We start from the raw sequence: 57,671 nt of genomic DNA on the forward strand, positions 1-57,671 counted from the left end.
TCGCTGTTCGTTGGCTTCCATAAGAATGCCACCGTGGCGCACAGACGCCTCGGCTTGGGCGAGTCCATCCAATTACAGATGAAGCGTCTGAATCAAGCCGGCATCGTCCACGGCTCAAGGCTGTAACCTTCGCCGCTGATCTGCGCCCGGGCTTGTTCGAGCAAGGCGGCCAGTTGTTTTGGATCGGAGTAGGTGCTGCTAGGGATCTGTGCGCGACCGATGCGAGTGCTGGTGCGGTCAACGACGGTCAGGCTTAGCTCGCCATTGCCGTCCTGGGGAGCCCAGGCCACGCATTGGAAGGGATGAAAAGCGTGACCGGCGATGAGCAAAGCTTCGTTAAAGCGCAAAGGGGCGTTCATGGCGTTTCCTCAGATGCCCGTATCAATACAATCACCGGCGGCGGGCGTCCCGTTCGGTTGGATACATGTACTGATGGCGGCAGACCGGCAACAAGTCACACCCTTCCACCAAATTATTTTCCAGCCTGCGCTGCACCCCTCTGGTTTTCCGGCTCTGGCGGCAGTGGGACAAAACGCCGCGGGGGTAATGCCGGGCTATCTCCAGGCAGCTCATGCCGGCTTGGATCTTTGCGCCAGTTCCCTAAGCACGTTTCGATCTTAGCCTTATAGATAATCGGTCCAAGTAAGTGTCAATAAACTTGCTAATGTGTTTGCCAGAGTCGCCAAGACACTGTTTCTAAAATGGTTTTAGAGTGAACTCTTCTTTGAATCTTGGCGCCAAGGAATCTATATGCATGAGCTGGCATCATCCCGTCGCCTGTTAATTGTCGAACCGTGCGAAGAGAGTCTTCGCCTGATCCCTGGTCTTCGCGCAGCGGGCTGGGACGTGGACAGTTGCACGCTGCAATCTGCAGCGTCCCGTCCATGCGACGTCGGTCTGATCCGATTGATGCCCCAGCATTTCGAACATCCCGAGGTTGTCAAAGACCTCATCACCCGCAGTCATACTGAATGGATTGCGGTGTTGACGCCGGACGATCTTCGTCGCGACAAAATCGGTGACTTCGTTTGCGAATGGTTTTTCGATTTTCACACGCTGCCCTTCGACGTCGCTCGGGTTCAGGTGACGCTGGGGCGCGCTTATGGCATGGCGCGGCTGCGTGCGCAGGGGGCGAATTACGGCAGTGGACCGGAGCATCAGATGCTTGGTGAAAGCCGGCCGATTCGCGAATTGCGGCGGTTACTGACCAAGCTGGCGCCCACTGAATCCCCGGTGTTGATTCGTGGCGAAACCGGCACCGGCAAAGAGCTGGTGGCCCGCACGCTGCACTTGCAGTCTCAGCGCCGCGACAAGCCCTTCGTTTCGATCAACTGCAGCGCGATCCCCGAACACCTGCTGCAGCCCGAACTGTTTGGCTACCACCAAGACCCTTTTTCTTCCGCCCAGCCGCGCAAGATCGGCCGCATTGAGGCAGCCAATGGAGGCACGCTATTTCTCGATGAGATCGGCGAACTGCCGCTGGATGTCCAGGCCAATCTGCTGAGGTTCTTGCACGACCGGCATCTTGATATCGATGGAGAGTCGGTGCCCATCGACGTCCGCGTATTGGCCGCAACCCACATCGATCTTGAAGCGGCGATTCGCAAGAAGCGCTTTCGCGAGGACTTGTATTACCGGCTCAACGTGTTGCAAGTCGGCACTGCGCCGTTGCGCGAGCGACATGGGGATCTGGCGTTGCTGGCGAACCATTTTGCGCACTTCTACAGCCAGGAAACCGGACGTCGCCCGCGCAATTTCAGCCAGGATGCGTTGGTCGCGATGGGAAAGCATGACTGGCCCGGCAACGTTCGCGAGCTGGAAAACCGCGTACGACGCGGCCTGGTGCTGGCTGAAGGAAGGCAAATCGAAGCGTTCGATCTCGGGCTGTTGGGCGAGGATGAAATCAGCTCGAGCATGGGCACTCTCGACGATTACAAATCCCGCGCCGAGCGTCAGGCGCTGTGCGATGTGCTGACGCGGCACAGTGACAATCTGAGTGTCGCGGCGAAGGTGCTCGGGGTGTCGCGCCCGACGTTTTATCGCTTGCTGCACAAGCATCAGATTCGATAAAAGTCTGGCAGGACGAAACAGAACCCGTGGGAGCGGACCTGTCCGCGAAGACAATGGCCATGGCGATGCATCTCTGACGAGCACGCTGGCCTCTTCGCGGACAGGTCCGCTCCCACGGGTTCGCGTCACACGGAGATGTCAGAGGTCTCCAATTCCATCGTAGGAGCGCGCTTGCCCGAAAAGATCGCTGCGGTTAAGGCATCGTCGGCGGACGGCACGCCGGCCTCGCGAACAAGTTCGCCCCTACAGTCAGTTTGTCATCAGCTCAGCCACCGCTTGCAACGCCTGCTTACGTCGCTCATCCCAACTGCCACCCACTAACTGATACGTCTGATGATGTTGTTTCAGCCAGCGGTCGCTCGCCTCGAAAAAAGCCTGGCGTTCACGCAGCTCGGGCTGGCAACGCTGCCCGTCGCCGATCCACTCGACGCCTTCGGGGGCCAGCAGCAGCGTCAGGTCGTAGTGACGGGCGAGCAGGGCTGGCGCTAGCCAGGCGGGACAGTCGCCGAACAGCGTCTGACTCCACAGCATGTTGCTCAGCAGGTGAGTGTCCAGAATAAGGAGCTCAGGAGCGCGGCTGCGAGCAGCGTCTTCCCAGGCGAGTTGCCCGTGGGCGATGGCGGGGATGTCGGCGTAGCAGGTGTCGCGCTGCATATGGTCGATGAAGTGGCGCACGTACTCGCCGATCAGTTCGCCGCCAAATTGCTGCTGCACCTCCTGCGCCAGCCAGCTTTTACCGCTCGATTCGGGACCGGCCAGTACCAGAACTTTCATCGCAGGCATCAGTGCGCCAAGGCCGGATCAGCGCGCCAATCGCGCCAGCCCTGCACCGCCAGCAGCGTGAACAGCGCATACAGCGCAGCGGTGAGGTACAGCCCCTTATAGAGAAACAGGCCGACGAAAATGACATCCAGCAAGATCCACAGTGGCCAGCATTGCACGCGCTTTTGCGCCATCCAGACCTGCGCTACCAGACTGAAACCGGTGAGTGCGGCGTCGAGCCACGGTTGTGCGGCGTCGGTGAAGTGCGCCATCGCGGCGCCCAACGCCAGGCTCACCAACGCCCCAGCAGCGAGGCTGACGAGCAGGGCGCCGTTGCCCAAAACACTCACGGTTCGGCCACTGGCAACCTGACCGCGTCGGGTCCATTGCCACCAGCCATAGAGCTGCAGCACTGCGTAAACAACCTGCAGCAGCATGTCTGAATAGAGCTTTACGTCGAAGAAGATCCAGGTATAGAGCAACACCATGACCAGCCCGATGGGCCAGCACCATGGGTTCTGTTTGACTGTAAGCCAGACGGCAATCACGCCCAGCGCGGCGGCAAACAGTTCAAGCCCTGACATGGCGACTCCGTTAATGGATGGGATTTTGCAGGCAGCGCCACGGCGCCGATTTTGGCCGGCGATTGTAAGCGGTTTATGCCCTTGCGTGGAGCATCGAGATAGCACTGACATCCCTTTTTCGTGCATAGCGATCCAGTGGCCAACCGGGATCTGCCGTCAAAACTCACGCGCCATTATTCATGCTAGAGCCATCACCTGAAAGGTCTGCTAGCATCCCCGCGGTTGCGTGTTAGAGCGGGCAATCCTGAAGCTTTCATAATCTGTTCACGTTCGATCCTCTATGGTTCGCACCGCTTGCAATTAAATTACAGGGCCGTGTCATGAGCACGGTCCACTGGGGGAATGATGGATCTTTGGACCGCCGCACAGGCGCTGATACTTGGGGTTGTGGAAGGTTTGACTGAGTTTTTGCCGATATCCAGCACTGGCCACCAGATCATTGTCGCGGACCTGATCAATTTCAACGGTGAACGGGCAATCGCCTTCAACATCATCATCCAGCTGGGCGCAATCCTGGCGGTAGTGTGGGAGTTTCGGCGCAAGATTTTCGACGTGGTCGGCGGCCTGACGACCGATCCGAAAGCGCGGCGTTTCACCGCCAACCTGATCATTGGCGTGTTGCCAGCAATGGTGCTCGGTGTCCTGTTTGCTGACTTGATTCATCGATACCTGTTCAACCCGATCACCGTGGCGGCTGCGCTGGTCATCGGTGGTTTCGTGATGCTGTGGGCTGAGCGTCGTCAGCATGAGGTTCACGCTGAAACGGTAGATGAGATGACTTGGGCTGACGCGCTGAAGGTCGGCTTCGCCCAGTGTCTGGCGATGATCCCCGGCACCTCCCGTTCAGGTTCGACGATCATCGGCGGCTTGCTGTTTGGGCTGTCGCGCAAAACCGCCACCGAGTTTTCGTTCTTCCTGGCGATGCCCACCATGGTCGCGGCCTCGGTGTACTCCGGTTACAAGTACCACAGCCTGTTCGTGCCGGGAGACTTCCCGGTATTTGCGGTGGGCTTCATTACTTCCTTCATCTTCGCCATGATTGCGGTCAAGGCGCTGCTGAAATTCATCGCCAATCACAGCTATGCGGTGTTCGCGTACTACCGCATCGCGTTCGGCCTGCTGATTCTGGCGACGTGGCAATTTGGCTGGATCGATTGGTCCAGCGCGCAAGGTTAAGGGATTATGGAACAGCGAAATCCAGAGGGCGGTCAGCGTCCCGTCGGTAATGGACCTAAATCTGCGGTGCGCTTTTTGCGGACCAAGCTGCTCGTGCTGGTATTGCTGTGTACTTTGCCGGGCTATGGTGTGGTGACGCTGTGGCTGGAAGGCGGAACGTGGGTGCCAGCGGCCGTCTATGTGCTGATGAGTGTCCTGACCTTTTTGCTGTATTGGCATGACAAACATCGCGCGCGTAACGACGGCCAGCGCACACCCGAAAAAATCCTCCACGGCGCCGAATTGCTGGGTGGATGGCCGGGAGCTTTTATTGGCCAGCAGGCGTTCCGACACAAGACGCGCAAGGTGTCTTATCAGGTGGTGTTCTGGGGAATCGTCGTGCTGCATGAGTTGTTCTGGATCGACCGATTGGTGCTGGGCGGAAATTTTATCGCCCGGCACCTTTACTGATCCGCTTAGAGCTTTAGCGCGACTTGCTGCTTTTTCGGCAGTTTGTTGACCACCAACTGATGTGAGCGGGTCAGCAAGTCGCGCAACTCGGCGTCACCCAGAGCGTAGGGCGCCGCCACGCTGATCCAGTGCGCCCGTGCGAGATACGGCGCCGGTCGTACACCCGCACGGTCGACGTAGCCCAGAAACAAATCGCTGGCGACTTTGAACGAAAGGCCTTTGCCAGCCAGATCCATCACCGCGAACATCTTGTTCCCGGCAATCGAGAACACCCGCGTGCCACCCCATTTGTAATCCTCACGGGCGCCCGGCAGGCTCAGGCAAAATCGGGCGACCTCTTCAATCTGCATGTTTTCTCCTCGATTGGGCAGTTGGGCACGTTTTCTGTAGGAGCGAACTTGTTCGCGAGCAAGGTTATGCGGTGAGTCAGACGATCCGCTTCGCCAACAAGTTGGCTCCTACAGAAGGCTGTGGTGCGCGTAGGTCTTTCAAACCCCCCGCGTGTCACGAAATTCTGCCGTGACGTGATCAATCCACGCGCGAACCGCTGGCAGCGCACCGCGTCGCTGGGTGTACGCCGCCTGCAGGTTGCCGCTGGGCATCGACCATTGCGGCAATAACCGGATCAGGCGGCCGTCGGCAAGTTCGGTGTGGCAGTTCATCATGGGCAGCATGGTCAAACCCAGTCCTGCCAAGGCTGCCCCTTTGCGGATGGGGAAATCATCGATCGCCAACCGTGGTTCGATGGCGATCTCGCAGCGCTCGCCGTTGTCATGCACCAGATTGAAATGCACTTTGCGGTCCGCTTCGATGGCGCCCAGCACCGGCAGGCTGGCGAGGTCTTGTGGCGTGAGAATCTGCCGACCCGCCATCATCTCCGGCGAAGCCACGAGCGCTGCCGACGCTGGCGCCAGGTGACGCACGATCAGATTCTGGTCTTCGTCGCCCACATCCCGCACGCGCAGGGCAACATCGATGCCCTCGTTGACCAGATCCACCCGACGATTGACCAGCAACAATTCCAGTTGCACCTGGGGAAACTGTTTCAGAAACCCTGCCACCACCGACGTGAGGTTCCAGTGGGTCATACCCACCGGACACGAAACCCGTAGTCGGCCGCGGGGTTCGGCCGACAGACTGGCGACGGCCTCATCGGCCATTTCCGCTTCCAGCAACATGGCTTGGCAATGCTGCAGGTAGCGCTCGCCAACGGCCGTAAGTGCAAGTTTGCGCGTGGTGCGTTGCAACAGGCTGGCGTTCAGGCGGGTTTCCAGCTCGGCAATGCGTCTTGAGAGGCGCGACTTGGGGATGCCCAGCGCCCGGCCAGCGGCGGCGAAACCGCCAGATTCGACCACTTTGGCAAAGTAATAAAGATCGTTAAGGTCTTGCATGATTGACTCGATCGTTCTACCAGTGGGACAAACTATCGCACTTTTGCTGACTAATCATGAATTACATTGTTCGGTAGGATGAATCTCAATCGATCGCCAAGCGGCGATTCTCACTTGGGAAGCACGTTATGAAACTGTTGCACATCGATTCCAGCATCCTCGGCGATCACTCCGCTTCGCGTCAGCTGAGCCGCAGCGTCGTCGAATCCTTCGTCGCCACCCATGCCGACACGCAAGTGGTTTATCGCGATCTGGCCAACGAAGCATTGGGCCATTTCTCAGGTTCGAGTCTGGCAGCAGCAGGCACTCCGGTTGAAGGCCGCGATGCAGCGCAGAAGCTGGAAGTGGAATCCAATGAAGCCACGCTGGAAGAATTCATCGCCTCCGACGTCGTGGTCATCGGCGCTCCGGTCTACAACTTCACCATCCCAAGCCAACTGAAGGCATGGATCGACCGAATCGCTGTTGCCGGTCGCACCTTCCGTTATACCGAAGCAGGTCCGGAAGGCCTGTGCAAAGGCAAGAAAGTCATCATCGTTTCGACTGCCGGCGGCGTGCATGTGGGTCAACCGACCAGCGTTGGCCATGAAGACCTGCTCAAAGTGCTGTTCGGCTTTATCGGCGTCACCGACCTGCAATTCGTCTTCGCCCACGGCCTGGCCTACGGGGACGAGCCGCGCGCGGCTGCACTGAGCGCTGCCCAGAAGCACATCGAAGAAACGCTGTTCGCTTGAGGAGGGATATGCGCATCGACTGATGCGCGTCGCTCCAACTCTTTTTCAAAAGACAAGCGGAAAACCAAGCCCTGCCACCCTGCACCGTATGCAAGGGGCAGGGCTTTTTGCGTTTTCGCAGGCGTGTTCAGCCAGGCGACAGGCTTGACGGTTTCTTTGCAGGCATCTTCCAGAAGTCCGGCGTAAAATCGCCCCTTGATCCCTCCTGATACAAGCCAAACGGTACGTTTTAACCGGTGGTCGTTTATTTGTGCGCCGTCTGGCCCGGCTTATGCACTTATTCACACGCCAGACACTCTCAGGTTGTAAGCGCATTGCGCGGGAAGCGGTCAGGCCCCGGATCCATGGGGCGGCACAGGGAGAAAGGCTCAGGCGTCATGTCTGGCCATATACGGAACTTCGGGTTTTAGGGGCATTGCGATGATGCGTCTTTGTGCAGTGGTGGTATTTAGCCTGTTCAGCAGCCTGATTTCGGTGCAGGTCAGCGCGCAAGAAACCTGGAGCGTGGGCTTCCACGAATTGGAATTTCCCGATCCGCTGGATTCCCAGCCGATGCATGCCTACGCCTTTTATCCGTCTACTGACGCCGAGCAAGTGACCAGGGTTCAGGGTTATCAGTTGCAGGCCGGCGAAAACGCGAAAATTGCCATGGGCCGCTTTCCGCTGCTGATGCTTTCCCACGGCAACACCGGCACGCCCCTGGCTCAACACGACCTGGCCACTTCACTGGCGCGCCAAGGTTTTGTGGTGGTGGCAGTGTTTCATCCTGGCGACAACTACCTCGATCACAGTCGGCTCGGCAGTTTGAGCAATCTTTATGGCCGTCCGCTGCAAATTTCCGAAGCCATCAGCGCCGCGTTGCTTGATCCGATGCTGTCGCCGTATATCAGCGCGCGTCGGGTGGGCGTGATCGGTTATTCGGCGGGTGGCGAAACGGCGTTGATTCTGGCGGGCGCGCAGCCTGATTTGCAGCGCTTGCGTCAGTACTGCCTGGAGCGCCCGCAGGACCGCGACGCGTGCAAGACTCAAGGCGAGTTATTGGCCGACCGTGATGACTTGCATGCCCAGGCCGATCCGCGTGTGGGTGCCTTGATGCTGATGGCGCCGCTGGGCTTGATGTTTGGTCGGCACACGTTGGCGGACGTGCATGTGCCGGTGTTGCTGTACAGCGGCGACGGCGATGAGTTGCTGGCGATCGACAAGAATGCGGAAGCCTTGGCGCGCAAGCTGCCGGAGGTGTCGGATTTCAAACTGTTGGCCGGGGCAGGGCACTTTGTGTTTATGGCGCCGTGTGATGACGAGCAGCGTGCGACCCAGCCGATCTTGTGTACGGATGCGATTGGCGTGGACCGTGAGGACATCCATCGCAATCTCAGTGCTGAAGCTGTGCGGTTTTTTGGTAATGCGTTGGGGTCACCGCTGAGTACGGCGGGGATGCAGACGGCCGTTCATCAATAGTGATTAGGCGCGGGTGATGGGTCGTTTGGTGTTTTTGTAGGAGCTGCCGAGCCGCCGAAGGCTGCGATGCGGTGTGTCGGGTGTACCGCGATTGTGTGTATATCCGTTATTCGCGGTGTGGCTGATATTGGTTCCGCCCTTACGGCGGGTCACTTTGTCTTGGCAAAGTAACCAAACCGTTTCGCTCCCGTGTCCGGCCCTCCTTCGTCGGGTTCCCTCGCTCCGGCATTGCTCCGGGGACACGCCGCCATCGGCCATCCATGGCCGGGGGCGGCTAGCGCGACATCCATGTCGCGCTGTCCCCTACGCAACGCCTGCGCTCGGCCTTCCAAAGTCGCACCTTGTGGCGTCTGTGATATCGCGGCACGACACACGATGATCGCTCCCACGCGGAGCGTGAGGAACGATCAGGCTTTCTTATTCGCTTTTGATCTTCATCCACGCCAGCCCAGACACCACAAAACGCGACTTGGGTGCAGGCCGAACGCAGGCGACGCGGAGTGGGCAGCGCGGCATGGATGCCGCGTGAGCCGCCCCCGGCCATGGATGGCCGATGGCGGCGTGCCCACGGAGCGTCGCCGGAGTGAGGGAACCCGACGAAGTCGGGCCAAACCGGGAGCAAGACCTTTTGGTTACTTTTGGGGCCGTTTGCCAAAAGTGACCCGCCGTAAGGGCGGAACCAAAACAACAGCGCACACAGATAACGGATATACACACGATCACAAGGGTGCTAGACACAGCGCAATCGCAGCCTTCGGCGGCTCGTCAGCTCCTACACGGACCGCGCACACCCGTCAGCGCAATCCTTCTTTCTGCGCCACGGACTGCTTGTCCCGACTCCACACATCCAGTAGAAAATCACTCTCCTGATAACTGAACACCTGATCCATCCCCAACCGCTGCGAAAGCGCACCATGCACCTGTTCAGCGTTTAGCGGGCAGCCAACGATGGGAGTGCGCCAATGACAGGCGAGCACTTGCCCATCATCGGTCAAGGATGCCAAGGCCCGATCGATCCAGCGATGCAGATCATCCAGGCTCAAGTAATAACCCAACTCGCTGAACACAATCAGATCAAACCGACCCTCCGGCCATTGCTGTGGCAAACGAGCCTGGATCACCTCCGCCCGAGGAAAATCACCCAGCCGTTCACGGGCCAGATCAACCGCCGCCGCTGCCGTGTCGCAGCCCACAAACCGATCACAGCGGGTCGCGAGTTCCGCACTCAGTACGCCATTGGCGCAACCAGGCTCGAAGATCCGGGCATAGCGCTCACGGGGCAGGGCCGCCAGCGTCAACGCGCGTTTACGCCGCTCATACCACCGCTGTTTGAAGGCCCATGGGTCATCGTTACCGTCGAACAGTTGATCGAAGTACGCGTCGTCCACGCTGGCTGTGATCGGATCGGTCACAGGAACACCACTTCAAAAGATTGCATAAGGCGCTCCAGCACATGGGGCGGCAGCACCGGCTCAAGGCCGATCATGGGATCGCCGTGCAACTGGCTGGCGAACGCGTGGGCGGCGTGGCGTTTGCGCGCGATGGTTTCCGGGGCGAGCAGGATTTTACGCGCTCGATCCCACGGCAGCCTCGTGTCTTCGGGGTCAGCCCAGTGCCACGCCCAGATAGGCACTTCGTGCAATTGCGCGCCAACAGCGGCAGTGGCGACCGCGCACGCCCTGCCAACGGCTTCGTGATCGGAGTGGCCATCGTGGCGCCAGGTACAGAACACCACGTCGGTGGGACGCAAGTAGCGTTGCAGAAACGTCACCAGTTGCACTTCCTGGGTTGCCACAGCGCTGTCGGAAAATCCGCCGCGTATCCATTGCAGGCTGTGCAGCGGCACGTCGAGGCGTTTCACCGCCTCAGCGCTTTCCTGTGGGCGTATCACACTCAGGCGCTCGGCTGACCAGACACTGGAACCGGGATGGCTGGCACTGCCATCGGTGACAGAGATCAGATTCATGGCCCGGCCCAGATGGGCCAACTGCTGCATTAGCCCGCCAAAACCAAGGATTTCGTCGTCCGGATGGGGCGCGACGATGACGGCTCGGCAGCCCGCAGGCACCAGCAGATCGGCACCGATCACCGGCAGCGCGGCCAGCTTGGTGGAACTTTGCCAGGCCTGCAGCGAGGTGCCGTTGCCGACGATAGGGTTGTCATTCATAAACACCACTCACAAAGACCAGCTTCCCTCAGCCGCAGCATTGCCCCGTGGCTCGCTGCGCGGTTGAGTGGTTGCATCATTAGGAAACGAGGCGACGTGTCGGCCTAGCGCCGCAAGATCGCGTTCTGCGTGACTCTGGCGCAGGAACACCGGCAGGTCGGCCATCAGCCGCGCGAACTGCGCATCCTTGCAATACGGCCCAGCGCCCAGAGCGCGGCCCGTGTGTTCGATCACCTGTTGCGCGGCATGCTCGATCACGGCGCGGCAACGTCGGGCCAGTAATTCAGCGTTCGCCAAGGGCTGTTGATCGACGGTGCGCGCCGCGTTATGCAGCACCTGCGCCGCGCTGAACAACGCTGTGTCGACCGCGCCCAAGTGAGCCTGCGCGTGAGGCTCTTCACGTTGGCGACAGGCGTGGGCAAGGCGCTCGGCAATGCTGCTCGCCGCGCCGTACCAGCATGCGGCGATGCCGATGCCGCCTTGCCAGAAACCGGCCCGGGACAGGTAATCACCGGGGGCGCCGATAGCCAGCGCGTGGGCATTGTCAAACTGCACCTCGACGCTGGCAGTGGCAGCCATGCCGACCGCACTCCAGCCATCGGCTGTGACGGTGACGCCCGGTTGATCGAGCGCTACCGCGACCAAGCACTGCTGGCCGTCGGCGTCCCAGGTAGTCATTAAAGCGTGGCTGAGCACTGCAGCGCCTGAACACCAAGCCTTGCGGCCATTCAAGCGCACATCAGTGCCGCTGCCGGAAAGAGTGACGCGGGCTTGCGGCGGTTCGGCCGCCCACATGCCCCATGTGCTGCCTGATTCCAGGGATGAGCACTTGAGCTCAGCCATGATCGCCAGGGCGTCGGTGTGGCCTTCATACAATTTGCACAGGCCCAGATCATGGGCCGCAACGCTGGCCAGACTGCGCCAGCGTTCCAGCGTGCGCCCGCCGCCGGGAGGCGGCAGGCTGGCGAGCTGCTCGTGGACCAGTGCCCGAAGGCACTCGCCCAGAGCCTGCGGACCGTCGAGTCGCGGCGTGCGCTGGGCAAGAAACTCGCTCAGCGCCCGGCTCATGCCTGTTCTTCTTTCTGCAGTTCGAACAACACCAGCGAACGTGGGGTGATGGTGTATTCGTTGCCGAATTCGAAGTGATCCTTGCCGCGAATTTCAGGCTGATTGGTGTCAATCAAGGAAACCCAATTCACGCCTTCCGGGACTTGCGGCAGGGTGAAGTTGACCCCGTCGTGGTGCGAGTTGACCACCAACAGCAGCGTGGCCTCAGAACCGCGACGGCGGATACCGGTTTCCTGCGCGCGACCGTCCATGAGCATGCCCAGGCAACGGCCGTTAGGATCTTCCCACTGCTCGATCGACATTTCATCGCCGCTCGGCGACAACCAGGTCACGTCCTTGACGCCCAGCTCCTCGTTGTAATCGCCCACCAGGAAGCGACCCCGACGCAGGATCGGGTAGGTCAGACGCAGCTTGATCAGACGTTTGACGAACTTGAGCAGCGCCTTGCCGTCTTCGTCCAGATCCCAGTTGACCCAGCCAATTTCGCTGTCCTGGCAGTAGGCGTTGTTGTTGCCGTGCTGGGTGCGGGCGAATTCGTCACCGGCCACCATCATTGGCGTGCCTTGCGCGAACAGCAGGGTGGAGAAGAAGTTACGCATCTGCCGCAGACGCAGCGCGTTGATTTCCGGATCGTCCGTCGGACCTTCGACGCCACAGTTCCACGAACGGTTGTCGTTGCTGCCGTCCTGGTTGTTTTCGTCGTTGTCCTCGTTGTGCTTCTCGTTGTACGACACCAGGTCATGCAAGGTGAAACCGTCGTGGGCGGTGATGAAGTTCACCGAGGAATACGGTCTGCGTCCACGCTGGTTAAACATGTTGCCCGACGCGGTCATACGGTTGGCGAAGTCGGCTAGCTGGCCTTCGTCGCCTTTCCAGAACGCGCGGATATTGTCGCGGAACTTGTCGTTCCATTCCGCCCAACCCGGCGCGAACTTGCCCACCTGGTAGCCGCCCGGACCGCAGTCCCACGGCTCGGCAATCAGTTTGACCTGACTGAGGATCGGGTCCTGACGGCATGCCACGAGGAAGCTGTGTCGCTCGTCGAAGCCATCGTGGTAGCGGCCCAGAATGGTTGCCAGGTCGAAGCGGAAACCGTCGACATGCATCTCGGTCGCCCAGTAACGCAGGGAGTCAGTGACCATCTGCAGCACGCAGGGGTGGCTGAGATCCAGCGTGTTACCGGTACCGGAATCGTTGATGTAGAAGCGCTTGTCATCCGGCATCAGGCGGTAGTACGAAGCGTTGTCGATGCCACGCATGGACAGGGTCGGGCCGCGCTCGTTGCCTTCAGCCGTGTGGTTGTAAACCACGTCGAGAATCACCTCGAGACCGGCACGGTGCATGTGCGCGACCATTTCCTTGAACTCGGCGATCTTGCCGTGAGCCAGGAAACGCGGGTCCGGGGCAAAGAAGGCGATGGTGTTGTAGCCCCAATAGTTGGTCATGCCTTTTTGCAGCAGATGCTGGTCGTTGACGAACGCATGAACCGGCAGCAGTTCAACGGACGAAACGCCCAGGCTCTTGATGTGCTGGATCACTTCATCGACTTTCAGGCCCGAGAACGTCCCTTTCAGCTCATCCGGGACGGCAGGGTGGCGCATGGTGAAACCCCGAGTGTGGGTTTCGTAGAAAATGGTTTTGTCCCACGGCACGTTGACCCGCTGATCGCGGCCCCAGGTGTAGGCCGGGTCGATCACTTTGCACTTGGGCACGAAGGGCGCGCTGTCGCGTTCGTCGAAGCTCAGGTCGTCGTCCGGGTGGCCGATGGTATAGCCGAACAAGGCTTCGGACCATTTCAGCTCGCCCACCAATTGCTTGGCGTACGGGTCGATCAGCAGTTTGTTGTGGTTGAAGCGATGGCCGTTTTTTGGGTCATATGCGCCGTACACACGGTAGCCGTAGACCAGGCCTGGGTGTGCATCTGGCAGGTAACCGTGGAAGATTTCATCGGTGTATTCGGGGAGCTCGATGCGCTCCAGTTCGACTTCGCCGGTAGAGTCGAACAGACACAGCTCAACCTTCGTCGCATGCGCTGAGAACAGCGCGAAGTTGACACCCAGACCATCCCAGGTAGCGCCGAGGGGGAAGGGTAGGCCTTCACGGATGCGGCTTGCGACAGCTTCGGGCGCATCAGCCTTGGCGGAGTCATTCTGTGTCGCTTGTTCTGCGGGTTTCGATTCTTGCTTGCTCATGTTGATTCCTGACGTCGAATGATTTCCTGAAGGCGAACGAAGCCTTTGTCGCAGGCCGCTGGCTGCGCCATTGGTTAAAACAGGTTTGGGTATAACCGCAGAAGACGGCCGCTTTGACGGCCGTTTCTGCGGGTATGAATCACCGCGGGTGGTGCGCTCGGTAGAGTCGAGCGATCACGCTGCGGGTGGCTTGGCAGCAGGCTTTTTAGCAGCAGGCTTGGTGGCCGGTTTGGAGGGTGCGGACGGGGCCGTCCCTGTCGAACCAGCAGCAGCCTTAGGTTTGGCAGGCGGCTTGGGTGCAGCTTTAGCGGCCGGCTTTGCCGCAGGCTTGGCATCGGACTTCTCAGCTTTTTTAGGCGCTGGAGCAGCGGGCGTTGCCGGCTTGGCAGCAGGCTTGGCCGCAGCTTTCGCAGCAGGCTTTGGCGCAGGCTTACCGTCAGCTTTAGCCGCCTTCGGCTGGGCAGGCTTGCCAGCAGCGGATTTACCCGGCGCCTTGGCCTCGGCTGCGGCCAGCTTGCGGGCCATTTCCCAGTGACGCTCATCCTGACCGTGCGGCTCGCCCTCTGATTTCCAGATCTGATAGGCGAAGTCTTTGATCTTTTTCTCGTCGGCACTCATCTCGACACTCCCGGGTATTACAAGGTTTGAATAAGCAGGTTTACAGAAAATTCCTTGAGCGCATCACTGAGGAGCATCTCCGTATTGGTTGTGACTATGGTCTGTGAAAAAAGTCCCTTCCAATTTGGATCTGAATCAGCGAACGGCAAAAGAATTCGTGTATCGCCCCAATTTGCAGCGTTGATGAATGGAGTTTGCGCAGTGCCCAATAGTTCATTGAACACGCGAGGAACCACAACTATAGCCCGCGTATCCTCCTTTATCCGCGCAAAGGCCATGACGCGTTCGGCATGCTGCCCGAGCACTTGCAGCGGTTGATAAAGACCTTCACTGAACAGGTCCGGATACTGATTGCGCACCGCGAGTGCTTGCGCGATCAGGGCCTGTTTGATGTGGCCGTCATGCCAGTGGGTCAGCAGCTCGGCAGGGGGCATGGATTGATCCAGCGCGCGCTCGCGAGCGGGGTAATCCACCGGACGACGGTTGTCCGGATCCACCAGGCTGAAGTCCCAGAATTCAGTGCCCTGATACAGATCAGGCACACCGGGCACGGTCAATCGCAGCAAAGTTTGCGCCAGACTGTTCAACGCGCCCGCCGTCGCAATGCGGTTGGCCGTTGCACCGATGGACTGACGCAGCGCAAGACCTTCTGGGGCGAGCAACAAGGCGGTCAGAAATTCTCGGCAGGCGGTTTCGTAGGGTTCGTTTGCAGCGCTCCAGCTGCTCTGCAATTTGGCTTCGCGCAGGGCTTTTTCCTGCCATTGGATAAGACGTTTGAGGTAGTCCTCGAATTCGCTTTCACCACTCAGATCCAGCGGCCAGCTGCCCAGCAATGCCTGATACAGCATCAGTTCATCGCCAGGACTGATCGTGACGTCATCGCCCTTGAGTGGGGCTGACAATTGCAGCCAGCGCTCGACCTGCTCGGCGTACCACGGCGCGCATTCGCTAAGCACTGCCAGGCGTGTGCGGGTGTCCTCGCCACGTTTGTGGTCGTGAGTCGCGGTGGTCAGCAGATTTTCCGGGAAGGCCTCGTGGCGCTTCTCGCAGGCCTCATCAAAATCGCTCACCGGCGCACTGAAATGTTGCGGATGGAACCCCACATCGTTGCGCGAAAGCAGCACGGCAGAGCGATAGAACGAGGTGTCTTCCACCGATTTCGCTGCTACCGGTGAGGTCAACTGCTGGAAGCGCGTGCAGGCTTTGCGACGAAGATCTCGCAGCGGGCCCAACGGGAAGGAACGCAAGCGCTCGCCGCCCAGCCACAGCTGCAAGTAGTCGAGCACCGGCCAGTCGCCTTCGCTGAGCATCGTGCGTGCGCCTTCCATGGCTTGTTGGAAGAAACGGTCGTCCTCTTCGGAGCGGCCGACTGCGCTGATGTAGGTGCGGTAGATCGGGAAGTTGACCACCAACGCCAGCAAAGCACGACGGATCGCGCCGAAGGTCAGGTCGCGGCTCATGACATCGCTGCGCGCCACTTGCAGCAGCGCTTGGGCGACGTTCTCAAAATCTCCGGCCAATGTGCCGTGCAGCACCAGGTCACGGGCTTCGAGGACTTCCTGATTGAAGTCGGCTGTGCGACCGCTGATGCGGCTCCATAACTCGCCGAGCACCGCTTCGCCTTTCGGATCGTGCTGCAACAACGACACCTGATTCATGAATTCGTAGCCGGTCGTGCCGTCCACGCTCCAGTCTTCATGGAGCTGCTCGTCCGGGCCAAGAATCTTCTCAACGAAGATCGGAATATGCGCAAGCTCAGTGCCCGCAGGACGCTTGGGCAGCAGACTTTTGACCCGGCGATGCAGACGGCGGCAATAGCCACGCGGATCGGCCAGACCGTCGATGTGATCGATGCGCAGGCCGTCCACCAGACCTTCACTGATCAGCTCGAATATCTTGCCGTGGGTCGCCTCGAATACCGCAGGCCGCTCGACCCGCAGGCCGCCCAGCTCGTTGATGTCGAAGAAGCGCCGCCAGTTGATGTCGTCACCTGAGGTGCGCCAGCTGGCGAGTCGATAGTCCTGCTGTTCAAGCAGCTGGTGGAAAGCTTTGAAGCCTTCAGGAGTGCGGCCATCGAAGCGCTCGAAACCTTTTTCTATGGCCTTGATCAGCGCCGGCTGTTGCTTGAGCAACGCGACCAGTTCGCCTTTGGCCTGTCGTGCACGCTCGTAGGCCTGCGGGTACTGATCAAGGGCCGTGAAGCGCTGGGCCAGTTCATGAAGTTCGGGCTTGTCGGCGGCGTCGAGCAGCGGGCCGTAGGTGCCCGGATTGATCGGGAAGTGATGCTGATAGTGCTCAACCCGAAAACTGCCATTTTCGGCGTCCAGGCATAGCTTGAGATCGCCGGCCTGCAACACCGTGCCGTAGTCGGAGCTGAGAAACGGCAGCAGTAATTGGCCTTTGAGCAGCGGGTCCGGGGAATTCCACTGGATGTCGAAAAACTTGGCGTACGGGCTGCGCTGACCCCACTCCATCAAGTCCAGCCACCATGGATTGTCTGAACCGCCGACCGCCATGTGGTTGGACACGATGTCGAGAATCAGCCCCATGCCGTGTTCGCGCAGTGCAGCAACCAGACGGCGCAGGGCAGGTTCGCCGCCCAGTTCCGGGTTGATCTCGCGCGGATCAACGACGTCGTAACCATGCATGGAGCCTGCGCGCGCCTTGAGCAGCGGCGAGGCGTACACATGGCTGATGCCCAGTTTGGCGAAATAGGGCACCAGTTTGACGGCGTCGTCCAGGGTGAAGTCTTTATGAAATTGCAGGCGCTGGGTGGCGCGCAGGGATTTCAAGGCGGGCAGGGTCGTGCTCATTGGTCACGCTCCGCGGCTTGCAGACGCGCGGCGGCCAATAGCTCCAGTCTTCTGGCGGCATCGGGATTGTCGAGCAAAGTTGCGCTGTCACCGGAGAAACGACGGCGCCAGTTTGGATGGCTGTCGATGGTGCCCGGCAAGTTGGATTGTTCTTCGATGCCCAAGGCATCCTCCATAGGTAAAAGGACCAAAGGCGCACGGGTGTGGCCTAGGTAACGAATGCTGGCGTCGATGATGTCGCTGTCGGTTGGGGCTTTGAGGCCGTAGTTCTGGGTGAGCACGTTCACCAGGCCTTTTCGTTCGAGCTCACGACCCTTGCGCCAGTTTGTTTCAGTGTCGGCGTCGATGTGACCCAGCCGGCTGTTCCACTCGATGTCGAGTTCAGTCAGCCAGCCTTTGAGCGTGGGCAGGTCGTGCGTGCTGGTGGTCGCGAGGGCGTCGTCCGACCATTTGATAATCGGCTTGAACACGCCGTTATCCTGTTCGAACAGCAGCACGCGCATACCCAGGATCGCCCGGGTGGAGAGTTTTTCGTGAAGCCCTTCAGGCACCGTGCCGAGGTCTTCACCGAGCACCACGGCCTTGTGACGCCATGACTCCAGGCACAGCAGGCGCAACATGTCGTCCAACGGGTAATTCAAATACGCGCCTTCGCTGGGCGGCGAATCCAGCGGGACGACCCACAGCCGTTGCAGTGCCATCACGTGGTCGATACGCAGACCGCCAGCGTGAGCGAAGTTGGCGCGCAGCATCTCGATGAACGCGCGAAAACCATTGCGCTTTAGCCCGGTCGGGGAAAACGCCGAGATGCCCCAGCTCTGTCCCGATTGGTTAAGGATGTCAGGGGGGGCGCCGACGGTCAGTTCCGAGAGCAATTCATCCTGACGACTCCAGGCCTGACTGCCAGCGCCGTCGGCGCCCACTGCCAGGTCGCCGATCAGACCGATGCACATGCCGCTACTGCGCGCTGCGGTCTGCGCGCGCGCAAGGCCTCGGGCGATCAGCCACTGCGCGAAGGCGTGAAAGCCCACGAGATCTTTGTGGGTCTCGGCAAACGTGTCGATGACTTTGCTGCGCGGGTTTTTGTACTCATCTGGCCACTCATGCCAGTTGCCGCTGATGCCCAGTTGCTCGCTCTGGTCGCGCAGGGCTTCGAAGCGGCAATGGTTGATCAGCGCTTCGCCACCGGCGTGGCGGAAGCTGTTGAAGTCTTCATGCAATGGATGGCCACTGGCGACGAACGACGTGTACAGCGCGCGCAACAGCTTCCATTTCGCTGCGGCGGCAGCTGGCCAATCGACCAGAGGCAACGCTTCGAGGCGTTTGAGTTCCTCGGCCAAGCCCAACTCTTCAATAGCAGTGCGTACGGCCCGTTCACCGAGGATCGTCCCCGGTGCTGCGTACAGCGCGTTCAAAAACAGTCGGCTGGAGGGCGAATAAGGGCTGAAATTTTCGCTGCCGGTGGCAAACATCGCGTGCACCGGGCTGATGGCAATCGCGGCAGCGCCACGTTCGCCTGCCGATCGAGCTAATGCTTCGAGGGCCTGGGTGTCACCAAAACCGCCATCGCCTTCGCGGCGCAGAGCATACAGTTGGGCCGTCAGGCCCCAGGCGCGAGGCGTGCTGACATCAGTGGCCATGGCCATGGTGTAACTGGTTTTCGGTGCAACAGCGATGGTCAGATGCTGGCCGGCAATCGACAACTGCTGGTAGCCCACAGTCGCCAGTCCCGGCAGTTCGGCGTTGGCGGTGAGCTTGGCGTTCAGCGTCGAGCCGTCCTCCAGTTCCAGGGTAAACGCAGTGTCCGGGGCGAACCAAGGCGACAAATCGAGATTGCTGCCATGATCGACCGTCAGCAGTGGCGGGGCGTTTTTGGTTTGGCTTTCGCCTTCCAGGCGTTTAAGGCTGGCGACAATTTGTTCATCATTCTCGGCGGGATAACCCAGGCCTTTCAGGACCTTGCGCAAGACCTCCGGGCTGACCCGCTGGGGCCGGGCATTGGCGTCTTTCCAGTCAACCGCGAGGCCCGCTTCAGCCGCCAGCATTTCAAGTTGCTCATTGCTCATCCTGTTCCTCCAAAACATCGCGTGCTGTCAGGCTGACAATGGCCGTGTAGGGATTGAGGCTGCCTCGCTGGGAAAGTTCTGCGGATTTGGGGTGCGACTCAAAAAGGACTCGGCTGGCGGTGTACTCCGGCGTCACAACCGCATGCTCGCTCAGATTGAGGTCAATGCGCAGCGTGCTGCCATCGCCCATTTTCCAGCTGGCGGTGACGGCCTTGTCGCCCAGCACCTCAGCGCCCAGGGCCATGGCACCGGGAATCAGCGGGACGATGTCGCGATGACGGATCTGCAGCAGTTCGCGGTACAGCGCCATCCAGCTTTGGTGATCCAGGCCTTTGTCGGTCTCCAGATACACCGCATCGAACGCCGGGCGCGACGCGTCAAAGGTCGACAAGGCGTTCGGGTCGGGAATCATCTCGCGCTTTTCTTCATCGGCAAATGCAGCGAAGTCAGCAAACTCCCCTCGGCGACCTTCACGCACGGCATCGGCCAGTTCGTCATGGAAGTCGGTGAAAAATAGGAACGGCTCGCTCGCGCCCCATTCATCGCCCATGAACAGCATGGGGATCATCGGCGACAGCAGCAGCAAGGCGGTCGCGGCGCGTAACGCAGGGGCCGGGCTGATTTGCACCAACCGTTCACCCAGGGCGCGGTTGCCGATCTGGTCGTGGTTCTGCAAGAACAGCACAAACGCGCTCGGCGGCAAGTGACCGCTGGGCTCGCCGCGGTTATGACCATGACGCGTGGCTTCGCCCTGGTACACAAAGCCTTCGCTCAGCAGACGCGCGAGCTTGTGCGTCGGCTGCTCGGCGAAGTCGGTGTAGTACGCATCGGTTTCGCCCGTCAGCAACACGTGCAGAGTGTTGTGGCCGTCATCGTTCCACTGCGCGTCGAAGCCTTTTTCAAGGCGGTGCGCTTCGTTGTATTCGTTTTCCAGCATCAGCCACACATGACGCGGGTCTTCGACCTGCTCACGAATGCGTGCGGAGAATTCTTCGAGAAAGGTCGGGTCTTCAATGGCATGCACGGCGTCCAGGCGCAGACCGTCAAAACGGTATTCCTGCAACCACATCAACGCGTTGTTGATAAAGAAGTCCCGCACCTCGCGGCGGCGGAAATCAATGGCATCGCCCCACGGGGTTTTCTTGTCGCTGCGGAAGAACTCCTTGGCGTAGGCGTTCAGGTAGTTGCCGTCAGGACCGAAGTGGTTGTAGACCACGTCGAGAATGACCGCCAGACCCAAGCCATGAGCAGTGTCGATCAGGTGCTTGAGCTGTTCCGGGGTGCCGTATGAAGACTGCGGCGCATAGGGCAGTACGCCGTCGTAGCCCCAGTTTCGGTCCCCCGGAAATTGCGCCAGCGGCATCAACTCGATGGCAGTGATGCCGGTTTCGGCCAGACGCGGCAACAGCTTTTCGACGGCGGAATAGCCGCCCAGAGAGCCGACATGGAGTTCGTAGATAACTGCTTCGTGCCATGGCCGACCCGTCCAGGCAGTGTGCTGCCATTGGTAAGCATCGGGATCGATGACAATGCTGTGCCCATGCACCTCGCCAGCCTGAGCCCGGGAGGCGGGGTCGGGCACTTCGAGGTTTTCATCAATTTTGTAGCGGTACCGCGTGCCCGCTGGACAGCGGGCTTCGAGGACAAACCAACCGTCAGTCTGGGGCAGCATGGCCAATGACTGGCCGTCTTCTGTCTCAATACTGACGTAGTAGGCATCCGGCGCCCAAAGGGCAAACCGGGTATGTTCGGAATCCAGCAAAATGGCGCCGTGGCGCCAGTTCTCGTCCGTGCGCAAAGGCATCCGTTACCCCTTGTAGTCAATTCATGAATCAGTACTGCAGCGACACACCCACGTTCTTTTTCAGAAGTTCCTGATACAAATCGGCGTACGGTTCTACGGCCTTATGCCAGTCGAACGGGGCAGCCATGGCGCGGCAGCGCATGGCGTTGAGCAACTGCGGATTGGCGAAGACCTTGAACGCTCGCGTCAGGGCTTCGGCGTAACTTTCTACGGTGGACTCATCGAACAGAAAACCAGTGCAACCGTCTTCGATCGTGTCAGCAAGGCCGCCGGTATTGCGCGCCACTGGCAACGATCCGAAGCGTTGGGCGTACATCTGGCTCAGGCCGCAAGGCTCGTAGCGCGAAGGCATCAACAAGAAATCACTGCCGGCGAACATGCGGCGGGCGTCGGTTTCGTTGAAACCCACACGAACGCTGATCTGACCGGGAAACTTCGCCGCCAGATCACGCATGGCGTCTTCTTCATCCGGCTCGCCACGACCGATGATCGCGATCTGCCCACCGTTGTTGACGATGTGCTCGGCAACGCCAATGGTCAGGTCCAGACCCTTTTGATAAACCAGTCGGGAGACCACAGCGAATAGAGGGCCCGACGATGGCTCGAGTTCAAAGAGTTCGCGCACGTAGTCGGCATTGATCTCTTTGCGCGTCCATTCGTTGGGGGCAAAGCGGCAAATCAGATGCTCGTCGGTGGACGCGTCCCAGCTTTCGTCGATGCCGTTAGGGATGCCGCTGAGCTTGCCGGTTTCTAACTTGCTCTGCAGAAAACCTTCCAGCCCGCAACCGAAGTCAGCGGTTGTAATTTCTTTGGCGTAGGTCGCACTGACAGTCGTGATGTGGCTGGCGTAGGCCATGCCGGCCTTGATGAAGGAGAGCTTTCCGTAAAACTCCATGCCGTCCGGGCCGAGCGCTGAATCGGGAATACCCAGCTCGCGGCTCGACGCCGTGCTGACAAATCCTTGATACGCCAGGTTGTGAATGGTGAAAATGCTCGGCGTTGTCTGCCCGCGCCACTTCATATAGGCGGGCGCCAATCCGGCTGGCCAGTCATGGGCATGAACCAGCTCAGGGCACCATTGGGTCTTCACGGCACCGGCTGCAAAGTCGGCGGCGGCCAAGCCAAGGCGCGCGAAACGAATATGGTTGTCCGACCAGTCCCGGCCGTGATTGTCGCCATAGGGCGTGCCTTCACGTTCGTACAGCTCAGGGCAGATCAGCACATAAATGACCAGCCCGTCTTTCATGTCCATACGGCCGATCTTGCAGGGTGGCAGGGCGGCGTGGCCACTGAGTTCACTGATGATGTAAATCGGGTTTCCGCTATTGATGACCTGTGGGTAGCCGGGAATCAGCACGCGTACATCATGGAGGTGGCGCATGGCGCGCGGCAGTGCAGCAGACACATCGCCCAGACCGCCGGTTTTCACCAGATCGGCCATTTCCGATGTCACGAACAGGACTTTCTTCCGATTCGCCATCGACATGCCTGGTTGTACAGGCGGCAGTTGCAGCAGTGGAACGCTCGTCGTTGCGAAGACCGGCAGATGGGTCAGCTCGCTGGCCGGCTGATTAAAACTCTCTCCCTTCTGGGTTTTGACAGCGGCACTAATCATCGTTTTCTCCCAATCGATACAGTGTTGATACAGCACTTGAGCAGTTGAAGGCCATGTCCTATGGCCAGGCACAAAAGATCTACGCAAGATCGATACCCACTTACCGACTGCATAGTGACAGGACAGGGTAATAGAGGCCTCTGCTCGGACTTGAGCCAATAGCATAGGCGCTGTAACTACCTGACCCGGCGGAATTTCATAAGTTTCGACTATTTTTCTCGGAAATGTCTGGCCTGCGGCATAGCCGCCATTTGTAGGACGCAATCCGTCGCAGTTTCTCCTCTGAATGGTCCGTGCTTGCCCCCGGTTAGAGCAGCGAGAGACTGGCATTTACGCGGCGACCGTTGGTCGGATTGTTCGACAATCAAAACTGCGGGCCTGGGTTTGCACAATGTCCAGCGTTAAGTGTGCTCAGGAAAAAACTAAAACCTGCACAGCGCCAGTTATCGGTGCGTGCCTGTCCCAAATCTTGGGCGCTCAAAGACGTTTCCTACATATCTCGCGGACCATTTTCGCGCGAGGCACGTTAGAATCTTTGCCCTGCGGCACGTTGGCCTTAGTGGCACCAGCGTCGCCTGAATGCCCCGAGTTGTAGAGGATGGAAATGGAAACCCCAGAGGTCCTGGTACTTCAAGCCAGCTACACCAATCCGGTTCACGCGCAAGCCATCGGATTCTTACTCAATCAATACGCTGAAGATGTCATGGGTGGCGGCGAATCGCTCTCCATGGACACCCGCCAGCAACTGGCGCTGGAGCTGGCCAAACGGCCCCACGCTTTCAGTGTCCTGGCCTTCGTTTCCGGGGAGCCCGTTGGGCTGGTCAACTGTTTCGAAGGTTTCTCGACTTTTGCCTGTCGCCCCTTGGTCAACGTTCATGACGTGGCGGTCATCGCTCCTTATAGAGGACGCGGCATCAGCCAGAAAATGCTGATGAAGGTCGAAGAAATTGCCCGTCAGCGCGGCTGCTGCAAGATCACTCTCGAAGTGCTGGAGGGTAACGAGGTTGCCCAGGGCGCTTATCGCAAACTGGGTTTCGCCGATTACACCCTTGACCCGAAGATGGGCAGGGCCTTGTTCTGGCAGAAAGCCTTGTAGTTCCGTTTGCCGTGTCTCTGTAGGAGTTTGCTGTAGGAGCCAACGTGTTGGCGAGGCGGTCAGTGCGGTAAGACTGAACAGGTGCATCGCGAACAAGTTCGCTCCTACAGATTTGAATCCGTCCCCGCGTAGTAACGCCCATGAAGTTGAATCGCTGCTGCTCGGGCAACACCTTCATAAGAATTTGTAACAGTTCTGCGCTGTAGGTTTTTTCAGCTGCAGAGGTAGGATCGCGTCCCGTATTGAATTCTGGACACCCATGTCACTTTCACTGGAACCTCCCAGTTGCCCATTCCATTCGCTGAATGGCACTCGCATCCTGTTTTTCCACCGTCGCACCGCCAACACACCTGCTTTCCCTACTGAATCGCTCAATCACAGCCCGCTTCACAGTGCGCTGGGTTTTGCTGCGCTCGATGTTTCCTTTTTCTTTATTCAGGAAGCCTGACCCATGGAATGGATTGCTGACCCCACGGCCTGGCTCGGCCTGCTGACGTTGATCGTGCTGGAACTGGTATTGGGCATCGACAACCTGGTGTTCATCGCGATTCTGGCGGACAAACTACCGCCCGAGCAGCGCGACCGTGCGCGCGTCATCGGCTTGTCGCTGGCACTGATCATGCGCCTGGGTTTGTTGGCGAGTATCTCGTGGATGGTCACCCTGACCGAGCCGTTGATTGAGGTCTTCGGCAAGAGTTTCTCAGGCCGCGACCTGATCATGTTGTTCGGTGGCGTGTTTCTGTTGTTCAAGGCCACTATGGAGTTGCACGAGCGGCTCGAAGGCCATGTGGCGCAAAAGACTGGCATTACGACCTACGCGCTGTTCTGGCCCATCGTGGCTCAGATTGTGGTGCTCGATGCCGTGTTCTCGCTGGACGCTGTCATCACGGCGGTGGGTATGGTCGAGCACTTGTCGGTGATGATGATCGCGGTGGTGTTCTCCATCGGCATCATGATTATCGCCAGCAAACCGCTGACTAATTTCGTCAACGCGCACCCGACCGTGATCATGCTGTGTCTGGGCTTTTTGATGATGATCGGCTTCAGTCTCACGGCCGATGGCCTGGGTTTCCACATTCCCAAGGGCTATCTGTATGCGGCGATCGGCTTCTCGATTCTGATCGAGCTCTTCAACCAAGTGGCCAGGTCTCGCCGCAAGCGTCATCACAAGGGTAGCCTGCCACTGCGTGAGCGTACGGCGCATGCGGTGTTGCGTCTGCTGGGCGGGCGCAGGCCCGGCGCCGATGAAGTAGGTGACGAGATCGCCGACATGCTCGAAGGCGACGCCGATCAAGTGGTCTTCGACCGACGCGAACGGGTGATGATCAGCGGCGTTCTGCAGTTGGCCGAGCGACCTATTCGCTCGATCATGACGGTGCGTAACGACATCGATTGCATTGATCTGGCAGATGATCCTGAGACGGTTCGTCAGCAATTGATGAGCTCGTCCTATTCCCGCCTGCCGATCATTCGCGCCGGTCGTATCGAGGAACCGCTGGGCTTTCTGCACAAGAAAGAACTGCTGAACCAGATGCTGGCGGGCAACCAGCCGAACATCGAGCATTTGTCGCGAAACGCGATCAACCTGCTGGACAGTTTTTCGATCCTCAACGCACTGGAACAGATGCGCAGCGAATCGACGCACGTCGCGTTCGTGGTCAATGAGTTTGGCGACTTCACCGGCATGCTGACCATGACCGACATTCTGGAATCCATCGCGGGCGAGCTGCCCGATGCCAGCGAAATCGAGGGGCCGGATCTGGTGGAAGAGGGCGATAGCGTCTTGGTCAATGCCGCCATGAACCTCAATCACCTGCGTGAACGCACCGGCTTCAAGGCCAGCGCCACCGAGGATTACCAGACGCTGGCCGGTATGGTGGTGAGTATGCTGGACCGCTTGCCCGTGATCGGTGATGAGTTGCAGGCTCAGGGCTGGACGATGAAAGTGGTCGAAGTGCGCGAACGACGGGTGACGCGGGTGTTGTTGCGTAAACCCACGGTGTAGCCCTGACGACAATCACTGCTGGGGCCAGGCTCGCCCTCGAAGCTTGCGATGAGGTGAGCCTGGTGTACCGCTTGGCAGCTTCGCGGGCAAGCCTCGCTCCAACGGGATTAGCGTCGATCCAACAAAAAAAAGGCCTGCATTGCGCAGGCCTTTTCGCGTCAGCCCTCCGGACAGAATCAAAAGCGGACCTTCACTGATCGATCAACTGATGACGTATGAAATCCGTGGGAGCGGACCTGTCCGCGAAGGCTGACGGTCAGGCGGAGCTTGGACGGCGAGAAAAACCCATAAAAAAGGCCTGCAGTGCGCAGGCCTTTTTGTGTATCGGGGAGCGGTTATTTTTGTGCCATTTCTGGAGCGACAGCGGCCTGGCTGGCAGGCTTTTCCATCTGCGCGAAGTCACTCAAGCCCTTCTGCGCGTATGGGTCTCCGATCAGGCGCGGACGTTCCTTGAAGTCGAAGCTGACCAGACTCTTGGTGGTGTCCAGTTCATCGAAACTCAGTCCGGCCAGTTGCGACCAGGTGTGGATCAGATTGGAGCTGGTGTAAGGCCGGTTCTTGATGCTGTCGAAATTCCAGTCGTGGGTTTCTTTCCACTTGGGCGAGGCATACGCAATGAACGGTACCGTGTACATCGGGATCGTCGGTTTGGCTTCGTTGCGACCCAGCACGTTACGGCCCGGCGAGTCATAGACGTCTTCGCCATGGTCCGAGAGGTACAACAAAAAGCCATTAGGGTCGGCCTTGCTGTAAGTCTTGATCAGGCTGGACACCACGAAATCGTTGTACAGCACGGCGTTGTCGTAACTGTTGTACAGCCCGAGCTTGCTGTCATCGATGTCCGCCGGGACGCCATCACGGCCGGTGAATTTTTCAAACGCTGGCGGATAGCGGTATTGATAAGCCATGTGCGTACCCAACAGATGCACAACGATCAGCTTGCGCGGTGCGGCATCGCCCAGGGCCTTGGCGAACGGCTCGACTACGTCACCGTCGTACTGACGCGCGTTCTGGTTGCGGTTGTTGTTCAGATACACCTGCTCGTCAGCCTGTTCGGAGAAGGTCGTAAGCATGGTGTTGCGCTTGGTCATGGTTTGCTGGTTGGTAATCCAGAACGTCTTGTAACCGGCCTGTTTCATCACGCTGACAATGGAAGGCGTTTTCAGGTAAAGGTCCGGGTTTTCCTCGTCCGCGAACGTCAGCACCTGTTGCAGCGCCTCGATGGTGTACGGACGGGGCGTGATCACGTTGTTGAACACTTGCAGCTGGTCTTTGAGCTGGTCCAGGTTCGGCGTGGTGTCGCGCGGATAGCCGTATAAATGCATGCGTTGACGATTGGTCGATTCACCAATCACCAACACCAGAGTGGTCGGCAGATCAGCCTGCTGATTTTTGAGGTTCTTCAGCGGCGCGATGTTGCTGCTACTGGTGAGCATGTCCTGCATGCCGTCCAGTTGCTGGGTGTAGCGGTGGTACGCCACCAGCATTTGCCATGGCACTGCGGGCTCGATCCGCGATTCGAAGGCTTCGAAGCCAGAAGCGACGTCGTCATGCCGGGCCATCTGTTTAGCCAGCGGATAACCGATGATCGCCACCAGCAATGCGGTCGCCACTACCCAGGCGCGGCCACGGGGCAGGTAAACCGGGCGCAATCGGGTCCAGAGAAAGATCGAGAACGCGGTGTGGGCGATGAACGCCAGCACGATCCACCAGGCAAAGTATTGAGTCATGTACTCGCCGGCTTCGGACACGTTCGATTCGAACATGATGAAGATGACGCTCTGGGAAAACTCTTGCTGGTAAATAAAGAAGTAACCCAGGCTGGCCATGGAGCAGGCCCACAACACGATGCCGATCACCGCTGCCATGGCGCGGGTCTTTTTCGGGAACAGCAACATCGGCGCCAGCCAGATGCCACTCATCACGAACGCCTGCCGAAAGCCTGCGAAGCCCGAGGTGTCGGTCAATTGAATGAGTAATTGGGTGATGCCCGAGAAGTACCAGAAGAATACAAACAGCCAGGCCAGACCGGCCCAGTCAAACCCGCTCGGAGTTTTAGCACTCCGTTTCAAAATTGCCATCAGGCGCTCCACGACAGATATCTTCAAGCGACCTATTCAATTGCGCCGGGCATACGGCACTTCACATCCGATGTGTATCGAAATCAGTCAGTTGCGTTACAAAGGCGCGGAGTATGTGGCGCAGAAAGTGAAAAAACTGTCATACACAGGTCGGCAAAACGTTGGGGCGCTCTAAAGCGGGGGGTCTGGAACGGGCGGGAACGTTGCAAGATGTTACAGGTCGGATAATCGGACGAATTCGGTCACAATCCCGGATGGTTCGAGATCGCTTTCATGCCGTTTCAGGGGGGGCGATGGGGGCAAGCCAGCTGATCGGGCCTGCCACGGGATGTGCAATCAAACGTTAACTCGTGGGGTGTCAGGCTTGCAGCGCGTTGGGGCCTGAGGTGTGAGTCTGTTGCAACAGCAAGGTCAGGTTCTCGACCTTCTTTTGCAGCATTGCCCGGTCTTCCTTAAGCTGGCGCAGCTCGTCGCGGCGGACGGATACATAAAGCGTCTGTGGCGCGAGTACGGGCAGGACTGAATTCATGGCTCACCTCGAGGAGGGCAGGTCTACTTTCGGAAGGTTCGAGCAATGACTTTCGCTACCCGGATTGTCCATGCTCCTACCTCTATCGGCGCGGATTCTGATTTCTTTTGTTTGAAAAAGGAACTTTTTTATTTTTAATTGTCGCGAACGTTTCTTGATCGCGAAAACGGGCGTCTTGAGGCAGTCTTAACGTCAGAAAGCGCAGGCGTGACGCTCAGATGTCGATAGACATGAAACTATTTTCACCCGGAAACCTTCATCTGCCTCTCCGGACTAACCCTACAAGCAGCACGGGGCTATAAACTGAGGCACCTTTTTACGAATAAGGAGCACCTCTACATGCAACTCGGGATTGTTGGACTAGGCCGCATGGGCGGCAACATCGCACGTCGACTGATGCTCAATGGCCACACCACGGTGGTCTATGATCGCGATGAGCAGTCTCGCACCGTGCTCGCGAACGAGGGCTCCACGCCCGCCAACGACCTTGCGTCCCTGGTGGCTGCCCTGGAAAAACCTCGTGCCGTCTGGGTCATGTTGCCCGCTGGCGCGCCGACCGAAGACACCATCAATACGCTCAGCGAACTGCTCGATGCCGATGACGTGATCATCGACGGCGGCAACACCTTCTATAAAGACGACATCCGTCGCTCCGTGGCACTCAAGGACAAACAACTGCACTACGTCGACGTCGGCACCTCCGGCGGCGTCTGGGGCCTTGAGCGCGGCTATTGCATGATGATCGGCGGCGAGACCGAAGTAGTCGAGCGTCTGGACCCTCTGTTCAAAACCCTCGCACCGGGTATCGGCACTATCCCCCGCACCGTTGATCGCGCCAAGGATGCTGATCCGCGCGCCGAGCAGGGCTACATCCACGCAGGTCCGCCGGGCGCCGGTCACTTCGTGAAGATGATCCACAACGGCATCGAGTACGGAATGATGCAGGCTTTCGCCGAAGGCTTCGACATCCTCAAGACCAAGAACTCCGAGAACTTGCCCGCAGAGCAGCGTTTCGACCTGAACATGGGCGATATCGCCGAAGTCTGGCGTCGCGGCAGCGTGGTGTCTTCCTGGCTGCTGGACCTGACCGCCGATGCCCTGGCGACCGATCCTCAGCTCAACGCGTATTCAGGCTCCGTGGCCGACAGTGGCGAAGGCCGCTGGACCATTGAAGCCGCCATGGAGCAAGCAGTACCGGTGCCGGTACTGTCCAGCTCATTGTTTGCCCGCTTCCGCTCCCGTCAACAAAGCACGTACGGTGACAAGATGTTGTCTGCCATGCGTTTCGGTTTTGGTGGTCATAAGGAACCAAAATAATGGGTTTATCCCGAAGCAAGCACAAAGCCAAGGTTGCGCCGTCCACAACGTTGTTTCTGTTCGGTGCTCACGGGGATCTGGTCAAGCGGTTGCTGATGCCGGCGTTGTACAACCTGACCCGCGACGGTCTGGTGGGCAACGATCTGCACATCGTTGGCGTTGATCACAACGCCATCAGCGACGCCGATTTCGCCAAGAAGCTTGAAGACTTCATTCGCCAGGAGGCGGCCAGCAAGGTCGCCGAAGGTGGGAAAGAGCCGCTGGACCCTGCGTTATGGGGCAGTCTGGCCGAGCGCATCACCTACATCCAGGGTGATTTTCTCGACGACTCCACCTACACCGACATCGCTGCCAAGATCGAGAGCACGGGCACCAAAAATGCCGTGTTCTATCTGGCGACCGCGCCGCGCTTCTTTGCTGAAGTCACCAAGCGTCTGGGCTCGTCGGGTTTGATGGTCGAGGGCGAAGGCGACGGCGCTGAATACTTCCGCCGCGTGGTCATCGAAAAACCGTTTGGCCACGACTTGCCCAGCGCAGTCGCGCTCAACAGCTGCCTGCTCAAAGCGATGACGGAAAAGCAGATTTACCGGATCGACCATTATCTGGGCAAGGAAACCGTTCAGAACATTCTGGTCAGCCGTTTTTCCAACGGCCTGTTCGAGTCGTTCTGGAACAACCATTACATCGATCACGTGCAGATCACCGCCGCTGAAACCGTCGGCGTCGAAACCCGTGGCAGTTTTTACGAAACTACTGGCGCGCTGCGGGACATGGTCCCCAACCACCTGTTCCAGTTACTGGCGATGGTTGCCATGGAACCGCCGGCCGCTTTTGGCGCCGATGCCGTGCGCGGTGAGAAGGCCAAAGTAGTTGGCGCGATTCGTCCTTGGTCCGAAATGGAAGCGCTGGCCAACTCGGTGCGTGGCCAATACACCGAGAGCAACATCGGCGGCAAGAGTGTTCCCGGTTATCGCGAGGAAGACCGCGTAGCGCCGGACAGCACCACCGAAACCTACGTAGCGCTTAAGGTCATGATCGACAACTGGCGTTGGGTCGGCGTGCCGTTCTACCTGCGCACTGGCAAGCGCATGAGCGTGCGTGACACCGAAATCGCCATCTGCTTCAAGCCGGCGCCGTATGCCCAGTTCCGCGATACCGATGTTGATCGTGTCGCGCCTAACTTCCTGAAGATCCAGATCCAGCCCGACGAAGGCATGTGGTTCGATCTGCAGGCGAAAAAACCTGGCCCGACCTTGGACACCCAGACCATCGAAATGGGTTTCGCCTACAAGGACTTCTTCGAAATGCAGCCGTCGACCGGGTATGAAACCCTGATTTACGACTGTATGACGGGCGATCAGACGTTGTTCCAGCGCGCCGACAACATCGAGAATGGTTGGCGCGCGGTTCAGCCCTTCATCGACGCCTGGGCGAAGGATCCGCGTGTCGAAACCTACCAGGCCGGCGAAGATGGCCCCGCAGCGGCGGATGAATTGCTCGCGCGCGACGGTCACAGCTGGCAGCGATTGGGATGAGTGGCTCAACGCAACCCCTCATCCAGTTCATGCTGTCGGATATCGACGGCACGCTGCTACGCCCCGACCACAGCCTGAGTCAGGCCAACATCGATGCCATCGGTCAACTGCGCGAGGCGGGGATTCATTTCTCCGTCGCCAGCAGCCGGCCGCCCCGGGCCATGCGTCAGCAGATCGAAGCGCTGGGCATTGACCTGCCCACCGTTGCGTTCAACGGCGCCAACATCATCAATCCCGATGGCAGTTTGTTGAAGGCTCACCGCATTGATCCGGTGGCGGCGCGCACCAGCCTTGCGCTGTTCGCCGAGCACCCGGTCGCGGCCTGGGTTTTTGCCGATGATCAGTGGCTGTTGCTCGACCCGGAAGGCGATTACGTCGACCACGAGCGCAACACGCTGGGCTATGACTTCAAGCACGTCGACAGCTTCGAGCCTTATCTGGAACGGGTCGACAAGATCGTCGCCGCCAGCAAGGATTTCGAGTTGCTCAAGCGTCTCGAACTCCAGCTCAATCCGCTGATCGTCGACCACGCACGGGCAGCGCGTTCGCAGTCGTATTACCTGGACGTGACGGCGCTGGATGCCAACAAGGGCACGGCGCTCATCACGTTGGCCCAAGCGCTAGGGGTGCCGTTGGCGCAAACGGCGGCGATCGGCGATGCGGGTAATGACGTAGCGATGTTTCTCAAGGCTGGGCTGTCGATTGCCATGGGCCAGGCAGAAACAGCGGTCAAGACCCAAGCCAATTACGTCACCGGCAGCAATCTGGAAGACGGTGTGGCGATGGCGATCGAGCAGTACATTTTGCCGAGGTAATCATGTTGTCTGTAGGAGCCAACTTGTTGGCGAGCAGTTATCGTGTTGAGACAAGTTAACCGTCTCGCGAACAAGTTCGCTCCTACGGCAGGTGCGTTGCATTCAAAAGAGGGATGTTCGTCCCATGGCGGTATTGATCGAAGATTACGCGCTGCTCGGCAATTGCCGGACTGCGGCACTTGTTTCTCGTGACGGTTCTCTGGACTGGCTGTGTTTTCCCCGTTTCGACGCCCCGGCCTGCTTCGCAGCGCTGCTGGGTGACACTGATAACGGACGCTGGAAAATCGCTCCGCTGGACCCCACCACAAAAGTCCAGCGCACCTACCGCGCCGGCACGCTGATTCTTGAAACGCTTTTCACCACCGAAACCGGCAGCGCGCTGCTCATCGACTTCATGCCCATGGATGTCGACAACAGCGTCGTACGCATCGTGGTCGGTCTGGAAGGTTGGGTCGATTTCGGCATGGACCTGTCCATTCGCTTCGATTACGGCAGCACAGTGCCGTGGGTCGAAACTCGCGACGAACAGACCCTGACAGCCGTGGCGGGGCCGGACATGCTGGTACTGCGCGCGCCCGCAGACCTGCGGCCCAGCGATCACCACACGCAAAGCCGTTTCAGGGTCAAAGGAGGGCAGAGCGGCGCGTTTAATCTGTCCTGGCAGCCTTCTCACGAGAAAATTCGTGACGCGTTCGATGCACAGCAGGCACTGGAACAGACCGAGCAGTTCTGGCTGGAATTTTCTGATCGGTGTCCTGAAGTTGGCCCATGGACGGCTCAGGTGAAACGGTCGTTGATCACCCTGAAGGCCATGACGTTCGCGCCCACGGGTGGCATTGTTGCGGCTGTGACTACCTCATTGCCCGAGCAACTGGGCGGCGAGCGTAACTGGGACTATCGCTTCTGTTGGTTGCGAGACGCGACCATGACGTTGCTGGCGTTCATGAACCTGGGGTATTTCGAGGAGGCCACCGCCTGGCGCAACTGGCTGCTGCGCTCGATTGCCGGGAATCCTGAACAGATCCAGATCATGTACGGGCTGGCCGGTGAGCGGCGCTTGCAGGAATACGAACTGCCGTGGCTTGCCGGTTATGAACAATCACGGCCGGTGCGGGTGGGCAATGGCGCCGCCACGCAAATGCAGCTTGATGTCTATGGCGAGGTGGCCGATGCCATGACCCAGGCAATCAAGAGTGGCTTGCCACGTTTGCCGCGCAGCACTGAAATCCAGAAAGTGATCATGCCGTTTCTGGAAAAAGTCTGGCATCTGCCGGATGCAGGCATCTGGGAAATCCGCTCCGAGCCTCGGCATTTCACCCATTCCAAAGTCATGGCGTGGGTGTCGTTCGATCGCAATGCCGGACTTCTCGCGCAAAGCGACGACGAAGAGGAGCGCGCACGCGGTGTGCATTACCGCGCGGTCGCCGACGAGATTCATGCCGACGTCTGCGCCAATGGCTACGACGCGCAGTTGGGCAGCTTTGTGCAGACCTACGGCTCAAGCGCAGTGGATGCGAGTTTGCTGCAGATTGCGCTGACGGGGTTTTTGCCGATAGACGACCCGCGCGTGGTGGGCACGGTGGCGGAGATCGAGCGCACGTTGATGCAGGACGGTTTGCTACTGCGCTACGACAGTGACCGAAGTGTCGATGGGGTGAGCGGCAGCGAAGGGACCTTTCTGGTGTGTTCGTTCTGGCTGGCGGATGTGTACGTGCTGCTGGGGCGGGAGGAGGAGGCCAGAGATTTGTTCGAGCGCCTTTGCGGGCTGAGTAATGACGTGGGCTTGCTGGCTGAACAATACGACCCGCGCACGAAACGCATGCTCGGTAATTTTCCGCAGGCGTTCAGTCATATCGGCATCATCAACACCGCGCTGAACCTGCATCGCGTGGTGTGCCCGGTGAAGACCCGTGCGACGGCGCAGACTGCTTGAGCCGCTGCCAACCGTTATTCGCGGACAAGCGCTGATCCTGTAGGAGCGAGGCTTGCCCGCGAAGCTTACGCCTCGGTGTACCTGATACTGCGCGTTGCCAGCTTTTGGGGCCGCTTCGCAGCCCATCGTCGGCAAGCCGGACTCCTACGCCCTCCGGGCAGAAGTCGTGGCAATTGCTACAGATCCTGAAGGAGCGAGGCTTGCCCGCGAAGCTTACGCCTCGGTTTACCTGACACTGCGCGTTGCCAGCTTTTGGGGCCGCTTCGCAGCCCATCGTCGGCAAGCCGGACTCCTACGCCCTCCGGGCAGAAGCCATGGCAATTGCTACAGATCCTGAAGGAGCGAGGCTTGCCCGCGAAGCTTACGCCTCGGTTTACCTGACATTGCGCGTTGCCAGCTTTTGGGGCCGCTTCGCAGCCCATCGTCGGCAAGCCGGGCTCCTACGCCCTCCGGGCAGAAGCCATGGCAATTGCTACTGATCCTGTAGGAGCGAGGCTTGCCCGCGAAGGCTGAGTGTTTGGCGACGGAGATCTGTCGGATGTATCAGCCCGGCGATACCTACCGCGCCTTGCGAAAGGTGAAGTTGATGCGCTGCTCGCCCAGCTGAGGATGGCTGGCTTGCTTGATCGGCAACACTCCATGAAAGCGCAGACGATCTTCGCCACCCCAGACCACCACGTCACCATGAAACAGCGGCACTTTTTGCGTCTTGTCACTGCGGGCATCACCACCGAATAGGAACATTGCGGCAATCCCCAGCGACACAGACACCACTGGCCATTGATACCCCCGTTCATCCTTGTCCTGATGCAACGACATTTTCGCGCCGGGAATGTAGCGATTGATCAAACAGGCATCGGGCTCAAAGTCGGGAAAGCCCGCAGCGTCTGCGGCGGTTCGTGCCAGCTCGCGCAGCACTTCAGGCATGTCTGGCCAGGAATGACCGGTCTGCGGGTCGATGCGCGAGTATTGATAGCCGTTACGGTCGGTGGTCCAGCCAAACTCACCGCAACTGCTCAGGCTTGCCGACATGGTGAAGCCACCGGGGGTGATCATCTGGCGAAACGGCGCTTGTTGCAGCACTGATTCCAGAGCCGGTAAAAGACGGTCCATCAACGGCAGGGCAAACCCGCGAAACACGAACGAGCATGGACCGATCTGCTCGGTTGAAGGCGGCTGAGGTGTGTCTTCAGCGAACAGATCGAGGGTGGCGGGCGTATTGCCTTTGTGTTGCATCATCACTTGCACCTGTGGCGCTTGGCCGGTGGCCGCTCAGAGCGCTTTGCTGACTTTGACTTCGGTGATCAAGTCGTCGCTCTGTCCGTGCATTTTTTCCAGAGCGGCTTTGGCCTCTTCTGCCGACGGCGACTGCAGTTGCGCGAATTCGAAGCGGCGTTCGCCATTGAGCTTGTAGCTGATGGCGTATTTCACGGTAGGGCTAGGGGCACTCACAAAAAACTCCTTTCGGGCCGCGTGCAAAGACGAAAAATTCACACAGCCCGGTGTTGAATAGCTATCAGCTCAGGCGCGAGGCAGAGCGGCGAACGATTTTGATCGAATGAGTAAACGTGGTTTTGCGCCCGCCGTTACTGTCCATCTTGCGCCCGGCGGTATCGATGGTGATGTTCCAGAAGCCGCTGCTGGGGACGGCGATTTTTGCCGGAAACGTATCGAACGCGCCGCCGTGGTAAGTGTGACGACCACCATTTTTAAAGCTTCGAAAATTTGCGTCACTCATCAAGCGTATATTGCAGAGCTGCGAGCATTCGATGACGACGAGATCGTCCTCGTTGAGGTGCTCGCGCTGGTGTACGAATTTCATGGATCTCTCCGGAGATAAGACGGTTCTCGAAAACCCGAAACGATAGCACGCAGTCGCTTGGCGGTTGTGGTTGCAAGTGTGTTTTTGCGTTGTTTCTGAACGAATATGCAAACTTTAGGGATTTTTTCGTGCGTCGGCCTGTCGTAAGCACCTTTACTGGAGGGATTGTATGAAACTGGCTGTTGTTATTCTGGCTCTTGCGATGACTGGCTGTGCCACGGTCGCGGATATCGAACACACACCCGCAACAATGAGCGTTATGTCAGGCAAGAACCCTCAAGAATATGCCAATTGTTTTTTGCACAAGATCGCAGATAGTCGCAAGCCTCCACAGGTCGAACCGCGTCATGAAGGGCTGCGCATCATCGTTCCGCAAAAGCTGATTCAGGGCGATCCAGCTGCGATCCTGGACATCGAACCGCGCTCAAGCGGCAGTTCGATCAAAGTCTATGAGCGCATCAGTAATGTACCGATGCGGCCCAAAGATGTTCAGCGCGCGGCCACTGCCTGCATTTCCGGCGAAGCGTGACAGCGCTTACTTGCAGCTGACCAACAGGCTGCGGGTTTTGTAATTTCCCACATCCACGCCCAGAGTCTTGTCGCTTTCTTTGGGCTGGGGAGTGCCGTCGGTGCTGATGATGTTGTAACCGGTGCCGGCGCAGGAGGCATCGGCCTTCTCATAGCAGGCGGCCCATGACATAGCTTCGCCGGAGCAATCGATGCTCAAGCCCTGCTTGCCGTTTTTCATGTAGGTATTTTCAGCGGTTGCGCAGCCGGTGAGGCCCAGTACTGCAATAAGGGACAAAATCTTGGTCATGTTCGAATGCTTCGTGATGAGGGCCGGGAAAAGGTCTTTGACAGCGGTTGTTCGACTGGCAGGCAGTGCCATCGTTCCGGCATCACCGAAATCATTTATGGCATCTGACGTCCCGGCGCTCCAGCGTCAGTTTTTTGGGTCAGAGCGGCGGCGTGGGGCAGGCGTGTCTTCAAACACGGCGGCAACTTCTACGGCCAGGCTCTCGGTAGGAAAAGGCCCGGCGACGGCTTCATCGCCTATCCCGCACACCCACCATTGGTTATCGGAGAGCTTTTTGATCACGTAGCCATTTACAGTTTTTGCGTCCGACATCTATCCGTCTCGATCAGAAAAAAGGCCTCGCATGATAAGGCTCCCAAGTGCGCCTGTCGCCTGATGCGTCAAATCAAGGCGCCCGTTTCCGGTCCCGTGAATATTCCACGGCATCCAGAGGTTGCACGACTATGCTTGCCTGAGTCACCTTCAGCGGGTGAAGCGGTCGGCGGTCGCAAACTCGTTGGTTGCACGGAACTATCCGGCCCTGGATTCCTCTACTATGGCATCGTACGGCCAGTGGTGGGCATTGTGAGGTGACCGCCGCCTGTTTAGACTGCGCCGTAATGCCCCCAGCCCTATCAAGGACTTATATGATCAAGAAATGCTTGTTCCCTGCAGCCGGTTACGGCACTCGCTTTTTGCCAGCGACCAAAGCCATGCCTAAAGAGATGCTGGCAGTTGTTAACAAGCCACTGATCCAATACGGCGTAGAAGAAGCCCTCGCCGCCGGGTTGAACGAAATCTCCATCGTGACCGGCCGCGGCAAGCGCGCGCTGGAAGACCACTTCGATATCAGCTACGAACTCGAGCACCAGATCAAAGGCACCGACAAGGAAAAATACCTGGTCGGTATCCGTAAGCTGATCGATGAGTGCAGCTTCTCTTACACTCGTCAGACCGAAATGAAAGGTCTGGGTCACGCCATCCTCAGTGGTCGTCCGCTGATTGGTAATGAAGCGTTCGCCGTGGTTCTGGCCGATGACTTGTGCGTTAACACCGAAGGCGAAGGCGTGCTGGCGCAGATGGTCAAGCTGCACAAGCACTATGGCTGCTCCATCATCGCGATCCAGGAAGTCGACCCGAACCAAACCAACAAGTACGGCATCATCGCTGGTGAGGAGATCAAGCCGGGTCTGTTCCGTGTGACTAACATGGTCGAGAAACCGAAGCCTGAAGACGCGCCATCCAACCTTGCGATCATCGGCCGCTACATTTTGACGCCGGACATTTTCGAGAAGATCGAGCAGACCGAGCCAGGCAAAGGCGGCGAGATTCAGATCACCGACGCCCTGATGAAACAGGCCCTGGAAGGCAACGTTCTGGCCTACAAATTCAAAGGCCAGCGCTTTGACTGCGGTGGTGCTGCCGGCTACGTAGAAGCCACAAACTTCTGCTTCGAGCACTTTTACAAAGAGCTGTAAGCCTCACTTCATAACAGCTGTGTCGGTTTGTGCCACGCAGCTGTATGTAAGACAAAGCCACCTTCGGGTGGCTTTGTCGTTTCTGTCCTACAGCGCTGACCGACAGCGTTTTAGCGGTTATGCTAGTGGACTGCTTAGGAGAACATAATGGCTTACGACTTCGACCTGTTTGTAATTGGTGCCGGTTCCGGCGGTGTGCGTGCCGGGCGTTTTGCTGCCGGTTTTGGCGCGCGCGTGGCGGTTGCCGAAAGCCGGTATCTGGGCGGCACCTGCGTCAACGTCGGTTGCGTACCTAAGAAGTTTCTGGTGTACGGAGCCAATTTTTCCGAGGAATTTGAGCACGCAAAAGGCTTCGGCTGGACGCTGGGGGAACCGTCTTTCGATTGGTCGACATTGATCGCCAACAAAGATCGCGAGATCCACCGTCTCAACGACATTTATCGCAAGCTGCTGCTCGACAGTGGCGTGACGTTGATGGAAGGCCATGCCAAATTGCGCGGTCCCCACGAAGTCGAAATCAACGGTCAGGTTCATACCGCCGAACACATTCTGATCGCCACCGGCGGCTGGCCGCAGGTGCCTGACTTTCCAGGACGCGAGCACGCCATTACCTCCAACGAAGCATTCTTCCTGAAGGCACTTCCCAAGCGCATCGTCGTCGTTGGCGGCGGTTACATTGCTGTGGAGTTTGCTTCGATCTTTAACGGGCTGGGTGCTGAAACCACGCTGATGTATCGCCGGGAACTGTTCCTGCGCGGCTTCGACGGCAGCGTGCGCACCCATCTGCATCAGGAGCTGACCAAACACGGCGTGGATGTGCAGTTCAACACCGACATCGCGAGCATCGAAAAACTGGCTGACGGCACGTTGCAGCTGGGCTTGAAAGATGGCCGCTCGGTCAACACCGATCTAGTGTTTTACGCCACGGGCCGGCGTCCGATGCTCGATAACCTTGGCCTGGAAACGGTCAACGTAGAGCTTGATGACAAGGGCTTCGTCAAGGTCAACGATGATTACCAGACCAGCGAACCGTCGATTCTTGCCCTGGGCGATGTGATCGGTCGCGTGCAGCTGACACCGGTGGCGCTCGCCGAGGGCATGGCCGTTGCGCGTCGTTTGTTCAAGCCGGAAGACTTCCGCCCGGTAGATTACGATCACATTCCGACAGCGGTGTTCAGCCTGCCTAACATCGGCACCGTAGGCCTCACTGAAGAGGACGCGAAAAAGGCCGGCCACGACGTGCAGATTTTCGAAAGTCGTTTTCGCCCGATGAAGCTGAGCCTGACTGACGACCAGGAGCGCACCCTGATGAAGCTGGTGGTGGACGCCAAGACCGACAAGGTGCTGGGTTGCCACATGGTTGGCCCGGATGCCGGCGAGATCGTCCAGAGTCTGGCCATCGCCGTGAAAGCGGGCGCCACCAAGCGCATTTTCGACGACACCATTGGCGTGCATCCCACCGCCGCCGAAGAGTTTGTCACCATGCGCACGGTCACCCGCACAGCGTAATCGAAACCACCCGGCGTCATGGATGAGGCCGGGGTCGAAAGACATGAAGAAGGACGGACCCCTTTTTGAACAGGATGAGTTTGCAGGCACCTATGCCTCTGAATCGCGTCGGATCCGACGACACAGCACTTCCCCAGGCCCAGGCGTTGCGAGAGAGTGAGCGGCAGTTTCGCACCCTTGCCGACAACATGAGCCAGCTGGCGTGGATCGCTGATCCCGCCGGCGATATCTACTGGTACAACGCGCGCTGGTACAGCTACACGGGCACTTCTCTTGAAGCGATGCTCGCGTTGGGCTGGCGCTCGTTGCATCACCCGGACCACATCGAACGCGTCGACGCACGGCTCTCGCGCTGCTTCGCTACCGGGTCGCTCTGGGAGGATACTTTTCCGTTGCGCGGTCAGGACGGGCTTTATCGGTGGTTCCTGTCGCGCGCCTTGCCGATTCGCGACGACGAGGGACGGATTACTTACTGGCTGGGCACCCACACTGACATCACCGCACAGGTCAATGCTGAAGAGGCCCTGCGAGAGCTCAACGAAAGCCTTGAACAGCGCGTGGCCGCACGCACCCGTGAACTGGCCACCGCCAACGAGCTGCTGCAAGTGGAGATGAGCGAGCGCGCTCACGCCGAAGAAGCCCTGCGCCACGCGCAAAAGATGGACGCCATCGGCCAGCTCACGGGCGGCATCGCCCACGACTTCAACAACATGCTGACCGGTGTGCTCGGTGCGCTGGACCTGATCCAGCGTCGCGTCGCCGCCGGGCGTATTTCGGAGATTGATCGCTACATCGAGGCCGCCATGAGTTCGGCCAATCGCGCCGCTTCGCTAACGCATCGCTTGCTGGCGTTTGCCCGTCGCCAGTCTCTGGACCCGCAACCGGTGCAGGTCAATCGCATGGTGTTGTCCATGGAGGAGCTGCTGCGTCGCACGCTGGGTGAAAACATCGAGCTGGAAATCGACCTGGGCCCGGCAATGCGCCTGACCAACACCGACGAGCATCAGCTGGAAAACGCATTGTTGAACCTGGTGATCAACGCCCGGGACGCGATGCCGGAGGGCGGTCGGTTGTTGATTTGCACTGAGGTCGTGGCGCTGGAGGCTGTGCACGACGGGACTGCGCACGAAGGGGCAGCGCATGAAAGTCCAATGCCCGGTGATTACGTACGGCTTGCGGTACAGGACACCGGCTGCGGAATGTCGGCTCAGGTCATTGCGTGCGCTTTCGATCCATTCTTCACTACCAAGCCCATCGGGCAGGGGACGGGGCTGGGTCTGTCGATGGTCTACGGGTTCATGAGTCAGACCGGTGGCCACGTGCAGCTCGACAGCGTGGTGGGCCAGGGGACGCGCATCGAATTGTATCTGCCGTGTCATGTGCAGAGCGCTCCACAGGTCGTCGGCATCGAGCATAAGCCCGCGCCACGTCGAGCCAGCCGAGGCGAGCGAGTGCTGGTGGTTGAGGATGAGCCTGACGTGCGCATGCTGGTGGTCGATGTCTTGAGTGATCTGGGCTATGTGGTACTGGATGCCGGTGATGGCCCGTCAGCGTTGCTGCACTTGCAGACCAATGAGCGGATTGATCTGTTGGTGAGTGACGTAGGGCTGCCGGGCATGAACGGCAGGGAGCTGGCCGAGATCGCCCGTCAATATCGTCCGGGGCTCAAGGTATTGTTCGTCACCGGTTACGCCAGAAACGCCCAGGTGCGGGGGGATTTTCTCGCCGAAGGCATGGACTTGCTGACCAAGCCCTTCAGCATCGATGACCTGGCCCTGCGCGTACGTGGGTTGATCGACGGTGAGTGATTGAGCCCAAGACTGATTTCTTCTATTAATAAACATCTTTTATAGTGAAAACCAATCGATCGCATGAGGTTTGCCAATGGGCCCACCTCGGCGGTTGTGCGTAGTATCCTCCCCATAGATTTCATAACCCCTAAGGAGATTCACCCGATGCCTATCATCAACAGCCAAGTAAAACCGTTCAACGCGACTGCTTACCGTAACGGCGACTTCGTAGAAGTGTCGGACGCAGACCTGAAAGGCAAATGGTCTGTAGTGTTCTTCTACCCGGCTGACTTCACCTTCGTTTGCCCAACCGAACTGGAAGACCTGGCTGACAACTACGCCGCGTTCCAGAAACTGGGCGTCGAAATCTACAGCGTTTCCACTGACACCCACTTTGCTCACGCTGCATGGCACAACACTTCTCCTGCCATCGGCAAAATCCAATACACCATGATCGGTGACCCGACCCTGACCATCTCCCGCAACTTCGACGTCCTGATCGAAGAAGCAGGCCTGGCTGACCGTGGCACTTTCGTGATCAACCCAGATGGCTTGATCAAAATCGTTGAACTGAACGATGGCGGCGTTGGCCGTGACGCTTCCGAGCTGCTGCGCAAGATCAAAGCCGCTCAGTACGTTGCTGCTCACCCGGGCGAAGTTTGCCCAGCCAAATGGCAAGAAGGCGAGGCCACTCTGGCTCCGTCCCTTGACCTGGTCGGCAAGATCTAAGTCCTTATGTACAGGACTGGGAGCGATGAGCTCTTGAGCAAGTAAACCGCATCGCCCCCAAAACGCCCGGGCGGTCATCGTTCGGGCGTTTTTTTTTGACTATCGAATCACTTTTATTTTTTTAATCATTTTTTGAAAAGGAAGCCATCTCATGTTGGACGCCAACCTCAAAGCTCAACTTAAATCGTACCTGGAGCGGATTACCCGCCCGATCGATATCGTCGCATCCCTCGATGACGGGGCAAAATCCCAGGAAATGCTGTCGTTGCTCAACGACATCGTTGCCAGCTCCAATCGCATCACCCTGAACACCGACGGCACTGATGCCCGCACCCCATCGTTCGCACTCAACAGCCCGAGCGAGAACATCAGCCTGCGCTTTGCCGGCCTGCCAATGGGCCACGAGTTCACCTCGCTGGTGCTGGCGCTGCTGCAAGTTGGCGGTTACCCGTCCAAAGCCACTGAAGACACCATTGAGCAAGCACGCTCGCTGACGGGTGAATTCAAGTTCGAAACCTACTTCTCTCTGAGCTGCCAGAACTGCCCGGACGTGGTCCAGGCGCTGAACCTGCTGGCCGTGCTGAACCCCAACGTGCAGCACGTCGCGGTGGAAGGCAGCCTGTTCCAGGCCGAAGTGACTGAGCGCCAGATCATGTCGGTGCCCAGCGTTTACCTGAACGGCGAGCTGTTTGCCCAAGGGCGGATGAACCTGGAAGAAATCCTGGCGAAGATCGACACCAGTGCCGGTGATCGTCAGGCTGAAAAACTCAACGCCAAAGAAGCCTTCGACGTGCTGGTAGTCGGTGGCGGCCCAGCGGGTTCGGCGGCAGCCATCTACGCGGCGCGTAAAGGCATTCGCACCGGTGTGGCGGCTGAGCGCTTTGGTGGTCAGGTCCTCGACACTATGGCGATCGAGAACTTCATCTCCGTGCAGCACACCGAAGGGCCGAAGCTGGCCGTGGCGCTGGAAGAGCACGTCAAAGAGTACGAAGTCGACATCATGAACCTGCAGCGCGGCGATCAGTTGATCCCCGGCAAAGCCGGTGAGATGCACCAGGTCAAGTTTGCCAGCGGCGCGATTCTGAAATCCAAGACCGTGATTTTGGCAACCGGTGCACGCTGGAGAGAAATGAACGTGCCGGGCGAGCAGCAATACCGCAACAAGGGCGTGGCGTACTGCCCGCATTGTGACGGTCCACTGTTCAAAGGCAAGCGCGTTTCGGTGATCGGCGGCGGCAACTCCGGCGTCGAGGCAGCTATCGACCTGGCGGGGATTGTGTCCCACGTGACGTTGCTGGAATTTGACAGCGTGCTGCGTGCCGACGCCGTATTGCAACGCAAGCTGCACAGCCTGCCGAACGTCACGGTACTGACTAACGCGCTCACCACCGAAGTGACCGGCGACGGGCAGAAAGTCAACGGCCTGCGCTACAAGAACCGTATCACCGGTGAAGAGATCACCGTAGAGCTGGAAGGGATTTTCGTGCAGATCGGTCTGTTGCCGAACACCGAATGGCTCAAGGGCACGATCGAATTGTCACCCCGTGGCGAAATCGTCATCGACCAGCGCGGTGAAACTTCGATCCCTGGCATCTTCGCTGCGGGCGACGTCACCACGGTGCCGTACAAGCAGATCGTGATTGCCGTAGGCGAGGGCGCCAAGGCTTCGCTGAGCGCATTTGATCACCTGATCCGCACCAGCGCTCCGGAGTGAGACTTATGAATTGGTAAACCAGAAACGACGCTGAAACAAAAAAACCTCATGAGCGATCATGAGGTTTTTTTTGCTTTTTATCTGTAGGAGCGCGCTTGCCCGCGATTGATTTTTGCCTGCAACGCATCTATTTCTGAGGTGACGCAATCGCGGGCAATCGCGCTCCTACGGATTCAACACGTTCAGCCAACCGGCGTTGGCTGAATGATTTCAACCCAATAGCCATCCGGGTCCTTGATGAACGCCAGGCTTTTCATGCGGCCGTCGGTCAGGCGCTTCTGGAAATCAACGCCCAGCTTTTCAAAGCGCTCACAGGCAACATGCACGTCGGGTACCGAAATGCAGATGTGGCCGAAGCCGCGCGGGTCGGTATTGCCGTTGTGGTAAGCGAAAGCAGGATCGTTTTCGGTGCCGTGGTTGTGGGTCAGCTCCAGAATGCCCGGAATGCCCTTCATCCAGACGGTACGTGCTGCGTCGTCTTCCGGGATTTGCGCTTTGTCCACCAGCGCCAGGAAGTACAGGCTGAATTCTGCCTCAGGGAAGTCACGTTTCTCGACCAGGCTGAAACCCAGCACGCGGGTGTAGAAGTCCAGAGAAGCAGTGGCGTCCTTGATTCGCAGCATCGTGTGGTTGAACACAAATTGCTGGGTCGCTGCTTCCGGCTGTGCAGTGACGCCGGGGAAGGTGTTCAGGTCGTGCAGACTCATGGATGGCTCCAGATAAAGGTAAAGACACCGGCAAATGATACGGGGCCGACACCGACCCGCCAAACGCTAATGCCGCGAAAGCGTCGGCCGGTCTTGTCCGGCAGGTTCCACTGGCTCACACTTTGCGCTTCGTCGCTCAGGTCTCGACCATGGCTCATCTGCTAAATAAAACCCTGTTGGCTGCTCTGGCGGTGTTGCTCGGCATCAGTTGCGCGCAGGCACAAGATTCGCTGATCACCTGGCCCCCAGGCTGGGAAGTAGAGCCCGTGCCACCGTCAGACGCTGCAGCGCCACCGCAGACTGCGCAGATACGCCAGCGCGCGGTGAAAAACGATGAAAACGGCGACCCGGCGATGGTCGTCGAGTTGACAGAGTCGCAGCTTCAGGCCGGGCACGCGGTGAATGTGCAGGGCGTGTTGCTGGAGATGCGCAAAGCGATCCAGGTCAACTTCGCCCGCAGCGGTTTTCAGAGTGTCTGTACGCAGATGAAGTCTGGCACGCTGAGTGAAATGCCGGCCATGGAGACCACTTGCACGATTACCCAAAACGGCGTGCATGTGATGACTCAGACACTGGTGGCTGCGGCGAGCAGGGAGAGGGCGTGGTCGCTGTCGTATGCGGGTTCTGCCGCCGGGTATGTCAGCAACAAGGATGAGGTCATGCGCCTCAGAGACAGCTTGCAGCTCAACGCCTCACCGTGATGCTCTTGAAGGAGATGCTAAACGGCGGGCATAAAGAAGCCCGCCGAAGCGGGCATGGGGTGCTAATCCTTTAGCTGCTTGTATCCTGAAAGATTGCGTGTGAAAAAAGTGTGAAGCTGATCGCTGCAAGTGATGTGTTTTGTCGATTAATGCACTTACCGCCCAACCACCTTTGATCCTTGAATTAGTCGATTCTTTCCAAACCCTCAATGATACCCTTCGGACGCGCAGGGACTCCGGTATACATGTATATCTTTTAAAGCCTTTACAAGCCTCGCTGTGCAAGGGGTGGATGGCAGACTTGTTTAAACGAACTTGTACGTTTGGCGAGCCATTGTTGCATTTGCGGCATGTATAACGTTTTTTTCACAATTGCCGTCGGAGCGCTTATATAACGGCGCCAATAAAAAGCCCCGACAAGTGGGGCTTTTTGAAGTTGAGCAGGATTGGATGGAGAGCTCAGCGGTGCAACCAGGAATCGACAGTCGCGACGCCGTATTGCGCCTTCCAGGATTTAAGACCGCGGTGGTTGCCGCCCTTGGTCTCGATCAATTCACCTGTGTGCGGGTTTTGGTAAACCTTCACAACGCGGGCGCGGCGCCGTTTAGGGCCCGGCGCGGCAGCTACGGGCGCTGACGGATTGGGGTCAAGGATGGCGATGACATCACGCAGGCTTTTGTCATAGGTCGCCATCAGGTCCTGCAATTGCTGCTCGAATTCAATCTCCCTTTTCAGGCCGGCGTCATTTTTCAGGTTTTCCAGCTGCGCGAGCTGTTCCTGGAGGGCTTTTTCTGCTGCACGAAACTCGGCAAGTCTGGACAAATACTGTACTCCGACGATGAATGGTTTTAATCAGCCCGGCGCAAGCGACATAGACGCAGTAAATGGTCTTGTGCTCATCGTTTTTCGACCCTGCCGCGCGAGCTGTTGATCAATCAAGGAAACTAACGAAAGAAAGTCAGGTGCGCAGCGATGGTGAAGGGTAGTTGGTGGGCGACGGACAAATCATGCACGTTTTTTTTCAGTTAGAAAATACTCTTTCTGCAATTCATTCTATGAAGAAATCATTAACACTTAGGTCCGTCTGACAAAAACTGTGGTGAAAGCGGAAGAGTGTTGTAAGTAATTTCTGATATTAGGTCTCATCCGGAAACTATGCATCGCCCGAAGTACAGCATTGTCTGGCCGTGATCGTCGTGGTCTACAGCCCCTGTTGCAGGACCGGGTCATCGGGGTTCTGCTGCTCGAGCTCAGCGAGCAACACCTGCACTTTCTGCAACTGGCCGCTTTGCTTCCAGTAATGAATGAGCAACACCCGAGCCCGTCGGTTAGCCGGTTGTCGTTGCAGGATGTCTTCGAGTTGGCGTTGCGCAGGTTCCAGTTGGTCGAGGTCGTGGAGCGCCACGGCCAGGTCATAACGGTAATCGGTATTTTCCGGTTCCAGCTCCACCGCTTTGGCCAGGGCGAGCAGGGCGTATTCATCTTGTCCATGGCTCAGCAGCCACTGGCCGAGTGCGTGTTGCAACAGCGAAGATTGCGGGTGCTTTTCCAGCAATTGCGCCAGTTGTTGTCGGGAGCGATCAGCCTGGCCTTGCAGGTCCAGGAGATCCACCTCGGTCAGGCCGACTTCCAGGTTGTCGGGTTCAAGACTGGATGCCAGCGTCAGAGCGCCGACCGCTTTTTGAGCAGATCCGGTGGTCATGTAAAGCCTGGCCAGTTGGACTTGGCTTCGGCCGTCAGGGGGTTGGATGGCGAGCGCAGTTTCATATTCTTGCGCGACCGCTTGCAGCGGCCCGAAGTATAAGCCGACATCGTCGGGCGTCAGACCCAGCAGTGCTTTGGCGGCACTGAAACGCGTGGCCTGGTCCGGGTCGTCGAGCAGCGGACCGATCAATACGCTGCGTTGCGGCGCTGGCACCATCGCACTGACGGCATCAATCGCCGCTTGCTGGATCATCGCCGAGGGTTGTCTGAGGTCTGCTTTGAGCAGCTTGAGCGCCTGAGGGCTCGGATAATTGGCCAGTTCGGTGAGTAACCCGGCGCGGCGGATATCCGACAGGTCAGTGCGGCCCAACTGCTGATACAACACGCGGGCGGCACCGGACTTGCCGTCATGCGCCAGCTCCAGCGCCTCGGCGTAGGAGTGAGTGAGGGGGGCGGCAGTCGGTGCGGCGTTCCACGCCCGGTGAAGCAGCCAGCCTGCGATCAGCAGCGCCAACAACAAGGCGACAGCGAGCGCAATCCGCCAGTGGCGACGGGTTTTGAAGGCGAACGATGGGCCTTTGGCAGGCGCGTGTGGCATGTCGATTTCCATTTCTACAAGGTCAGCAGCTTCGGGGAGTGACCGCTGTGTGTCAAACGGCAATCGCGGTGGTGGGTAACACCTTTCGCGGGCAAGCCTCGCTCCAGCAGGATTTGTGCTGAGCTCAGTTACGAGCGGCGCCGCAGATTCGATGTGGGAGCGAACCTGTTCGCGAAGGCGGTGTTTCAGGTGATAAAGATGTGGCGGATGTGCTGGCCTCTTAGCGGACAGGGCCGCTCCCAAGGGATCTGTGTTGGGCTTGAACTCGGATAGGACCGTGAATCCACTATTAAAAAGCCCCGCACTGTGTCATCAGTGCAGGGCTTTGGTGACGCGTCAAGCGCTGATCAGGCGCTTGGCTGCCAACCCCCACCCAACGCTTTGTAAATGGCGACGATGCCGCGATAGACCTCGATCTCGGCTTGCGCCTGGGTATCTTCTGCCGCCAGACGTTCACGTTCGGCATCGAGCAGGACGAGGAAGTCAGCGGTGCCTTCCTTGTACTGAATGCTCGCCAGATTGGCGGCCGAGCGACTCGACTCGCTCTGACGCACCAAGGACACGAGGCGTTGTTGGCGCTTGTCGTAATCGCTGAAGGCGTTTTCGGTTTCTTCCAGGGCCAGCAACACTTGCTGCTCGTAATTCGCCAGCGCCCCTTCGGCATCGGCGTTGGCGCCACGAATCCGCGCCCGCACGCTGCCTAGGTGAAACGCCGCCCAAGTGATGCTCGGACCAAGTCCCCAAGCCTGCGCTGCGCCCGAACCCAGTTGCGAACCACGGCTGGCGGTGAAGCCCAGGAATCCGCTCAGGCTGACCCGAGGAAACAGATCCGCCGTCTGCACGCCGATCCGCGCAGTCTGCGCCGCCAGTTGACGTTCGGCGCTGAGGATGTCAGGACGGTTATGCAGCAGTTTGGTTGGATCGCCAATCGGCAAGGCCTTGGAAATCGCCGGCAGTTTGGTCGGGCTCAGGTCGACAGTCATCGAGTCTGCACGCTCACCCAACAGGGTTGCGATGCGATTCTTCTCGCGTACCTGCTCGGCTTGCAGCTGCGGAATGGTGGCTTCCACGGCGGCCAGACGCGCGTCGGCGCGCACCACATCCAGTTCGTTACCCACGCCTTCGTCGCGCAGTTGAGCGGTCACGCCACGGGAATCCTGCTGGTTCTTCAGGTTGTCCCGGGCAATGCCTTCGCGCAGTTGTGCGCCGCGCAGTTGACCGTAAGCATCCACCAGCTCGGCAATCATGGTCACTTGTAGCTGATACAGATTGGCTTCGGCCACTTGCCGATCGGCATCGCTGGCCTCCAGTTCGCGCTGTATACGCCCGAACAGGTCGATCTCCCAGGCCATGTCCAGACCCAGATCGTAGCGTTCCTGATTGACCCGATGCTCGGTCTCGCCCGGCACTTGAGCCCGGCCAATCTCGCTGCTGGCGCGGCTGGTGACGACCGGCATGGCGTCGTTACTGATGTCATCGCGTATCGCCCGAGCGGCTTTCAGACGGGCGAAGGCGATGCGCAGTTCGCGGTTGCCTTGCAGCGATTCAGCCACCAGCTTGTTCAGGGTCGGATCGTCGAACTGCTGCCACCAGATAGTTTCAGTGTGATCGCGATCGTACTTGCTCATCGCGGCGGCCTGGATATTGGCCGCTGCGGTCTCTGGCGTCTTGTAGTCAGGGCCGACGGCGCACGCCGCCAGCGCCAGGACCAGCAGGCTCGGCAGGAAGAGTTTTGCAGCCTTCATTAATGCGCCTCCGGCGAGATGGTCTGAACACGTTGAGCCTTGGCCGCTTTGCGCGCTTGTTTGCGCTCGACGTGGTTACGGATCAGGACATAAAACACAGGGGTCAGCAGCAGACCGAAGAAGGTCACGCCGAGCATCCCGGAGAACACCGCCACACCCATGGCATGACGCATTTCGGCACCCGCGCCGCTGGACAGAACCAGTGGCACAACACCCATGATGAAGGCGAACGAGGTCATCAGGATCGGCCGCAGACGCAGACGGCACGCTTCCAGAACAGCCTCCAGCGGGGTCTTGCCTTTGTCCTGCTCATCCTTGGCAAACTCGACGATGAGGATCGCGTTCTTGCACGCCAGGCCCACCAGTACGATCAGTCCGATCTGGGTGAAGATGTTGTTGTCGCTGCCTGCGATGATCACACCGGCAATGGCTGACAGCAGGGTCATCGGCACGATCAGGATCACCGCCAGCGGCAGGCTCCAGCTTTCATACAAAGCGGCCAACACCAGGAACGCCAGCAGTACGCAGAGCGGGAACACCAGCAAAGCAGTGTTGCCCGACAGGATCTGCTGGTAGGTCAGGTCGGTCCACTCGTAGGTCATGCCATTGGGCAGTTCTTCCTTGAGCAGTTTTTCCACTGCAACTTGCGCCTGACCGGAGCTGAAGCCTGGGCCTGCCGCGCCGTTGATCTCGGCCGTGATGAAGCCGTTGTAGTGCATCACGCGGTCGGGACCTGAGGTGTCGGTGACTTTAAGCAGCGTCGCCAGCGGGATCATCTCGCCCAGGTTGTTGCGCACTTTGAGCTGACCGATCTGCTCGGCGTCCTGACGGAACTGCTGTTCTGCCTGAACGTTGACCTGATAGGTGCGGCCGAAACGGTTGAAGTCGTTGGCATACAGCGAGCCCAGGTAGACCTGCAGGGTGTCAAAAATGTCGCTGATCGGCACGCCGTGGGTTTTGGCTTTCTCGCGGTCGATAGCGGCGTCGACCTGGGGCACGTTCACCGTGTAGCTGGTGAACAGGCCAGCCAATTCCGGCACGCTACGGCTCTTGGCGATGATGTTCATCGTCTCTTTATAAAGCTCGTCGTAGCCCAGGTTGCCACGGTCTTCGATCTGCAGACGGAACCCGCCAATGGTGCCCAGACCTTGTACCGGCGGTGGCGGGAAGATTGCCATGTAGGCTTCCTGGATCGATCCGAACTGTCCGTTCAGCGCGCCGGCAATCGCTCCGGCTGATTCGCTTGCCAGCTTGCGGTCTTCGAACGGCTTGAGCGTGACGAAAACAATGCCGGAGTTGGGGCTGTTGGTGAAACCGTTGATCGACAGACCCGGGAAGGCCACCGCACTTTCAACGCCCGGTTGCTTGAGGGCGATGTCGGACATGCGCTTGATCACGTCTTCGGTGCGGTCCAGGCTCGCGGCATCCGGCAACTGGGCAAACGCCACCAGGTACTGCTTGTCTTGCGTTGGCACAAAGCCGGTGGGTGTGGTCGAGAAACCCAACCAGGTCATGACGATCAGGCCTGCATACACCACCAGGGCCACGCCGCTGACACGAATCACGCGTCCAACCGTGTTCACATAGCCGTTACTGGCCTTGACGAAGAAGCGGTTGAAGGGACGGAAAAGCCAGCCACCCAGCAGCTTGTCGAGGAAGCGGGAGAAACCGTCTTTCGGTGCATCGTGACTGCGCAACAGCACAGCGGCCAGCGCTGGCGACAGGGTCAGGGAGTTGAACGCCGAAATCACGGTCGAGATGGCGATGGTCAACGCGAACTGTTTATAGAACTGCCCGGTGAGACCTGAAATGAACGCGGCCGGTACGAACACCGCACACAGCACCAGCGCTGTCGCAATGATCGGCCCCGTCACTTCCCGCATGGCGATTTGCGTCGCCTCCATCGGTTCGTGTCCGAGCTCGATATTTCGCTCGACGTTCTCCACCACCACGATGGCGTCATCGACCACGATACCGATCGCCAACACCAGCCCGAACAGCGACAGGGCGTTGAGCGAGAAGCCAAACAGGTGCATGACGGCAAACGTACCGATCAGCGACACAGGCACAGCGGCCAGCGGGATGATCGAAGCGCGCCAGGTTTGCAGGAACAGGATTACCACCAGCACTACGAGGATCAGTGCTTCGAACAGAGTGTGAACCACCGCTTCGATAGAGCCGCGAACGAAGATCGTCGGGTCATAAACGATGCTGTAATCCATGCCTTCGGGGAAGCTCTTCTTGAGCAGCTCCATTTCTGCGCGCACTTCGTTGGAGATCTCGATGGCGTTGGAGCCAGGGCGCTGGAAGATCGGAATCGCGACCGCTGGCTGATTGTTCAGCAGCGAACGCAAAGCGTATTGGTTGGAACCCAGCTCGACGCGAGCGATGTCTTTGACGCGAGTGATCTCACCATCGGCGCCTGAGCGGACGACGATGTTCTCGAACTCTTCCTCATTGACCAGACGGCCCTGGGTGTTGATCGACATCTGGAAGCTGGTAGCCGAAGGCGAGGGCGGGGCGCCCAACTGGCCAGCGGCGACCTGACGGTTCTGCTCGCGGATGGCGTTGACCACGTCGGTGGCGGTCAGGTTGCGCGACGCGGTCTTGTTCGGATCCAGCCAGACACGCAACGAGTAGTCGCCCATGCCGAACAGCTGCACATCACCCACACCGCCCAGACGCGCCAGCTCATCCTTGATGTTGAGCACCGCGTAGTTGGACAGGTAAAGCATGTCGTAGCGTTTGTCCGGCGAGGTCAGGTGGACCACCATCGTCAGATCCGGCGACGCTTTGTCGACGGTGATACCGATGCGCGTCACTTCCTCGGGAAGCTTGGGCTCGGTGCGCGTCACGCGGTTCTGCACCTGGACCTGGGCGTTATCCAGATCGGTGCCCAGCGCAAAGGTGATAGTCAGTGTCAGCTTGCCATCGGCCGTGGCCTGCGAGGACATGTAGAGCATGTTCTCGACGCCGGTGATGGCTTGTTCCAGTGGCGCGGCCACGGTTTCGCCGATCACTTTCGGGTTGGCGCCGGGGAAGTTGGCGCGCACGACCACGGTTGGCGGCACGACTTCCGGGTATTCACTGATGGGCAGCGAAAACAGCGAGATCGCGCCGGCGATCAGGATCAGCAGCGAGAGCACCGCTGCGAAGATCGGTCGCGTGATAAAGAACTTGGAAAAATTCATTGGAGTTGTCCCTTAACCGCGTGGCGTGGCAACAGCGACCTTGGCGTCTGCTTTGGACTGTGCCTTGGGCTGGTTGCTGGCTTCGAATGCTTGACGTTGTTGCTGCAGGGCGGCGAGGGTCTGATCGCTGGCCATCGGCGTGTCCTGCGGATCGATCGGCGAACCGGGACGCACACGTTGCAAGCCGTTGACGACGATGCGGTCGTCCTTGGCCAGGCCGCTGCGCACAATCCGCAGGCCTTCGAGTTTTGGACCCAGGTCAACGGTGCGGTAAATCGCCTTGTTGTCCTTGTCGACCACCAGCACGAATTTCTTGCCCAGATCGGTGCCTACCGCTTCGTCCTTGATCAGCATGGCTGAGTAGGTGCCGCTGCCGACCAGTTTCAGGCGTGCATACAGGCCGGGGGTGTATTCGCCCTTGCTGTTGTCGAAGATCGCGCGTCCACGGATGGTGCCGGTCTTCGGATTGACCTGGTTATCAACGAAGTTCATCTGGCCCAGGTGCGGGTTGTCGCTTTCGTTGGACAGGCCCATGTACACCGGGGTAGTTGCGCCGCGCTTGCCGTCGCGGGCCAGCTGGTTGTACTTGAGGAACACGCGCTCGTCGGCGTCGAAGTAGGCGTACACCTTGTCAGTGGATACCAGGCTGGTCAGCGGTGATGTGTCGGCGGTGACGATGTTGCCAGCGGTGATTTCCGCGCGGCTGACGCGGCCGGTGATTGGCGCGGTCACGCGGGTGAAGCTGAGGTTGAGTTTGGCCAGATCCAGTTGCGCCTGAATGGCGGCGACGGCGGCTTTGGATTCCTGGGCGGTGGTGTTGCGCGAGTCGGCCAGTTCGGCAGAGATCGCATTGTTGCTGCGCAGACGCTCGCCGCGTTGCGCTTCATTGGCGTTGTTGGATGCCGTGGCCCTGGCTTGTTGCAGTTGCGCTTGCAGGCGGTCAACTTCGGCCTGGAACGGGCGCGGGTCGATCTGGAACAACAGATCGCCTTTTTTTACCAATTCGCCATCGGTGAAGGCCACCGAGTCGATCTGCCCCGAAACCCGTGGGCGTACCTGGACAGTTTCCGGTGCTTCGAGGCGGGCAGTGACTTCATCCCACTCGTTGATCGGCTGCTCCAGAACCTTGGCCACGCTGACTTTTGCAGCTGCTGGCGCTACCGTGGCTTCCGGTGTTTTTCCGCAAGCACTGATCACGACCAGGGCCAAAGCGGCAAGGGGATAGCGAAAAGGAGTGAGTGACTGAACCATGGGAAAATCCGCCGACATTTGTTGAGATGGGCGGAGTCTGTTCTGAGGTCTGGTATTGCACGAATCGAATAAACCGAAGGTAACTATCAGTCTTAATGATATTTCCGGTTACATCCGCTCGGGGTAAGGCGGTGCGGGGCCTGAAGGTCGGGTAGACCTGAATGCAGGTACAGACACTCAGGTGTTGGCGACGTTCCATTTGTTTATAGCGTGCTGGTTGAAGATCCACCGAAGGCGATTATATGAGAAGGGCGGCGGTAAACTGGCCTCGGCTGCCGGTCGCTGTAAATCCTTTAAATGGGTCGAATCCGAGTTTGCGGATGTAAGACCCAAAATATTGGAATTAACCCCCGTCTGCGACACATCAGCCATCTTTCTGAAGAGCGCTTGAGGAGCGGCATCTGCGCTTTCGTGATCGATCTGCTGCGCTGAGCTTTAAAGACTGTCCGGATCCCCGAAAAACATCTGAATCCGCGAACGCAACCAGCGCTCACCCGGGTCGTTATCCTGCGAACCACGCCAAGCCATGTGCAGCTCGAAGGTGCGCGACTCGACGGGGACTTCTTCAGAGCGAACGCCACCGGCGGCGGTCAGCACCGCTGCAGCATAGTCGGGCACTGTCGCAATGATGTCGGTGCCAGCCAGCAGGGTCGCCAGACCATTGAACTGCGGGACTGCCAGCACGACGTGGCGCTTGCGCCCGAGTTTTTCCAGGTATTCGTCTATGAAGCCGCCCAGGTCCCCGGCGAATGAAACCAGTGCGTGCGGGCGTTCGCAGAAATCATCCAGTGTCATCGCACCCGGCATGGTGTCGGCGCGCAACAGCATCGGCCTGCTGCGGCGCAGGACCTTGCGCTTGGCGTTGGCGGGCAGGTCACTGGTGTAGCTGACGCCGATGGAGATTTCGCCGGAGGACAGCAGCGCGGGCATCAGAATGTAATTGGCGCGACGCACCACCAGCACGATGCCCGGAGCTTCGGAGCGCAGACGCTTGAGCAGTGACGGAAGGAGCGCAAACTCCGCATCGTCTGAAAGACCGATACGGAACACAGCAGTGCTGGTAGCCGGGTCGAAATCGGCAGCGCGGCTGACGGCGGTGGAAATCGAATCAAGGGCAGGGGACAGCAGGCCGAAAATCTCGATGGCGCGCGCGGTCGGTTCCATGCTGCGCCCGGTGCGCACGAACAACGGATCATCGAACAGCCCACGCAAGCGCGAGAGTGCAGCGCTGATGGCCGGTTGGCCGAGGAACAGTTTTTCCGCTGCGCGAGTCACGCTGCGTTCATGCATGAGTGTTTCAAAGACGATGAGCAAGTTGAGGTCGACGCGACGCAGGTCGTTACGATTCATTACGGTGGGTCTCGGGCCGTTGGGCGATGCAGTGATCCGTTTACGCCTGTGTATCGGCGCCGGTACATGAACTCAGTTATTAATAGTACGAGTAAACACCGGTTCGCTGCATCGATAAAATCATATGAAGGTATACAAATCCGTTTTGCATCCTCCGCGCATATTAAGTCGATGAAACCTTATCCGCTCACTCAGGCCCAATGAATATCTGCCTATTTCGGGCAATGATGAATGCGCGATGCAGCAGGTTTCGCGCCAATTGCGCCGTGCATTGGTCCGGAAAGTCGGCACTGGCTTGCAATGTGCTGCGCGGATGCCAACAATGGCCCGCTTGAGTACCTGAGCATTCGATGGTTATCTAACGATCACCTGACAATCAGCAACAGAATCGATGACAGGCATGTCGACTATTAATAGCCACTGATAGTGTTACCGGCAGAGCCCGGATAGAGTTCATGGCATCAAGGTCCATAAGGCGAGGTTCGAAATGTCCCGCACGATCCGTTTTCATCAATTTGGCCCGGCCGAGGTGCTCAAAGTAGAAGAGCACTCCGCTGCGACGCCGGCAGCTGGCGAAGTCCAGGTGCGCGTTCAGGCCATCGGTGTCTCCTGGTACGACGTACTGTGGCGCCAGAACCTGGCTTCTTCTCAGGCGCGTTTACCCGCCGGCCTCGGTTCTGAAATGGCAGGTATCGTTACCGCATTGGGCGATGGCGTGCACGATTTGCAAATCGGCGACAAAGTTGCCAGTTTCCCTTCCGCTGATCCCAACACCCACCCCGTCTATGGTGAGCTGATTGTGCTGCCACGCACATCGGTTACTCGCTATCCGGACGTGTTGACGCCCATCGAGGCCAGTGTTCACTACACGCCTCTGCTGGTGGCCTACTTTGCGTACGTCGACCTGGCACGTGTCAAACCCGGCCAGACAGCACTCGTCACTGATGCCAGTCATTGTGTCGGCCCTGCGTTTCTGCAGTTGGGCAAGGCGCTTGGCGTGAAAGTCATTGCAGCCACCAAGACCGAAAGCTCCCGTGAGTATTTGATGTCCTTGGGCGCTGATAAGGTCGTGGTCACCGAAGACCAGGACTTGTTGATGGCGATCAACAAATACACGGACAACCGTGGCGTTGATGTGGTGTTCGACGGTCTGGGCGGTCCTCAGATGTCGATTTTGGGTGACGTGCTGGCGCCTCGCGGCAGTCTGGTGTTGTACGGCCTGCAAGGTGGTAACCAGACGCCTTTCCCGGCATGTGCCGCGTTCCAGAAGAACATTCAGTTTTTCGTTCACTGCGTAGGCAACTTCACCGGCAAGCCTGAATTGGGTATTTGCCAGGATGAAGAAGCGTTGAAACGTGCGTTGCGCGACATCAACCAGATGACTGCAGACCGGGTACTTGTGCCGCAGATCACGCGGGTTTTCCCCTTCGCAGATGTCGTTCAAGCGCACCGTTACATGGATGGTTGCCCTGTCGGCGGCCGTGCAGTGCTCGAGGTTGAGCCTGCCTGAGCGCAGTTCATCGCGCCCATTGATCATGAGTGAATCGATGCCTGTGCCCATGCATCGAAGATGAGTACTCCAGCGCCAGACCTTCGGCGCTGACGTGTCACTCATCAGCCATCATCCCTCAAAGCCTTCCCGCAAACACAGGAAGGCTTTTTGTTTGGGCGCCTGAAAGTTCTGATGTTTAAAGTTCTTTATGTTTAAAGTGCTGGATGTTTAAACGGGTGGCCCGCCTATTATTACGACGTGCCTGAATGTGTTAGCGCGTTCTGATTAAACATGAATGTTTATAGGCGCTTCATTTATCGCGAAAACTGAGCGGTATTATGTCGGCTTTCTGCACCTTGTATTTGTTTCGCAGCACCCGATAATAGTTCGGTGATCAATACTCAAGGAATGAGTCATGCTCCCCATGCAGCGGTATTCGCCAGCGCTACCTGTAAATTTAGTATGTCGCCGGGTCCTCTCAATTTGGCCCCGACACCTCACGCAAGTGTCCGGAGTCGTGTCTTCTGGGCCTGCGCTGCAGGTCCTCCGGGGCCGCACTCATTTGTCGAGGCCCCAGCGGGGTCGCCGGTTTACGATTTTAAATGTCCCAGTCGTTTATTTAGAACTTCCCCGCGATAGCCGCGATTGCGCGGTTTGCTAAGTCTGTCAACGCCAAAGATTGTCATGGGCAATCTGCCGCGTGGATGCCGTCGTTGTTAATTGCACTCCAGGTATCTAGCTATGAGTTACATTCATGATCAGGCAATGAATTACGTCTACCAGCAAGTCTTGCAACGCTTGCTGAGCTACTTTGA

At 58.7% G+C, this 57,671-nt stretch carries 47 protein-coding genes and 1 pseudogene (1 of these 48 running past the window's edge); 20 read left to right on the forward strand and 28 right to left on the reverse strand.

What is annotated here, in order from left to right:
- Positions 1-92 precede the first annotated feature (92 nt).
- On the reverse strand, positions 93-359 hold the full coding sequence (locus ACWKWM_RS02515) for a hypothetical protein (RefSeq protein ID WP_483835931.1): 267 nt from the start codon (positions 357-359) through the stop codon (positions 93-95).
- Positions 360-750: 391 nt separating this feature from the next.
- On the opposite strand from ACWKWM_RS02515, the gene ACWKWM_RS02520 reads away from it, so the two are divergent.
- The gene (locus tag ACWKWM_RS02520) at positions 751-2,070 is read left to right on the forward strand and encodes a sigma-54 dependent transcriptional regulator (protein WP_483844603.1); all 1,320 of its coding nucleotides are present in this window, start codon (positions 751-753) and stop codon (positions 2,068-2,070) included.
- 249 nt (positions 2,071-2,319) lie between these two features.
- Here the strand turns inward: ACWKWM_RS02520 and ACWKWM_RS02525 are convergent, their stop codons facing one another.
- Together ACWKWM_RS02525 and pnuC are read right to left on the reverse strand one after the other, a co-directional pair.
- On the reverse strand, positions 2,320-2,844 hold the full coding sequence (locus tag ACWKWM_RS02525) for an AAA family ATPase (protein WP_483844604.1): 525 nt from the start codon (positions 2,842-2,844) through the stop codon (positions 2,320-2,322).
- A gap of 8 nt (positions 2,845-2,852) precedes the next feature.
- A complete protein-coding gene (pnuC, locus tag ACWKWM_RS02530) occupies positions 2,853-3,416 on the reverse strand; it encodes a nicotinamide riboside transporter PnuC (protein ID WP_483844605.1) in 564 nt (187 codons plus the stop codon).
- 345 nt (positions 3,417-3,761) lie between these two features.
- On the opposite strand from pnuC, the gene ACWKWM_RS02535 reads away from it, so the two are divergent.
- Together ACWKWM_RS02535 and ACWKWM_RS02540 are read left to right on the forward strand one after the other, a co-directional pair.
- On the forward strand, positions 3,762-4,592 hold the full coding sequence (locus ACWKWM_RS02535; protein ID WP_483844606.1) for an undecaprenyl-diphosphate phosphatase: 831 nt from the start codon (positions 3,762-3,764) through the stop codon (positions 4,590-4,592).
- Between the two features lie 6 nt (positions 4,593-4,598).
- Positions 4,599-5,042: a DUF1294 domain-containing protein gene (locus ACWKWM_RS02540; RefSeq protein WP_483844607.1), complete on the forward strand. Its 444-nt coding sequence runs from the start codon at positions 4,599-4,601 to the stop codon at positions 5,040-5,042.
- A 5-nt stretch (positions 5,043-5,047) separates the two neighbouring features.
- On the opposite strand, the gene ACWKWM_RS02545 is transcribed toward ACWKWM_RS02540, so the two are convergent.
- Together ACWKWM_RS02545 and ACWKWM_RS02550 are read right to left on the reverse strand one after the other, a co-directional pair.
- A complete protein-coding gene (locus ACWKWM_RS02545; protein ID WP_483844608.1) occupies positions 5,048-5,392 on the reverse strand; it encodes an MmcQ/YjbR family DNA-binding protein in 345 nt (114 codons plus the stop codon).
- Between the two features lie 138 nt (positions 5,393-5,530).
- Positions 5,531-6,433, reverse strand: a complete 903-nt coding sequence (locus ACWKWM_RS02550) for a LysR substrate-binding domain-containing protein (RefSeq protein WP_483844609.1) — start codon at positions 6,431-6,433, stop codon at positions 5,531-5,533.
- A 128-nt stretch (positions 6,434-6,561) separates the two neighbouring features.
- Between ACWKWM_RS02550 and ACWKWM_RS02555 the strand changes: the two genes are divergently transcribed.
- Positions 6,562-7,167: an FMN-dependent NADH-azoreductase gene (locus ACWKWM_RS02555; protein ID WP_483844610.1), complete on the forward strand. Its 606-nt coding sequence runs from the start codon at positions 6,562-6,564 to the stop codon at positions 7,165-7,167.
- Between the two features lie 420 nt (positions 7,168-7,587).
- Entirely contained in the window at positions 7,588-8,625 is a 1,038-nt protein-coding gene (locus ACWKWM_RS02560; RefSeq protein WP_483844611.1) for an alpha/beta hydrolase family protein, read from the forward strand.
- Between the two features lie 794 nt (positions 8,626-9,419).
- Here ACWKWM_RS02560 and ACWKWM_RS02565 read toward each other — a convergent pair.
- The 9 genes from ACWKWM_RS02565 to glgA form a co-directional block, all read right to left on the reverse strand.
- Positions 9,420-10,037 (reverse strand): class I SAM-dependent DNA methyltransferase, encoded by a 618-nt coding sequence (locus ACWKWM_RS02565; RefSeq protein ID WP_483844612.1) that lies wholly within the window; start codon positions 10,035-10,037, stop codon positions 9,420-9,422.
- On the reverse strand, positions 10,034-10,792 hold the full coding sequence (locus tag ACWKWM_RS02570) for a PIG-L deacetylase family protein (protein WP_483844613.1): 759 nt from the start codon (positions 10,790-10,792) through the stop codon (positions 10,034-10,036). The genes ACWKWM_RS02565 and ACWKWM_RS02570 overlap by 4 nt, the downstream gene beginning before the upstream one ends.
- A gap of 9 nt (positions 10,793-10,801) precedes the next feature.
- Positions 10,802-11,860: an acyl-CoA dehydrogenase family protein gene (locus tag ACWKWM_RS02575; RefSeq protein ID WP_483844614.1), complete on the reverse strand. Its 1,059-nt coding sequence runs from the start codon at positions 11,858-11,860 to the stop codon at positions 10,802-10,804.
- Positions 11,857-14,052 carry a glycogen debranching protein GlgX gene (gene glgX / locus ACWKWM_RS02580; protein ID WP_483844615.1) on the reverse strand — a complete coding sequence of 732 codons (2,196 nt, stop codon included), beginning with the start codon at positions 14,050-14,052 and terminating at the stop codon, positions 11,857-11,859. Before glgX ends, ACWKWM_RS02575 begins: the two co-directional genes overlap by 4 nt.
- Positions 14,053-14,226: 174 nt before the next feature.
- Positions 14,227-14,670 (reverse strand): DUF2934 domain-containing protein, encoded by a 444-nt coding sequence (locus ACWKWM_RS02585; RefSeq protein ID WP_483844616.1) that lies wholly within the window; start codon positions 14,668-14,670, stop codon positions 14,227-14,229.
- 17 nt (positions 14,671-14,687) lie between these two features.
- Entirely contained in the window at positions 14,688-17,483 is a 2,796-nt protein-coding gene (locus ACWKWM_RS02590) for a malto-oligosyltrehalose synthase (RefSeq protein WP_483844617.1), read from the reverse strand.
- Positions 17,480-19,549 (reverse strand): 4-alpha-glucanotransferase, encoded by a 2,070-nt coding sequence (gene malQ, locus ACWKWM_RS02595; RefSeq protein WP_483844618.1) that lies wholly within the window; start codon positions 19,547-19,549, stop codon positions 17,480-17,482. Before malQ ends, ACWKWM_RS02590 begins: the two co-directional genes overlap by 4 nt.
- The gene (gene treZ / locus ACWKWM_RS02600; RefSeq protein WP_483844619.1) at positions 19,539-21,353 is read right to left on the reverse strand and encodes a malto-oligosyltrehalose trehalohydrolase; all 1,815 of its coding nucleotides are present in this window, start codon (positions 21,351-21,353) and stop codon (positions 19,539-19,541) included. The genes malQ and treZ overlap by 11 nt, the downstream gene beginning before the upstream one ends.
- 28 nt (positions 21,354-21,381) lie before the next feature.
- Positions 21,382-22,968, reverse strand: a complete 1,587-nt coding sequence (gene glgA / locus ACWKWM_RS02605) for a glycogen synthase GlgA (RefSeq protein ID WP_483844620.1) — start codon at positions 22,966-22,968, stop codon at positions 21,382-21,384.
- A 604-nt stretch (positions 22,969-23,572) separates the two neighbouring features.
- Here glgA and ACWKWM_RS02610 point away from each other — a divergent pair.
- Together ACWKWM_RS02610 and ACWKWM_RS02615 are read left to right on the forward strand one after the other, a co-directional pair.
- A complete protein-coding gene (locus ACWKWM_RS02610; protein WP_483844621.1) occupies positions 23,573-24,064 on the forward strand; it encodes a GNAT family N-acetyltransferase in 492 nt (163 codons plus the stop codon).
- Positions 24,065-24,515: 451 nt separating this feature from the next.
- Complete coding sequence (locus tag ACWKWM_RS02615; protein WP_483844622.1) at positions 24,516-26,069, forward strand: TerC family protein; 1,554 nt, start codon at positions 24,516-24,518, stop codon at positions 26,067-26,069.
- Positions 26,070-26,404: 335 nt separating this feature from the next.
- On the opposite strand, the gene ACWKWM_RS02620 is transcribed toward ACWKWM_RS02615, so the two are convergent.
- Together ACWKWM_RS02620 and ACWKWM_RS02625 are read right to left on the reverse strand one after the other, a co-directional pair.
- Entirely contained in the window at positions 26,405-28,150 is a 1,746-nt protein-coding gene (locus ACWKWM_RS02620; protein WP_483844623.1) for a phosphoethanolamine transferase CptA, read from the reverse strand.
- A 358-nt stretch (positions 28,151-28,508) separates the two neighbouring features.
- Entirely contained in the window at positions 28,509-28,679 is a 171-nt protein-coding gene (locus ACWKWM_RS02625; protein WP_483844624.1) for a DUF6026 family protein, read from the reverse strand.
- 303 nt (positions 28,680-28,982) lie between these two features.
- Between ACWKWM_RS02625 and gnd the strand changes: the two genes are divergently transcribed.
- The 4 genes from gnd (at position 28,983) to ACWKWM_RS02645 (ending at position 34,279) form a co-directional block, all read left to right on the forward strand.
- A complete protein-coding gene (gnd, locus tag ACWKWM_RS02630; RefSeq protein ID WP_483844970.1) occupies positions 28,983-29,996 on the forward strand; it encodes a phosphogluconate dehydrogenase (NAD(+)-dependent, decarboxylating) in 1,014 nt (337 codons plus the stop codon).
- On the forward strand, positions 29,996-31,531 hold the full coding sequence (gene zwf, locus ACWKWM_RS02635) for a glucose-6-phosphate dehydrogenase (protein WP_483844625.1): 1,536 nt from the start codon (positions 29,996-29,998) through the stop codon (positions 31,529-31,531). Before gnd ends, zwf begins: the two co-directional genes overlap by 1 nt.
- Positions 31,528-32,346, forward strand: coding sequence for an HAD family hydrolase (locus ACWKWM_RS02640; protein ID WP_483844626.1), 819 nt, complete (start codon positions 31,528-31,530; stop codon positions 32,344-32,346). Before zwf ends, ACWKWM_RS02640 begins: the two co-directional genes overlap by 4 nt.
- 124 nt (positions 32,347-32,470) lie before the next feature.
- The gene (locus tag ACWKWM_RS02645; RefSeq protein ID WP_483844627.1) at positions 32,471-34,279 is read left to right on the forward strand and encodes a glycoside hydrolase family 15 protein; all 1,809 of its coding nucleotides are present in this window, start codon (positions 32,471-32,473) and stop codon (positions 34,277-34,279) included.
- 558 nt (positions 34,280-34,837) lie between these two features.
- On the opposite strand, the gene alkB is transcribed toward ACWKWM_RS02645, so the two are convergent.
- From alkB to ACWKWM_RS02660, 3 genes are all read right to left on the reverse strand, one after another.
- Complete coding sequence (gene alkB / locus ACWKWM_RS02650; protein ID WP_483844971.1) at positions 34,838-35,515, reverse strand: DNA oxidative demethylase AlkB; 678 nt, start codon at positions 35,513-35,515, stop codon at positions 34,838-34,840.
- A 36-nt stretch (positions 35,516-35,551) separates the two neighbouring features.
- Positions 35,552-35,731: a hypothetical protein gene (locus ACWKWM_RS02655; protein WP_483844628.1), complete on the reverse strand. Its 180-nt coding sequence runs from the start codon at positions 35,729-35,731 to the stop codon at positions 35,552-35,554.
- A gap of 64 nt (positions 35,732-35,795) precedes the next feature.
- On the reverse strand, positions 35,796-36,101 hold the full coding sequence (locus ACWKWM_RS02660; protein WP_483844629.1) for a DUF1883 domain-containing protein: 306 nt from the start codon (positions 36,099-36,101) through the stop codon (positions 35,796-35,798).
- Positions 36,102-36,270: 169 nt separating this feature from the next.
- Between ACWKWM_RS02660 and ACWKWM_RS02665 the strand changes: the two genes are divergently transcribed.
- On the forward strand, positions 36,271-36,630 hold the full coding sequence (locus ACWKWM_RS02665; protein ID WP_483844630.1) for a hypothetical protein: 360 nt from the start codon (positions 36,271-36,273) through the stop codon (positions 36,628-36,630).
- Positions 36,631-36,636: 6 nt separating this feature from the next.
- Here ACWKWM_RS02665 and ACWKWM_RS02670 read toward each other — a convergent pair whose 3' ends face one another.
- Together ACWKWM_RS02670 and ACWKWM_RS02675 are read right to left on the reverse strand one after the other, a co-directional pair.
- Positions 36,637-36,918, reverse strand: a complete 282-nt coding sequence (locus ACWKWM_RS02670; RefSeq protein WP_483844631.1) for a hypothetical protein — start codon at positions 36,916-36,918, stop codon at positions 36,637-36,639.
- A 126-nt stretch (positions 36,919-37,044) separates the two neighbouring features.
- On the reverse strand, positions 37,045-37,230 hold the full coding sequence (locus tag ACWKWM_RS02675; RefSeq protein WP_483844632.1) for a hypothetical protein: 186 nt from the start codon (positions 37,228-37,230) through the stop codon (positions 37,045-37,047).
- 314 nt (positions 37,231-37,544) lie between these two features.
- On the opposite strand from ACWKWM_RS02675, the gene galU reads away from it, so the two are divergent.
- The 5 genes and pseudogenes from galU to ahpF all read left to right on the forward strand — a co-directional run bounded on the left by galU (position 37,545) and on the right by ahpF (position 44,117).
- Positions 37,545-38,375 carry a UTP--glucose-1-phosphate uridylyltransferase GalU gene (galU, locus tag ACWKWM_RS02680; protein ID WP_483844633.1) on the forward strand — a complete coding sequence of 277 codons (831 nt, stop codon included), beginning with the start codon at positions 37,545-37,547 and terminating at the stop codon, positions 38,373-38,375.
- 147 nt (positions 38,376-38,522) lie between these two features.
- Positions 38,523-39,884, forward strand: a complete 1,362-nt coding sequence (gene gorA / locus ACWKWM_RS02685) for a glutathione-disulfide reductase (protein WP_483844634.1) — start codon at positions 38,523-38,525, stop codon at positions 39,882-39,884.
- Between the two features lie 140 nt (positions 39,885-40,024).
- Positions 40,025-41,692: pseudogene (locus ACWKWM_RS02690) on the forward strand (hybrid sensor histidine kinase/response regulator); the annotation flags it as partial.
- Positions 41,693-41,839: 147 nt separating this feature from the next.
- Positions 41,840-42,403, forward strand: coding sequence for an alkyl hydroperoxide reductase subunit C (gene ahpC, locus ACWKWM_RS02695; RefSeq protein WP_483835899.1), 564 nt, complete (start codon positions 41,840-41,842; stop codon positions 42,401-42,403).
- A 151-nt stretch (positions 42,404-42,554) separates the two neighbouring features.
- Positions 42,555-44,117, forward strand: a complete 1,563-nt coding sequence (gene ahpF / locus ACWKWM_RS02700) for an alkyl hydroperoxide reductase subunit F (protein WP_483844635.1) — start codon at positions 42,555-42,557, stop codon at positions 44,115-44,117.
- A 182-nt stretch (positions 44,118-44,299) separates the two neighbouring features.
- On the opposite strand, the gene gloA is transcribed toward ahpF, so the two are convergent.
- Positions 44,300-44,824 carry a lactoylglutathione lyase gene (gene gloA, locus ACWKWM_RS02705; protein ID WP_483844636.1) on the reverse strand — a complete coding sequence of 175 codons (525 nt, stop codon included), beginning with the start codon at positions 44,822-44,824 and terminating at the stop codon, positions 44,300-44,302.
- 149 nt (positions 44,825-44,973) lie between these two features.
- On the opposite strand from gloA, the gene ACWKWM_RS02710 reads away from it, so the two are divergent.
- Positions 44,974-45,525 (forward strand): DUF4946 domain-containing protein, encoded by a 552-nt coding sequence (locus ACWKWM_RS02710; RefSeq protein WP_483844637.1) that lies wholly within the window; start codon positions 44,974-44,976, stop codon positions 45,523-45,525.
- Between the two features lie 459 nt (positions 45,526-45,984).
- Here the strand turns inward: ACWKWM_RS02710 and ACWKWM_RS02715 are convergent, their stop codons facing one another.
- The 6 genes from ACWKWM_RS02715 to ACWKWM_RS02740 all read right to left on the reverse strand — a co-directional run bounded on the left by ACWKWM_RS02715 (position 45,985) and on the right by ACWKWM_RS02740 (position 55,364).
- Complete coding sequence (locus ACWKWM_RS02715) at positions 45,985-46,347, reverse strand: histone-like nucleoid-structuring protein, MvaT/MvaU family (protein WP_483844638.1); 363 nt, start codon at positions 46,345-46,347, stop codon at positions 45,985-45,987.
- A gap of 379 nt (positions 46,348-46,726) precedes the next feature.
- Positions 46,727-47,827 (reverse strand): hypothetical protein, encoded by a 1,101-nt coding sequence (locus ACWKWM_RS02720; protein WP_483844639.1) that lies wholly within the window; start codon positions 47,825-47,827, stop codon positions 46,727-46,729.
- Positions 47,828-48,174: 347 nt separating this feature from the next.
- Positions 48,175-49,572: an efflux transporter outer membrane subunit gene (locus ACWKWM_RS02725; protein WP_483844640.1), complete on the reverse strand. Its 1,398-nt coding sequence runs from the start codon at positions 49,570-49,572 to the stop codon at positions 48,175-48,177.
- Positions 49,572-52,763: an efflux RND transporter permease subunit gene (locus tag ACWKWM_RS02730; RefSeq protein ID WP_483844641.1), complete on the reverse strand. Its 3,192-nt coding sequence runs from the start codon at positions 52,761-52,763 to the stop codon at positions 49,572-49,574. Before ACWKWM_RS02730 ends, ACWKWM_RS02725 begins: the two co-directional genes overlap by 1 nt.
- A 12-nt stretch (positions 52,764-52,775) precedes the next feature.
- A complete protein-coding gene (gene mexE / locus ACWKWM_RS02735) occupies positions 52,776-54,014 on the reverse strand; it encodes a multidrug efflux RND transporter periplasmic adaptor subunit MexE (protein WP_483844642.1) in 1,239 nt (412 codons plus the stop codon).
- A 435-nt stretch (positions 54,015-54,449) separates the two neighbouring features.
- Positions 54,450-55,364 (reverse strand): LysR family transcriptional regulator, encoded by a 915-nt coding sequence (locus ACWKWM_RS02740; RefSeq protein ID WP_483835891.1) that lies wholly within the window; start codon positions 55,362-55,364, stop codon positions 54,450-54,452.
- 487 nt (positions 55,365-55,851) lie between these two features.
- On the opposite strand from ACWKWM_RS02740, the gene ACWKWM_RS02745 reads away from it, so the two are divergent.
- Both ACWKWM_RS02745 and ACWKWM_RS02750 read left to right on the forward strand, forming a co-directional pair.
- Positions 55,852-56,874, forward strand: coding sequence for a zinc-dependent alcohol dehydrogenase family protein (locus tag ACWKWM_RS02745; protein WP_483844643.1), 1,023 nt, complete (start codon positions 55,852-55,854; stop codon positions 56,872-56,874).
- Positions 56,875-57,597: 723 nt separating this feature from the next.
- On the forward strand, positions 57,598-57,671 hold the beginning of the coding sequence (locus tag ACWKWM_RS02750; RefSeq protein WP_483844644.1) for a hypothetical protein. Its footprint extends 1,432 nt past the window's final position; 74 of the gene's 1,506 nt are visible here — the first part of the coding sequence; the start codon lies at positions 57,598-57,600; the stop codon falls past the right edge of the window.

This window comes from Pseudomonas rosaeacicularis (assembly GCF_057128745.1).

What these genes read in the sequence shown, in the direction of transcription:
- zwf (WP_483844625.1), top strand. Translation starts at nt 29,996, where the DNA reads ATGGGTTTATCCCGAAGCAAGCACAAAGCCAAGGTTGCGCCGTCCACA.
- ACWKWM_RS02610 (WP_483844621.1), top strand. Translation starts at nt 23,573, where the DNA reads ATGGAAACCCCAGAGGTCCTGGTACTTCAAGCCAGCTACACCAATCCG.
- ACWKWM_RS02745 (WP_483844643.1), top strand. Translation starts at nt 55,852, where the DNA reads ATGTCCCGCACGATCCGTTTTCATCAATTTGGCCCGGCCGAGGTGCTC.
- ACWKWM_RS02515 (WP_483835931.1), bottom strand. Translation starts at nt 359, where the DNA reads ATGAACGCCCCTTTGCGCTTTAACGAAGCTTTGCTCATCGCCGGTCAC.
- glgA (WP_483844620.1), bottom strand. Translation starts at nt 22,968, where the DNA reads ATGATTAGTGCCGCTGTCAAAACCCAGAAGGGAGAGAGTTTTAATCAG.
- ACWKWM_RS02675 (WP_483844632.1), bottom strand. Translation starts at nt 37,230, where the DNA reads ATGTCGGACGCAAAAACTGTAAATGGCTACGTGATCAAAAAGCTCTCC.
- ACWKWM_RS02660 (WP_483844629.1), bottom strand. Translation starts at nt 36,101, where the DNA reads ATGAAATTCGTACACCAGCGCGAGCACCTCAACGAGGACGATCTCGTC.
- ACWKWM_RS02625 (WP_483844624.1), bottom strand. Translation starts at nt 28,679, where the DNA reads ATGAATTCAGTCCTGCCCGTACTCGCGCCACAGACGCTTTATGTATCC.
- ahpC (WP_483835899.1), top strand. Translation starts at nt 41,840, where the DNA reads ATGCCTATCATCAACAGCCAAGTAAAACCGTTCAACGCGACTGCTTAC.
- ACWKWM_RS02540 (WP_483844607.1), top strand. Translation starts at nt 4,599, where the DNA reads ATGGAACAGCGAAATCCAGAGGGCGGTCAGCGTCCCGTCGGTAATGGA.
- ACWKWM_RS02710 (WP_483844637.1), top strand. Translation starts at nt 44,974, where the DNA reads ATGGCTCATCTGCTAAATAAAACCCTGTTGGCTGCTCTGGCGGTGTTG.
- ACWKWM_RS02665 (WP_483844630.1), top strand. Translation starts at nt 36,271, where the DNA reads ATGAAACTGGCTGTTGTTATTCTGGCTCTTGCGATGACTGGCTGTGCC.
- galU (WP_483844633.1), top strand. Translation starts at nt 37,545, where the DNA reads ATGATCAAGAAATGCTTGTTCCCTGCAGCCGGTTACGGCACTCGCTTT.
- ACWKWM_RS02585 (WP_483844616.1), bottom strand. Translation starts at nt 14,670, where the DNA reads ATGAGTGCCGACGAGAAAAAGATCAAAGACTTCGCCTATCAGATCTGG.
- ACWKWM_RS02725 (WP_483844640.1), bottom strand. Translation starts at nt 49,572, where the DNA reads ATGAAGGCTGCAAAACTCTTCCTGCCGAGCCTGCTGGTCCTGGCGCTG.
- alkB (WP_483844971.1), bottom strand. Translation starts at nt 35,515, where the DNA reads ATGCAACACAAAGGCAATACGCCCGCCACCCTCGATCTGTTCGCTGAA.
- ACWKWM_RS02670 (WP_483844631.1), bottom strand. Translation starts at nt 36,918, where the DNA reads ATGACCAAGATTTTGTCCCTTATTGCAGTACTGGGCCTCACCGGCTGC.
- mexE (WP_483844642.1), bottom strand. Translation starts at nt 54,014, where the DNA reads ATGGTTCAGTCACTCACTCCTTTTCGCTATCCCCTTGCCGCTTTGGCC.
- ACWKWM_RS02535 (WP_483844606.1), top strand. Translation starts at nt 3,762, where the DNA reads ATGGATCTTTGGACCGCCGCACAGGCGCTGATACTTGGGGTTGTGGAA.
- ACWKWM_RS02545 (WP_483844608.1), bottom strand. Translation starts at nt 5,392, where the DNA reads ATGCAGATTGAAGAGGTCGCCCGATTTTGCCTGAGCCTGCCGGGCGCC.
- ACWKWM_RS02525 (WP_483844604.1), bottom strand. Translation starts at nt 2,844, where the DNA reads ATGAAAGTTCTGGTACTGGCCGGTCCCGAATCGAGCGGTAAAAGCTGG.
- ACWKWM_RS02615 (WP_483844622.1), top strand. Translation starts at nt 24,516, where the DNA reads ATGGAATGGATTGCTGACCCCACGGCCTGGCTCGGCCTGCTGACGTTG.
- gloA (WP_483844636.1), bottom strand. Translation starts at nt 44,824, where the DNA reads ATGAGTCTGCACGACCTGAACACCTTCCCCGGCGTCACTGCACAGCCG.
- ACWKWM_RS02620 (WP_483844623.1), bottom strand. Translation starts at nt 28,150, where the DNA reads ATGGCAATTTTGAAACGGAGTGCTAAAACTCCGAGCGGGTTTGACTGG.
- malQ (WP_483844618.1), bottom strand. Translation starts at nt 19,549, where the DNA reads ATGAGCAATGAGCAACTTGAAATGCTGGCGGCTGAAGCGGGCCTCGCG.
- pnuC (WP_483844605.1), bottom strand. Translation starts at nt 3,416, where the DNA reads ATGTCAGGGCTTGAACTGTTTGCCGCCGCGCTGGGCGTGATTGCCGTC.
- ACWKWM_RS02575 (WP_483844614.1), bottom strand. Translation starts at nt 11,860, where the DNA reads ATGAGCCGGGCGCTGAGCGAGTTTCTTGCCCAGCGCACGCCGCGACTC.
- ACWKWM_RS02720 (WP_483844639.1), bottom strand. Translation starts at nt 47,827, where the DNA reads ATGCCACACGCGCCTGCCAAAGGCCCATCGTTCGCCTTCAAAACCCGT.
- gorA (WP_483844634.1), top strand. Translation starts at nt 38,523, where the DNA reads ATGGCTTACGACTTCGACCTGTTTGTAATTGGTGCCGGTTCCGGCGGT.
- ACWKWM_RS02740 (WP_483835891.1), bottom strand. Translation starts at nt 55,364, where the DNA reads ATGAATCGTAACGACCTGCGTCGCGTCGACCTCAACTTGCTCATCGTC.
- ACWKWM_RS02590 (WP_483844617.1), bottom strand. Translation starts at nt 17,483, where the DNA reads ATGAGCACGACCCTGCCCGCCTTGAAATCCCTGCGCGCCACCCAGCGC.
- ACWKWM_RS02550 (WP_483844609.1), bottom strand. Translation starts at nt 6,433, where the DNA reads ATGCAAGACCTTAACGATCTTTATTACTTTGCCAAAGTGGTCGAATCT.
- ahpF (WP_483844635.1), top strand. Translation starts at nt 42,555, where the DNA reads ATGTTGGACGCCAACCTCAAAGCTCAACTTAAATCGTACCTGGAGCGG.
- glgX (WP_483844615.1), bottom strand. Translation starts at nt 14,052, where the DNA reads ATGAGCAAGCAAGAATCGAAACCCGCAGAACAAGCGACACAGAATGAC.
- ACWKWM_RS02570 (WP_483844613.1), bottom strand. Translation starts at nt 10,792, where the DNA reads ATGAATGACAACCCTATCGTCGGCAACGGCACCTCGCTGCAGGCCTGG.
- ACWKWM_RS02560 (WP_483844611.1), top strand. Translation starts at nt 7,588, where the DNA reads ATGATGCGTCTTTGTGCAGTGGTGGTATTTAGCCTGTTCAGCAGCCTG.
- ACWKWM_RS02555 (WP_483844610.1), top strand. Translation starts at nt 6,562, where the DNA reads ATGAAACTGTTGCACATCGATTCCAGCATCCTCGGCGATCACTCCGCT.
- treZ (WP_483844619.1), bottom strand. Translation starts at nt 21,353, where the DNA reads ATGCCTTTGCGCACGGACGAGAACTGGCGCCACGGCGCCATTTTGCTG.
- ACWKWM_RS02730 (WP_483844641.1), bottom strand. Translation starts at nt 52,763, where the DNA reads ATGAATTTTTCCAAGTTCTTTATCACGCGACCGATCTTCGCAGCGGTG.
- ACWKWM_RS02645 (WP_483844627.1), top strand. Translation starts at nt 32,471, where the DNA reads ATGGCGGTATTGATCGAAGATTACGCGCTGCTCGGCAATTGCCGGACT.
- ACWKWM_RS02640 (WP_483844626.1), top strand. Translation starts at nt 31,528, where the DNA reads ATGAGTGGCTCAACGCAACCCCTCATCCAGTTCATGCTGTCGGATATC.
- ACWKWM_RS02520 (WP_483844603.1), top strand. Translation starts at nt 751, where the DNA reads ATGCATGAGCTGGCATCATCCCGTCGCCTGTTAATTGTCGAACCGTGC.